Genomic DNA, 57,671 nt, shown 5'->3' with positions numbered 1-57,671 from the left:
AGATTTTATTTCTGAGGTTCAATTGAATAGAATTCTATCTTTAATTAATGATTATTGTAGAATGAATCAAAAGCTTCAGAATTATTTTAAACAATTAGAAAAATAACAATGAATAACATATCTCAAAACCCACAACCCGTAACTAAAATTTTAATTATCGGAAGCGGTGGACGTGAACACGCAATAGGATGGAAGTTTTCTGAAGACTTTAAACAAAAAGGTCAATCAGTAGAAATCTTTTTTGCACCAGGAAATGCAGGAACTGCTCAGGTTGGAACTAATGTTTCTTTAGGATCAATCGAAGAAATGAAGAATTTTGCAAAAGAAAATCAAATCGATTTAACTTTTGTAGGTCCAGAAGCTGAATTAGCAGAAGGAATTGTAGATATTTTTAAAGCTGAAAATTTAGCTGTTTTTGGTCCGCATCAAGCAGCTGCGCAATTAGAAGCTTCTAAAGCATTTGCTAAAGATTTTATGGCTAAATATGGAGTGAAAACTGCTGCTTATAAAAACTTTCAAGGATCACAATTAGCAAAAGAATATTTACAATCACAAGACTTCCCAATTGTGGTTAAAGCATCAGGTTTAGCTGCAGGAAAAGGAGTAATTATCTGTCAAAATTTAGAAGAAGCTGAACAAGCTATTGACGAGATTATGGAAGATAAAACTTTTGGTGATGCAGGAAACGAAGTGGTTATCGAAGAATTCTTAGAAGGATTTGAAGCTTCAATCTTATCATTTTTCAACGGGAAAAAAATTGTTCCTTTTATTTCAGCTAAAGATCACAAGAAAATTGGTGAAGGTGAAACTGGGTTAAATACTGGAGGAATGGGAGTGATTGCTCCAAATCCATTATTTACAGACGAACATTTTAAGATGTTCGAAGAGCAAATTATGGAACCAACAAAATGTGGTTTAATCAAAGAAGGATTAGAATTTGCAGGTGTTATTTTCTTCGGTTTAATGATTACGACAAAAGGAGTTTACTTATTAGAGTATAACTTACGTATGGGTGATCCTGAAACGCAAACGACTTTACCTTTGTTAGAAACTGATTTGTACGAAGCTGTAATAAAATCGATCAATGGTGAAGAATTTGACTTAACGTTCAAGAATCAGCATGCTTGTTGTGTTGTAATGGTTTCTGGTGGATACCCAGGGAATTATGAAAAAGGTTATGAAATTCGCGGGTTAGAAAAAGTAACTTGTCCTAATTTTATCGCAGGAGCGAAATTAGAAAACGATCAAGTTGTAACTTCTGGAGGTCGCGTAATTAATGTGGTTGGTTTGGGTGATTCTTTAGAAGATGCTCGTGCAATTGCATACGAAAACATTAAGAAAATTAATTTTGATTTTGAATATTACCGAACTGATATCGGTGTAATTTAATCAAAATTAAAAACGTTTATATTATTTAAAAAGCCACCCAAATGGGTGGCTTTTAATATTTATTACCTTATTTCCAATAATTCCAGTTTGAACCATCAAAAACAGCTAATGTATTACTAACAGTGTCATAGCACATCATTCCAGGATATGGGCTTTTAACATTTAGATGTGGGTCAGCTATTTTAGGAAGAATCATAGCTTTATTACTTGACTCTAATACTAAAATACCTTCAACTGGTGAGGTTTCTGAGCCTATTATTACTCCTGTATTACCTGGTTTTTCTGCTGCTGAATTAATAATTAAAGAATTAGTATTTCCTTCACTAGTTAAATTAATCCAAGCATCATTCTCATACATTTTTACCTGTTTTGTTAAGATGTCATATATAAAAGTTCCATTGTTAGTAGGAACAGTTGAAGCATCTGTTACAGTTGGTAATAAGATACCTTTGGTATTTGTTGCGCTATCATCAAAGTCTAGTAAAGTACTTGAACCTGATACTTCTGGTTTTCCAATAGCCATTTGAGCATTTGAAAAACTACTCATAAAGAATATGATATAAATAAAATTTTTCATAATAATTTTTTAGTCGTTACAAGATTGTTTAATACAGTTCCAACTTACTCCATTGTATAATTTAACACATTTTGAGCTTATGTCGTAAACAAGCATACCTAATTTAGGTTCAGTGATTAAATTTGAATTTGTAACTCTTGAGATAATCATACCTTTGCTTTTTGAGTCTAATGCTAAAAATCCGTTTTTAATATCATCTGGCCAAGTTGAACGAGTATTTTCACTATTTGAAATACCAATTTTTGTAGGATCACCTCCATTTACTGTACTTCCAGGTTTAACACAAACTCCATTAATACAGTTAATATTCCCATCATTTGCAGTTGGAGAACTAGCATCTATTCTTAAGTTGTAAACTTTTATCGTGTTAAATGTACTTACTAATGAGAATACCTCAAATTTAACTTCGTTAAATGGTCTTTTCGCTCTAAAACCATAATTTTTAGTTCCTGTTCCTATTGAAAAAATTATTGATAGATCTAATATATCAGCATCATTAACAACTTCTTGTTCAACGCCATTTAAATAAGTTCTTACAAAAAATCCTTCAAAAACGTCTGCTTGTAATAGATAAGGTACATCTTCAATTGTAAAACCAACATAGGTACCTTTTGGATATATATTTGTTAAATCTAAAACACTTACTCCAGCAGATCCTCCAATTCCAACTGCCATGTTTAAAGTTGTATAATCAGTTGTGTTTGGAGAGATAAGGTTTTCTGCATTTTGAACACTACATCCTACACAACCAATTCCTTCAGGTCCTGTTCTAAATTCGTTAATGACTACAGGTCTTTCTAATGTGTTAATTACATCACTATCAGAACAGTCTATAGGATTTTGACATGCCTTAATTAATTTTAAATCGAAAAGTTTAACATTACCTAATGATACACCTATTGGTTGTTCGTAAATAAACTTAATTTCATTAAATGCAGCTGGTGCTAAATATCCTAATGTTTTTCTTACTGATGTTCCAACAGTAACTCCTAATAAGAAATTCCCTCCGCTTGTTCTACCTACTTCAACTCCATTATTTAATAAAACGATAGAGAATTTTGGTAATACTGAAATTTGAGCTAAATTATTTATTTCAACATCAAATGAAACATAAGTATTTGCAGGATATGGCGTAAGAAGTTTTTCTAATGAAATTGTAGCTGTACTTAAAACGCTAGCAGTAATATTAATTTCAGCATAAGTGTTTTCATCACCGTCTAATATATTATTTACATTATTAATACCACCTAAACTAACCCCTGTTACATTAGTATCTTTGATTGTAATAGGTTGAGATGTTTTGCTTATTAATGTACTTACATTACATGGTAACTCGTCACCTTCACAGAATTTTTTAATTATCATATTATAAATTCTAGTTTCTCCAAATGGATTCGCACTTAATAGAGTACTCATTTCATATTGTACTTCATTAAATGGTAGAGTTGTAATAAAACCAACAACAGCACGAGGACTTCCGCTTAAAATGTTTACATCTAATAATAGCGTATTAGAATTAGATTGCTCTACTAATACACCGTTCATATATGTTTTAATAACAGTACCACCTAATAGATCTACATCTAGTAAATTAGTGTTCGCAACATCAAATCCAACAAAATTACCACCGGCAAATTGTTGATTACCTGTAGATACAGAAAGTGATGCTGAAGCAAGTAATCCTGTAATAGACATAGTAGCAAAATCACTAGTGTCAGAGTTTACTACATTTGCAGCATTTGTTACAGAACTTAAATTAAGAGCTCCAGATGTTCCTGTTCTTACAGCTTGTATTGTTGCAGGGTAAGTTGGTGATGTAATAGGTGTTTCTATATTACAAGCAGGTTCAGGTCCATTGCATGATTTTCTAACAACCATATTATATATTTGAGTAGATCCAAATATATCTACTCCAACAAGATTGGTTTGTTTATATTGTACTTCATCAAATGGTTTTGTAGTTGTAAAACCAACTTCAGCTCTACCTGTTCCTCCTAATATAGATAGGTTTACAAGTAAAGATCCACTCGTAGATTCTTCTTGCATTACTCCATCTAAATAGGTAATTATTGTTGTTCCATTAAGTAAATTTACGTTGAGTAAATTACTATTTGAAATCTCAAATCCAGCAAAAGAACCAGCCTCATAATTTCTTTGTAAATCTTTAACAGATACTTGTGCTGAAGCACCCACAGATGCTCCTAAAGACATAGTACCAAAATCTGTATGATCACCATTTACAATATTATTTAAATTAGTAATATTACCCAATGTTAAACCACTTGTTCCAGTACGTCCATCTGCATAATTTATTACAGCAGCATAATTCGATTGTGTAATGGGTGTGTTAATATTACATTCTAGTTCAGGTGATGTAGCACAAGGTTTAATTATATATGCATTATATAAACTAAATGTTGCTGCACCTAATGCATTAATTTTAATTAAAACTCGATTAAATTCTCCATTAGAAACTATACCGATGTTCCTATTTTGAGTTAAAAGTGCTTGAAGAGGTACATCCAAAGTTGCTGATGACACAAGTATATTATTACTATTATATGTTTCTATTGTATAGCTTGTTCCAATAGAAGCTGCAGCGTAATCAGTTAAAACAAATCCTACGTAAGTACCTGCAGGGAAAGAAGTTTGGTTAGCTTTAATTTCGAATGTTGAGCTACCAGCTAATAAAATTCCCCAAGATGCATAATTAGTATTATCATCATCAATAATATTATTAAGATTTGTAGCAATTGAGCTAGTTGAACTTACAGAAACATCATAATGATTTTTTGTTAAAGAAATCGGTTGATTACAATTTGACTCAATTATTTGTTGTGTACATGCTTCATTGATGAATAGATTATGTAACCTAATATCACTGTTTCCTAAAGTTGTAGTTATATTAAATGCTGAAACATTTATTCGTATTGATGTAATTGGATAAGCACTATGAAATGATAAAACAGCTATATTATTTTGAAGATCTGGATTATCAAATATATATGTTTCTCTTTGAGTAGTACCATTAAATAAAGTAATAGTATACTTTGTTTCATCTAAAGCTGTTCTATTAGTTTCAGAAACTCTAATGTTGTATTTAGAATTTGAAGGTATATTTAAATTGTTTATTGTGTATGTTGCATTAGTAGTTGTTCCCAAGGGACTTGCAGGAGCTGTGAAATTTGCATAATCATTCGAATTTCCATTTATAAATAATTGGGGATTACTAATATTAGAAGAATTTGTAAAAGTAATATTAGTGTAATTTGTAATATTTACTTGTTTATTATTGTAATAATTAGGACAAATGTTATTCTGCCCATATCCCCAACTAAAAAGGAATACAGTAAAAAAAAGAAAAATCTTTTGTAAAATATTTTTCATAGATTATTATTTATTTAATTAATATTTGGTTGGTAGTTATAGAGATATTAATTAAATATAAAATGATGGTGACCTAATTTCTAATGTTGAAATAGATATCGAATAACTACTTCTTACGTAATTGTAATAAGATTTTCGAAATAGAGTTTCAATTTCAATATTCTGAATAAATTCAATTGATTTAGAAATAGAAAAAGAATTGTTTAACGTATTATTTGTAATAATACTATTTTGTTTTTTAGCACTATAAAAATTAGAATTTGAAAAAGGAAATTTTGAAACCTTTTTTATTTCAGTTGTGTATTGTTTGTCTTTAGCAGATTCTATTTTTTTCTGTAAAGATTTACTTTTATTTTTAACTAAAATTGGTTGATTGACTTCTTTTAAAGTTTTAATTTTTTCCTTGTCAGTCTTAGGTTCAACATAAACTATTTGTTTATTCGTGTTAGAGTCAACATCTAAATTTTTAACAACTGTACCTTTTACAATGTAAATTTTAGATCCATTTTTTATAGTTACTTTAGGTAATTTTAAATTGTTTATTGTATCAGTTACCGAGTTTATTGAGTCTATGGAGTCTGAAGAATTTTGCCCATAGCCAACCAGCATAAGTAAGAAAACAATAAATACTGTTAAGTTATACTTATGAAAATTAAATAGTTTATCAGTACGAAAAAAATATTGTAGAATATTTATCATACAAAAAATAATTTAGGTTGGTTTAGTAAATATATAACATAAAAAATTGTTAATCAATATTATATACGTGATATTTTTTTTGATTTTTAAGATTAAATATTTATAACAGCTAATTTACTGGTGTTAAATAAGTTTTTCTATTTAATAATTTTCTTATTTCATTTATTCACTTTTTAATATAAATTTGAATCAAATTAGAAATCAATAGAATGTTTAAGTTTTTTAGAAAATTAATCTTATTCCTTTTTGTAGGACATTTACTATATATCGTTGCATTAAAATGGATTAATCCTCCAATTACTATTACACAAATAAATGAGATTGTTACTCAACAAAAGTTTTCAAGAGACTATATTTCGGGAGCTGATATGGGTACAAATATCAAATTAGCAGTAATTGGTTCTGAAGACCAAAAATTTCCAACTCACAACGGTTTTGATTTGGATGGAATTCAAAAGGCATTTGAAAGTAATCAAGATGGTAAAAAATTAAGAGGAGGTTCTACAATTTCTCAACAAGTAGCTAAAAATGTATTCTTATGGCAAGGTCGTTCTTGGGTAAGAAAAGGATTAGAAGTATACTTTACTTTTATGATCGAAAAAATATGGGGTAAGGAAAGAATTTTAGAAGTTTATTTAAATGTAGCTGAAATGGGAATCGGAGTTTTCGGAATAGAAGCAGCTTCAGAATATTATTTCAATAAACCAGCGAAAGATTTGACAAAAAATGAAGCAGCACGTATTGCAGCAGCTTTACCAAATCCAAGAAAATACAATGTTAATCCACCTTCTTCTTACATTTCAACAAGAGCAAGAAGTATTGAAAGACAAATGAGAAATATACAAGGTATGCCAGGTTTAACCGAAGCAATCGGAGAAAAATAAAATAGTAAAGCCTAATTTTTTTAGGCTTTTTTTATACCTAATACTTTCTAAAATATTAAATTTCAGAATTCGAATAATTTTATAAGTTTTTAATTGAAATTTAGTTTTAATAAAAGCTATAAAAGACTTAATTTTGCGCAAAGACAAACACAATGACGCAAGGAATTATTATTTTAGATTTTGGCTCGCAATACAATCAATTGATTGCACGCCGAATTCGAGAATTTGGAGTTTACACAGAAATTATCCCTTACCACACTTCGGTAGAAGAAATCAAAAAACACGACCCTAAAGGAATTATTTTATCAGGAGGACCTTCTTCAGTTTTTGGAGACGAGGCTGCTTTGGTAGAAAAAGAATTATTCGAATTAGGAATTCCAGTTTTAGGAATCTGTTACGGGATGCAATTAATTTCTCATCTATTAGGTGGTGAAGTTAAAAAAGGTGAAAAAGGAGAGTATGGAAAATCTGAATTAACTGTTTTAGCTCAAAATAGTTTATTTAACGAAGTCCCAGAAGTATCTACAGTTTGGATGAGCCACTTCGACGAAGTTGTAAAAGCGCCAGCTGGATTCACAGTTACAGGAAAATCAAATATAGATATAGCTGCATTAGCAAACGAAGAAAAAAATATTTTCGCAGTTCAGTTCCACCCAGAAGTTACACACTCTGAATTTGGTTCTAAAATGTTAGAAAACTTTGTTTTCAATATTTGTAAAGCAGAGAAAAATTGGGTTTTAACTGATTTTATCGAAACAGAAATCACACGTATCAAAAAAGTTGTAGGAGACAAAAAAGTAATCTTAGGACTTTCTGGTGGTGTAGATTCTTCTGTAGCTGCAGTTTTAATTCACCGTGCAATTGGAGATCAATTAACTTGTATTTTTGTTGATACTGGTTTATTAAGAAAAGATGAAGGGAAGAAAGTAATGGAAAATTACGGAAAACACTTCAATATGAACATCAAAATGGTTGATGCTGCCGATCGTTTCTTAACAAGCTTAAAAGGTATCGATGAGCCAGAAGCAAAACGTAAAGCAATTGGACGCGATTTCGTAGCTGTTTTTGATGAAGAATCAAAGAAATTTGATGATGCTTCTTTCTTAGCACAAGGAACAATCTACCCAGATGTAATTGAGTCTCAATCTGTAAAAGGGCCTTCTGCTACTATTAAATCTCACCACAATGTTGGTGGATTACCAGAAGATATGAAACTTCAATTATTAGAACCTTTACGTGAGTTATTTAAAGATGAGGTTCGTAAAGTTGGTGTTGAATTAGGTATTCCTCGCGAATTGGTATACCGTCACCCATTTCCAGGACCAGGATTAGGAATCCGTGTTTTAGGAGAAGTTGACGAAGAAAAAGTAAGAATCTTACAAGAAGCAGATCAAATTTTTATTGACGAGTTATATGCTCATAATTTATACGACGAGGTTTCTCAAGCTTTCGTTGTATTATTACCAGTAAAATCTGTAGGTGTAATGGGAGATGAGCGTACGTACGAATACACAGCAGTAGTTCGTTCAGCTAATACAATCGATTTTATGACTGCAACTTGGTCAAAATTACCTTACGAGTTTTTAGAGTTAGTTTCTAACCGAATTATCAACGAAGTTAAAGGTATTAACCGTGTAGCTTACGACATCAGTTCAAAACCACCAGCAACTATTGAGTGGGAATAAATAAAAATTAGTATATTAAGTCAGCATTTTTATGCTGACTTTTTTCTTTGTAAACTTTAAAAACTAATATATAATAATGGAACTTTTAAAAGAGAGAATATTAAAAGATGGAAAGAGTTTCGATGGTGGAATTTTAAAAGTAGATAGTTTTATTAATCATCAGATGGATCCTGTTTTAATGAAAAACATTGCAAATGAATTTGTGAAACGATTTTCAGATCTTAATATCAATAAAATTATTACAATTGAAGCGAGTGGAATTGCACCTGCAATTTTAGTAGGATTAGCTTTAGAATTACCAGTAGTTTTTGTAAAAAAAACGAAGCCTAAAACAATGGAAGGTTTTTATACAACACAAGTTTATTCTTTTACAAAAGATAAAACATATGATGTGTGTGTGAGTAATCAATATTTGAATGAAGGGGATAATGTAATTTTTATTGATGATTTCTTAGCAAACGGAAATGCAGCTTTAGGTGTCAAAGATTTGGTGAAACAAGCTGGAGCGAATTTGTCAGGAATGGGATTTATTATAGAAAAGTCTTTTCAGGAAGGTAGAGATCGATTATTAGATAAAGGAATTAGGGTTGAATCTTTAGTAAGAATAGAGTGGTTAGGAGAAAACTCTATTGAGTTTGTAGAATAAAATTTAACAAAATTGTCAAATTTATTTTTTTCAATTAAAAAAAAAATATTTAACTTGAGATAAATTTAATACTCACTATTATGAAAAAATCAATATTATTTGCCACAATTATCTTCTCTCAAGTGGCTTTTGCATCAGATTTTAAGCAAATCCAAAAAGATTCAAATTCTGAATTATTTATTAATCAAAAAACAAATGTTTTAATAAATATATCAAGTTCGGATGACTTAAAATTAACTAAAGCCTTTAAAAAAGATTTGATAATTTATTTAAATAAAAAATTCAAAAATTTAACATTTAATTTTGATTCTAATAAATCAAATGATTTTCAAATTGATTTGAATTTAAAAAATGTATCAATTCAACATTTTAATGTGCCGAAAACTGAAACTAGAGCACAGATGGGAGTAGCTGCAAAAAAAGATGAAGTAGCAAAATCATTTCAAACAATAGATAATTCAGGGGTTTTATCAAATTCAGTAATTGTATTTAATTCTCAATTAAAATACATGAATAATAAAGATTTTAAATTTGAAGTTGTTAGTTCAAATTATTTAATTTCTAAAGATGGAATAAATAAGAATAATGAATTTATTTCAGTAAATGATATTTATAAAACATTAGATTATGAATTTTTAGATTTTATAAAAGAAGATAATTTTGTTAATAAACAAGAAATTGGTTTTACTAATGGATTAAACGGAACTTCTGGTTTTAGTGAAAATAATATCAATATTTCTAATAGAGAAAATGATTTTAAAGCGAAAGCTGTCATTTTTGCTTTAGTTTTTAGAGATTTAGAAGACCTGTTGAAATATAAAATATAAAATTATCATTATCGGATTTTAATTCCAAAAAGTATTTCAAATTATCCAAGTATTATCAAGTAAAGTTGTAATCTATGTTTTATTATTAAAAAATGTAGACAAAGCTTTATCAAATTTTATAATTATTTAATCAAAATAAAGTTTTAAAAAGCCTTCATAGAACATGGAAGGTTTTTTTTATTGATTTTTTTAAAAATTTTTAAATTTTTTTAAAATTCATTTTCAATTATTTAAGATGTAATCTGTCTGTTTTAGCGAAATTTGATGTAAAATTGTTTTGGTGAATTAAAAAACCTTTCTATATTTGCACTGCAATTAAGACAGAGACCCATGGTGTAACGGTAGCACATCGGTTTTTGGTGCCGCCTGTCGGGGTTCGAATCCCTGTGGGTCTACAAGTCTAATGCCTCGATAAATTTTTGTTGGGGCATTTTTATCCTCTCTAGGATTGGTTGCAGTTTATTATATATAGACCCATGGTGTAACGGTAGCACATCGGTTTTTGGTGCCGCCTGTCGGGGTTCGAATCCCTGTGGGTCTACAATATTTTAAACAACATAAGAATAATTACTATAGACCCATGGTGTAACGGTAGCACATCGGTTTTTGGTGCCGCCTGTCGGGGTTCGAATCCCTGTGGGTCTACAAATTCTTTTAGAATTGAAGTAATTATTAAAATACCGCATAGACCCATGGTGTAACGGTAGCACATCGGTTTTTGGTGCCGCCTGTCGGGGTTCGAATCCCTGTGGGTCTACAATATTTTAAACAACATAAGAATAATTACTATAGACCCATGGTGTAACGGTAGCACATCGGTTTTTGGTGCCGCCTGTCGGGGTTCGAATCCCTGTGGGTCTACAAATTCTTTTAGAATTGAAGTAATTATTAAAATACCGCAAAGACCCATGGTGTAACGGTAGCACATCGGTTTTTGGTGCCGCCTGTCGGGGTTCGAATCCCTGTGGGTCTACAATTAAAGCTCTAATATTATATATTGGAGCTTTTTTTATATAAATATATTTACTATATTTAAATTATATCCTTTGAAAAATATATGACTTTAGATCAAATTATTGTAGACGCTAAAAAAGGAAAGCGTAATGCTCAAAATCTTTTAATAGAATTGCTCTGGTCGCAAGTTTACTATTATGTTTTTCTTAAAATTAAAAATGAAGAAGAAGCAGAGGATATTACAATTGAAACTTTCACAAAAGTCCTTTCAAAATTAAAATTGTATAACGAAGACTTCGATTTTAAAACTTGGGTTATTTCAATAGCTCATAATACAATGATTGATCATATCAGAAAAACTCCAGAATTAAATTTATCAATTGATGATGGATTTAATTTTAGAATGTTGAATGATAGTGAAAAATCGCCAGAAGATTATTTAATACTAAAACAAGATACAGATAAAGTACTAAAGGCTATAGATTTATTATCTCCAAAGTATAAACGAATTGTCGAATTACGATTCTTAGAAGATAAAACTTATAAAGAATTAGCTGAAGATTTAGGACTTAGTTTACCTAATGTAAAGGTAAGAGTGTTAAGAGCTAGGCAACTTTTAGCTGAAATATTAGAGAAAGAAGCTTAATATCAGCTTTTATTTAACAAGATTTTTAGTTAATTTTACCATAAGAGTTGGTTAATATATACGATGAAAAACATTTTTTTTTACTTTTTAGCAATAGCATTTTCTTTTATAGTTGTTTCTTGTGGATCTTCTAATAAGGTTACATCTTATAAGAAAACAGCAGCAAATAGGGTTTATTCAAAAATAAATTCGGCTAGTAAATATCCTGCAAAAGGAAAAAGTTCAAGTTCTTCATCAGTTTATAGATCTTCAAGCAAAACATATTCTTCAAAAGATACAAGTAACGTTTTAAGTACAGCAAAATCATTTTTAGGTGTGCCATACAAATATGGAGGTACAACAAGAAGCGGATTTGATTGCTCTGGATTAGTTGTGGTAAGTTTTAATAAAATAGATTATAAATTACCAAGAAATTCATCACAACAAGCACAAGAGGGGCGCGAAATTAAAATTTCAGATGCAAGAGAAGGTGATTTAGTATTTTTTAATACATCAGGCTCTTCAATTTCACATGTCGGTATCATTGAAAGTATTGAAAAATCAGGAGAAATTAAATTTATTCACTCATCTACTTCAAAAGGTGTAATAATTTCTTCGATGGATGAAAATTATTGGAAAACTAGATTTGTAAAAGCCATTAGACTTTTATAAATTGAGTTAGTGAAAAATATACAATCTTACATACTAAACTGTTTGATTGTTTTTCTTTTTAGTTTTTCTGGTTTTCAGGTTCTTGCGCAGAAAACAGACACTGTAAAGGTGGTTAATCAGGGAAAAAAATCGGAAAAAGAATATTCTAAATTCAGAAAATTATATTCTAAATACCTTTTTAAACAAAGAAAAACGGCAACTTCTACTCCAATCACTTCTATAAACACCAGTTTTGAAGGGAAGCCAATACGTTATATCCATATTTCATCACATGATCCTTTTGGTTATTCGCTACAAGATACACTGAAAAGACCTACAAAATGGATTGAGAAGACCGGAAATACATTACATGGTAAAACTAAAAATTTTGTAATTAGAGAATTGCTGTTATTTAAAGATGGAGATTTATTAGATACTTTAAAATTAAAAGAATCTGAACGTGTACTTCGTTCTCAGCGTTTATTAAGACGTGTAGAGATTGTTCCTAAAATGACTGAAAATTCAGATTCGGTAGATGTGTACGTTAATTCAATAGATACATGGTCTATGGTTGCAACTGGATCTATTTCTACATCAAAAGCAGGTGTTCGTATTAGAGAAAGAAACTTTTTAGGTTTGGGACATGTTTTTGATAATCGATACAGACATAATTATAAAACAGGAAATAATCTATATCAATTCAATTATACTGTTCCAAATATTGCAAAAACTCGTATTACAGGAAATGTAAATTATTTTAAAAATGAATTAGATCATTTTAATAAAAGTATCAATTTTACACGACCTTTTTATTCGCCATTGGCACGTTATGCAGGAGGAATTTCAGTAGGACAAACGTACTATCAAGATTCTTTAGCTTACGGAATTCCTAATATGGAATATTATAACTTCAAATATAATTATACAGATATTTGGGGAGCAAGAGCTTTCAGAATTAGTAATTCGGACCGAAGAAATATTACTAATTTTATTATTTCTTCACGATTTTATGATCGTACCTATAAAGAAGGTCCAACACATGAAGCTGATCCATATGAAATGTTTAATAAACAAACGAATTATTTTCTTGGTTTAGGTATTTCGTCTCGTCGTTACGAGAAATTAAATTATTTATTTCAGCAAGGAAATGATGAAGATGTTGCTGTAGGTAAAGTTTTTGGATTAACAATGGCAATGCAAGATAGGCCAGGATATGAACGATTTTATATTGGTGCAAAAACTTCTGCCGGAGGATTTTTAAAAGGTAATTTCTTTGGAATCGATGCGCAAGCAGGTTCATTTTTTAGAGCTGGAGAAGGAGAACAAACAACAGTTAATTTACAAGGATTATATTTTTCTAAATTACTATCTATAGGTAATTGGAATATTAGACAATTTGCTAAAGTAAATTATTTGATAGGTTTTAATAGATGGGATACAAGTGCTGATGAATTGACTTTACATGAACATGATTTGTACGGTATGGATGGCGTAAGAGGTGCTCGTAACTTAAAAGGTGATCAGAAATTATTAATGGAAGTACAGACACAAACGTACTCGCCATACGAATTTTTAGGATTTCGTATTTCACCATTTTTTAATGCTGCTTTAGGTGTTGTAGGAAATAGAAAAAGTAATTTCTTTGAGAAAGATAATATTGTGGCTAGAGTTGGATTAGGAGTTTTATTTACGAATGATTATTTTGTATTTAATAACTTTCAGATTTCATTTTCTTTCTATCCAAGAATTCCAGCAGAGGGAAGTAATATTATTAAATCTAACGTAATTGATAATAGAGATTTCAACTTGATGGATTTTGACTTTAGTAAACCAAATTATATTCGTTGGAACCGATGGGATTAAAATATAAAGTATAAAAAAGGAATCAATAATATGATTCCTTTTTTTATTTATTTTACTTGCTTAGACATTAACCAGGATACAAATCCTCCGATTCCTAAAACTGTTGCAATTACAATTACAAAGTTAATAATAGAAAATTCGAACGGAAATGGTATCGTAGCAGATGCCATTACTAATCCAAAATTGATTTGTAATAACCCAAGCACTGTCGCAATTAATAAACCAGTTACCATTGCTACAGCTGTAATTATTAAACCAGTATAAGCAAAAATTCGTCTAATATCTCTACGAGAAAGACCAAAGCTATACATGGTTTGTATTTCTTTTGTTTTATCAAGAATAATGATAATAATTGTTCCTGCAAGATTAAAACAAGCGATAATAATAACTAAAGTGAAAATTAAGTAAATGATTAGGTTTTCCATATTCATTACTTTAAGAAAAGCAGAGTCTAAATCTTGTCTTGTTTCTACTTTATAGTTATCTCCAAGTTGTTTCTTTAAATTATCTTTTACGCTATTTAAATCTTTTTTACCATCAGTTTTAATTTCAATTGAATAAGCTGAAATTGAATCTAATTGCAATAATTGTTGAGCTAAACCGATTGGAGCAAAAATATGTTTATCATACTGCTCATTCAAAATAAATATTCCGTTACTATAAGCTTCTGCTTTTGTAAAAGCATCACTTTCTTGTTTTATCATTCCAGTTCCAGCCTTTGGCATCATCAAAGTGGCCGGATTTATAGGATCAATATACAATTGTAAACGCTGTGCTATACCGTTAGAAACGATAAAATTGTCATTAAACTCAAAGTTTAAATATTCGCCACCGTAAACCACTGTGTCAAGCCGTGTAACAGTTGTAAAATTTTCGTCAATTCCTTTTAAATAGGCGATATCTTGCATTCCATTGTAATCGATATAGATTTTTTCTTCAATTACTTTAGAATATGATTTAACTAAGTTATTCTTCTTTAAAAGATTTTCTAAATTCGGAATATCAGTTAAAACTTTACCCTTTGCTGGAGAAACTTTTATTTCAGGATTTACATTACTATAGAATTTTAAATTCATCTTTTCTAAACCAGAGAAGACAGATAAAATAACAAATAGAGCTGCAGTTGCGACTAAAATAGCACCTACAGCAATAGAAGTAATTATGTTTACAGCATTGGTATTGGCACTAGAAAAAAAGTATCGCTTAGCAATGTAAAAAGAAATATTGCGCATCAAATTGTATTATAAAATAGGATTGTTTCCTTTTCCGTTTAATGCGTTATCGATTTTTTCAATTTGATCTAAAGAATCATCTAAAATGAAAATTAATTCAGGCGTAATACGCATATGCTTAGCCGCACCTTTAGATAAAATTCCTCTAAATTTTGGTGTATTTGTTTTAATTTCTTTTAAGATTTCGTCTTTACGATTGTTTGGAAAAATACTAACATAGATTTTAGAAACGCTTAAATCTGGAGTAACTTTCACTTCTGTAACGCTTATTAAGTTACCTGGAAACTCTTCTGTACCCCATTTTCTAAATGCCTCTGCTAATTCCTCTTGAAATAATTTTCCTACTTTTTGTTGTCTATTGCTATCCAAAATATTGTCGTTTTATGAATAAGCGAAATTACCGCTTTTTTTTGTGATTAAAAAGTATTCAAATATTTGTATTTTTGTTGCATGAAAAAAGATATTTCAAATTCTGAAGATATTGCACTTTTAGTAAATCAATTTTATGATTTAGTAGTAAAAGATGACTTAATTGGTCCGTTTTTTACCAATGTTGCAAATGTTGATTGGAAAGATCATTTACCTCATATGATTCAGTTTTGGGAAACTGTTTTATTAGGTAAAGCGACTTTTGAAGGTTGGCCAATGCGAACGCATTTGGTTCTGAATAAAAAAGCTGCTTTGAAAGAAGAGCATTTTGATCGCTGGATGGAATATTGGTTTAAAACTTTGGATGAAAATTTTGAAGGGCCAATTGCTTTAGAAGCTAAAAATCGTGCGAAAATTATGAGAGATTTGATACTTTTTAAAATAGAGCAACAAAAAACTCAGAATATAATTCAATAAAAAAAGGCAACTTAATTAAGTTGCCTTTTTTTATTGAATATGTAATTATTTTGAAGTCAAAATTAATTTTCTGTTTAAGAATTCTAAAATTCCTGCTTTAGATAATTCTCTTCCGTATCCCGAACGTTTTGTTCCTCCGAAAGGCAATTCTGGACTAGATGAAACTTGTTTGTTGATATAAACCATTCCACTGTCAATTTTACGAGCCATATCATGAGCCAGTTCAATATTCTCAGTATAAATTGATGCTCCTAAACCGTACATTGTATCGTTTGCAATAGTTAAAGCTTCTTCTACTGATTTTACTTTAATTAAACAGATAACTGGACCAAAAACTTCTTCGTCGTAAGCTTTCATTCCTGGTTTTAAATCGGCTAAAATAGTCGGTTCCATAAAAGAACCTTCCGTTCCAATTTGTTTTCCTCCAATAACTAATTCAGCTCCGTTTTCAACAGATTTATTTACTTGATCTAATAACGTTTCTAAAGCTGGAGCAGAACTAACAGGTCCCATGTCTGTATCATCTTCCAAAGGATTTCCAACTTTCATGTTCTCAACATAGGTTTTAACTTTAGCTAAATATGCATCGTAAATATCTTCTTGAACAATAATCCTTTTAGATGAAGTACAAGCTTGTCCTGCATTACGTAAACGACCATTAATTGTTCCAGACATTACTTTCTCTAAATCTGCATCATTTAAAACAATCATCGGATCAGTTCCGCCTAATTCTAAAACAGATTTTTTGATATTTTCTCCAGCAACTTTAGCAATACTTGCCCCGGCTGCATCAGAACCTGTTAAAGAAACTCCTTTGATACGATTATCTCCAACTAAAGCAGAAGTTTCTTTTCCACTGATGAATAAGTTTGTGTATAATCCTTTTGGAGCACCAACTTTTTCGAAAATTGCTTCAAAAGCTTCTCCACATTGTGGAATGTTAGAAGCTGTTTTTAATAAAATTGTGTTTCCAGCCATGATATTAGGAGCAGCGAAACGAGCAATTTGAGAAAATGGAAAATTCCAAGGCATAACACCTAATAAAGTTCCGATAGGTTCCGAAAATATTAAAGCATCTCCTTTCTCTGTAACTAATGTATCTGGTTTTAAGAATTCTTCAGCATGATCTGCGTAATAATCTAAAATATTAGCACTATAATCAATTTCAATACGACTTTCACGTAATGGTTTACCCATTTCAGTCGTAATCAATGTTGCTAAATGTTCTTTTTGAGCACGCATTTCTGCTGCAGCAGCTTTTACGATTTGTTTACGATTTTCGAAAGATTCAAATCGCCAAGTTTTGTACAAATCATCCGCCCTTTGAATTGCATTGTTGATTTGTTCTGTTGTATAGGGTTGAAATTCTTTTTCTATTTTACCTGTAGCAGGATTTAGTGTTCTAATTGAACTCGTCATAATTCGATGAATTAATTTGTTCTACAAATTTGATGTTTATTCTACTTATGCAAAAGAAATTAGCATAAATATTAATAATGAAATCGGTTATAATATCAATAAATACAATAAAAGTTCCAAAATTAATTGGTAGAAAAAAGGGATTAGCAAAAGCTAAACCCTTTTATATAAAGTATTAAAATATTTTATTTTTTTAGAAAGGTAATGAATCATCATCGTTCATCGAACTTGAGAAACTTCCCAAATCTCCGAAAGAATCTAAAGGATTACTTGTTGGTAAATTAATTGAGCTATTAAATTCAAAATCACTATCACCACCGTTATTCATTTTAGAAATCATTTGTCCATCATTCATTGAACTCTGAATTTCAAAATCATTATTACCATAAGAAGGTTCTAGATCTGTGAATTTTGCTTGTTCGTTGATGAATCGTAAACGAATATTTTCTAAAGCACCATTACGGTGTTTTGCAATGATAAATTCAGCCTGACCCGCACATGGTAAGTTATCATCATCCCAAAATTCTAATTTATAATATTCTGGTCGATAAATAAACGATACGATATCGGCATCCTGCTCAATGGCTCCAGATTCACGTAAATCTGAAAGTAAAGGACGTTTACTTCCCCCACGTGTTTCTACCGAACGAGATAACTGTGATAATGCAATTACTGGAATATTTAACTCTTTTGCAATAGCTTTTAAGGAACGCGAAATCATAGAGATTTCTTGCTCACGATTACCATTTGCTTTTCCACCAGCAGTCATTAATTGCAAGTAGTCAATCAGAATCATTTTAACTCCGTGTTGAGAAACTAAACGACGCGCTTTTGCACGTAAATCAAAAATAGAAAGGGCAGGAGTATCGTCAATATATAACGGTGCATTTTCTAAACCTTTTACTCTTGAATATAATTGTTTCCACTCGTGGTCAGCTAATTTCGCTTTACGTAATTTTTCCCCAGAAATACCTGTTTCTCCAGAAATCATACGTGTAATTAACTGAACAGATGACATCTCTAATGAGAAAACGGCAACGGGTATATTTTGGTCTACAGCCATGTTTTTCGCCATCGATAAGATGAAGGCTGTTTTACCCATACCAGGACGTGCTGCAAGAATAATTAAATCCGATTCTTGCCAACCAGAAGTAATTTTATCAATTTCTGTAAACCCAGAAGTTAATCCAGACATTCCTTCTTTTTTAGACATTTCAGCAATTTTTTCAACTGCTTCTTTAACTAAAGAATTTGCGCTTGAGTAACTTTTTTTGATTCCACCTTCTGTGATTTCGAATAATTTACTTTCAGAGAAATCTAAAAGATCAAAAACATCAGCAGAATCATCGTATGATTTATCAATAACTTCTGTCGAAATTTCGATTAATCGTCTTAAAATGTATTTTTCTTGGATTACACGAGCATAGTATTCTACGTGTGCAGCAGAAGATACACGTTGTGTTAATTGGATAAGATAGTAATCTCCTCCAATCATATCTAACCTGCCTTCTTTCTTAAGTTCATTTGCAACTGTTAACAAATCAATAGGCTGAGATTCGTTGAATAATCTTTGAATCACAGCGTATATCGCTTGATGTTCAGGACGATAAAAAAATTGAGGAGTTAAGATGTCGATAACTTCATCTAACCCTTTATTGTCAATCATCATTGCACCAAGAACAGCTTGCTCTAAATCTACGGCTTGAGGTGGGATTTTTCCACGCTCTAAATTCACCACTTTTTTAGGCATTGAGTTTGTGTTTTGAAAACTATTTGCTTGTTCCATAAGACGGCAAAATTACATAAAAAAAACGAGATATCTATATGTATAAATATCTCGTTTTATTTTGACTTAATAATAATCTTTTGTAAAAATTATCCTGAGAATTCTCCGAATTTAATGTAACGTTCTTGACGTTGTTTTTGTAATTCAGTCTTAGATAATTTATTTAATTCGTGGTAAGTTTCTAAAACTTTATCCTTTAAATTATTGTAAGCAACTTCTGGTTTGTAGTGTGCTCCACCAAGTGGTTCTTTGATTAAATCTTCAATTAATCCTAATTCTAACATATCAGGACCAGTTAATTTCATTTGAGAAGCAGCTTGTTGTTTGTATTCCCATGTTCTCCATAAGATAGTTGAACAGTTTTCTGGAGAAATTACAGAATACCAAGTGTTTTCTAACATAAATACTTTGTTTCCAACACCAATTCCTAAGGCTCCACCAGATGCACCTTCACCAATAACAACAGTAATGATTGGAACAGTAAGTTTCAACATTTCATAGATGTTTTTAGCGATAGCTTCACCTTGTCCGCGTTCTTCAGCTTCTAAACCAGGGTATGCACCAGGAGTGTCAACTAATGTTAAAACTGGAATGTTAAATTTCTCAGCTAATTTCATTAATCGTAAAGCTTTACGGTAACCTTCAGGATTTGACATTCCGAAACGACGATATTGACGTTCTTTTGTATTTTTTCCTTTTTGTTGACCAATGATCATAAAAGTTTGACCATTGATTTTTCCCATTCCACCAACCATAGCTTTATCGTCACCGAAAGTACGGTCTCCGTGAATTTCTACGAAAGTATTGTCAGTAATTGCGTAAGCATAGTCTAATGTGTATGGGCGTGAAGGATGACGTGATAATTGTACACGTTGCCATGGCGTTAAGTTACCATAGATTTCCTTCTTTTTGTTTTCAATTGCAATTTCAATTTCAACACATGCTTGTTTAATATTAACAGCGTTTCCGTCTCCTAAAACTTGACAGCTTTTTAATTGCTCTTCTAGTTCTTGGATTGGTTGTTCAAAATCTAAATATTCCATAATGCGTTTTTAATTGGAGGAACAAATATATAAAAGGATTTTTAACTCGGCACTTATATAATTGTTTGTTTTTGTTGTTTTAAAATTATAAATTGTCTCAAAATGATAATAGAGACCTGCATTAGGTCTCTATTTTATTATGAGGAAATTAGCTTATAATTTTTCGATAATCATAGCAGAAGCGCCTCCACCACCGTTACAGATAGCGGCTCCACCATATTTAGCTCCGTTTTGTTCTAATACATTTAATAATGTTACAAGAATACGAGAACCAGAGTTTCCTAGTGGGTGACCTAATGAAACAGCACCACCATTTACGTTAACTTTTTCTGGATTTAATCCTAATAATTGAGTATTTACAATCCCAACAACAGAAAATGCTTCGTTAAATTCCCAAAAATTAACTGCAGATTTGTCTAAATTAGCTTTAGCTAATACTTTTTCAACTGCTTTTGTTGGAGCTGTAGTAAACCATTCTGGTTCGTGTGCAGCATCAGCATATGCAGTAACTTTAGCTAAAGGTTTTAATCCTAATTCGTTTGCTTTATCTAAAGACATTAAAATTAAAGCAGAAGCTCCGTCATTAATTGTAGATGCATTTGCAGCAGTTACAGTTCCGTCTTTTGAGAAAACTGCACGTAATCCTGGAACTTTATCAAAATTTACATTTTTGTATTCCTCATCTTCTTTAAATAAAACCGGTTCACCTTTACGTTGAGGAATTTCTACAGGTACAATTTCGTTATCAAATTTACCACCTTGCCAAGCAGCTGCCGATTTTTTGTAAGAATTAATAGCAAACTCATCTTGTTGCTCACGAGTTACATTGTATTTTGCAGCTGTCGCATCACCACAAGTACCCATCATTTCTTTGCTGTAAGCGTCTTGTAAACCATCTGCAACGATACCATCTAATAAAACAGTATTCCCATATTTATTTCCAGAACGTGCGCTTTGCGAGTAGAAAGGAACTAAAGACATGTTTTCCATCCCACCAGCAACAACAATATCAGCATCTCCTAAACGGATTGATTGTGTAGCTAACATAACAGCCTTCATACCAGAAGCACATACTTTGTTAACTGTAGTTGCAGGAACTGTATTAGGAATTCCGGCTTTAATCATAGCTTGTTTTGCAGGTGCTTGTCCTTCACCAGCTTGTAGAACATTACCCATGTAAACTTCGTCTACTAATGCTGGGTCTAAATTAATTTTATTTAATGCTCCTTTTATAGCAGTAGCACCTAAGTCTGTAGCAGGAATAGAAGATAAGCTTCCTAAAAATGATCCCATTGCTGTACGAACAGCAGAGACAATAACAACTTCTTTCATTTTTTTATTTTGTGATTTTGTTTTTTTACTAAGTGCAATATAAAAAAAAATAAAAAATTTATTCAGAATGAATGTTTAATTTTCTATTAGTTTTGATATATAATTATCAATATTATTATGTAATATTTGAATTAATCGTAAATGTTTAGTTTTTAATAAATTGTAAATCGATATGAGAGAGATTAGATACTTATATTTTTGTGTGTTTTTAGTTGTTACAACAATAGCTTTTGGTCAGCCAAAATATTATGATCAGATATTAAAGCAATTAACATCAAAAAAAATGGCTGGTCGTGGATATACATATGATGGAATGGAAAAAGCATCGAAGTATTTAGCAAAAGAGTTTGAAAAGAATAACTTAAAATCTTTTAATGGAAGTTATTTACAAGAGTTTGAGTTTCCAATTAATATTATTCATCAAGCTGAATTAACGATTAATGGTAAGAAACTAGTTTACGGAAAGGATTATATCGTAAAACCGAGTTCTAAATCTGTAGATTATTCAGAAAATTCTAGTTATTATAATTTCCCTGTTGAAGATTATATCGATTCTTTTCAATCTTTAGAAAAAACGAAACAATTCATTATACAAGATTCAAAAAACCAAAAGGGAAAACACATCATCTTGCCAGCGCTGAATACAAAAGTAGATTCAATCAAGAATTATTATAAACAATGGGCGAATATTTATGAAAAGGATAATAATGCAAACCGTGCTATTTTCAGATTTACTGAAGATTCATTATTAAGCAGTTTAAGTCAAAGACAAGCCGGAATAAGTGAATTTATAATCAAGAATAAATATTATTCAGAAGATTTAAAAATCAATAAATATTCGATAAAATCTGAATTCAATCCTAAATTTAAGTTCAACAATGTTATCGGATATGTTGATGGAGATAATAATGATTCTGTTGTTGTAATTACAGGTCATTACGATCATTTAGGAAGAATAAATAAATCATATTTCCCAGGAGCGAGTGATAATGCAAGTGGAACAGCGATGGTGTTAGAATTAGCAAAATATTATTCGAAAAATAAACCAAAATATAGAACTGTTTTTATGCTTTTCGGAGCTGAAGAGGCTGGAATTGTTGGTTCTTATAAATATGTTGCTTCACCTTTATTCCCATTAAATAATATCAAGTTTTTAGTAAATTTAGATATTATGGGCGCTGGTGATGAAGGAATTCAGGTAGTTAATGGAACTAAATATAAAAAAGAGTTTAATGATTTAGTTGAAATTAATTTAGAAAACAATTTTTTGAAACAAGTTAAAGTTAGGGGTGAATCATGTAATTCAGATCATTGTCCATTTGACCAAAAGGGTGTTCCGTCTTTTTTTATATATACATTGGGAGGAAAGGGAAATTACCATAATATATATGATAGTTACAAAAATTTAGATTTATCTCACGTAGAAAATGTTCGAGATTTATTGATTAAATTTGTAGCTGGTTTATAAAAAAAATAATCCGTTCCAAAAGAACGGATTACTAACCAACCTAAACTACTATAAAAAACTCTAAAAAGTAAAAAGGGTTCGAGATAATTTCATCTTCATTAATCAGTTTCATTTTCTCAAGTGAACTCCTTTGTAATTACTATCTATGAATAAATTTATTTGTACTGCAAATCTCGTGATATTTTTGACTTGATGCAATAAATGCTATATATATTATTCAATGCGGCTATAGTTAAAATTTATTAAAGATTTCCTATTAACCTGCAAATGTTTATAAATAGATAAGTTAAGTGTGTTTCAATATGGTGTAAAATGTAAAATAAGAAATGTGTAAAAATTCAACTTTAACTTTTTATTATAATTTTGCTTTTGCAAATTATGATTACCGAAATGTAATTTTCGTTTCAAAAAGTGATAGTTTTTAATAAAAATAATCAAAAATGAGTAATAAAAAGATTTTCGGATTAGTATTAACAACATTATTTTCTATGCTTAATGCACAAGAAATTCATCCAAATAATGTCCGAAAAGCAGTTTATGATAGCATATTAAATGATATTAGTAATAATCGTAAAATATATACAATTAAAGAAATATATGTAGATGCTACTGTAAATAAGTTTGATGATATAGAAATGACCTCTTATGGAGTAAAACTTTCGGATCCGGAATATGTAAATGATGAAGAGTTTTGTAAGATTTTAAATAATACCAAATGCGTTGATAAATTAAAAATTGATCAATTTACTTTAAGTAAGATTTATCAAGAACATAAAGATGAAAAGTATACCGATTTTTATGGTATTTATGCACCTTTAGATCATTGGTATACTGTAATACATCACACATTTCAATATCTTTTACAAAACGATAAACCTCAATTTTCCTCGGTAACGATTCCTGTTAAAAATGTTTATTTTAAAAATGGTGATGTGATTACAAATCATTATTTCTATCATTTTGATTTAGATAAAGATTTCAAAATCATTTCTTTTAAAAGGATTAATTTTTAAATATTCGAAAAACTTATGTAAATTTATATCACTCATAGTTAGTTTTTTATGAATGATGTGCAGAACTACATTGAAGAGCTAAAACAACTATCAAAAGGAAATCTTAGAATTTGCCGAATGAATTGGTGGTTGTTGAAGTATGAAGATGAATTTAAAGAAGCAATAAATCAAACTTCATGTAAAAAATGGGCCAGATGGTTATATAAAGGAGAGCATCCTTATCCATGTGTTTGTCCCAAAAGAGATAATTTGTGCGTATTTATAGATTTATATCGGGAATTGGATCGATTAACTCAAATTCAACATTTAGAGAATTACTTTGAAGAAAAGTTTAATAATTTTCAAGTTATAAAGGATTCGGGAGATGCAATTATGAAATGGATGAGAGATATACGACCAACAATTTCTGAGATTTATTTAACGCTTGATAAAAATGAAAATTTGAAGGTTAGATTTTATAATTCAGACCCCATTTTAGAAGTTAATATCAATAAAAGCGATTATAAATACACTTTATTATGCTTGGATATTTTTAATTACAATATGTACGTCCGTGGGATGTAATAAAAAAGGTACTCAAAAAATAATTTGAATACCTTTTTTTATTATTGAAATAATGATTAAATAGTTCTTATTTAATTAATCCGATTTCTCTTAAACGTTGCGTTAAGAAATCACCTGCAGTGATATCATCAAATTGTTTTGGGTTTTCTTCAGTAACACAGTTTTCTAAAACAGATAAATCCATATCAGAAACAGGGTGCATAAAGAAAGGGATAGAGTAACGAGAAGATCCCCATAATTCTCTTTCTGGATTAACTACACGGTGAATCGTAGATTTTAAACGATTGTTTGTGTGGCGAGATAACATATCTCCAACATTAATCACTAACTCATCATCTTCTGCAATTGCATCAACCCAAGTTCCGTCGTGTTTTTGTACTTGTAAACCACGTCCTTGCGCTCCCATTAATAAAGTAATTAAGTTGATGTCGCCATGTGCTCCTGCACGAACAGCACCTTCTTTAGGTTCTTCTGTAATTGGAGGGTAGTGAATTGCTCTTAAGATTGAATTACCATTAGCTACTTTATCATCAAAATAGAATTCATCTAAACCTAAGAAAATAGCTAATGCACGTAAAACGTAAACACCAGTTTTTTCTAATTGTTTGTATGTTTCTTCACCGTATTGAGTGAAAGTAGGAACTTCAGCAACGCTTACATTTTCTGGGTAGTTGTATTTAGCTTTGTCTTCTTCAGCTAAATATTGTCCAAAGTGCCAAAACTCTTTTAAATCACCAACTTTACTTCCTTTAGCATGTTCGTTACCAAATTTTGTATAACCACGTTGTCCACCAATTCCTTCAACAATATAATTTTGTTTTGTTTCAGTTGGTAACGCGTAGAAATCACGAACGCTACTGTATAAATTATCAACTAATTCGTCAGATAAAAAATGTCCTTTTAAAGCAACGAATCCAATTTCTTCATAAGCTCTCCCAATTTCGTTGACAAATTTTTGTTTTCTTGCTGGATCTTCTGATAAGAAATCTGCAAGGTTAACTGATGGTATTCCAGTTTGTGACATTATATATGTTTTATTTGTATTAAAATGTTTCACAAAGTTAAATAAACTTTTGAAATGTGAATAATATTGTTGATAACTTTTGTTGCAAGGTATTGTTATCAACTATAAATTGAGTTTTAAAATAAGATTAATTGTTTAATTAATTGTAATTGAGTGTTTGAATGATTTATTTGTTAGAAAATTATATTTTTCATAACAATAGATTTTGTAAATGAGTTTTTGTTTTATTATCAATATTATCAATATTGTATTCTTAAATTTAAAATATGAATAAATTAAAACTACTATCTTTCTTATTAGTCCTATCATCAACTTTATATGGTCAAGAAAAAGCTTCTAAATTTTTAATTTTTCCCGGTTGTGAAAAATTCGAAACAAAAGGAAATCAAAAATTAATCGACTGCTATGGTAAAAATTTTAATGAATTGTTTACATATGAAGTAAAGCAAGTGCTTAATTCATATAATTTATCAGTTGACAATGTAAATATTAATGCAAAAATTAAATATGAAATAAGTAAAGAAGGCGAATATCAAAATTTAGAAATTATTGGTACTGAAGCTGAGAAATCGATTTTACATCAATCTTTTTACAATTATGTAATCAAATTAAAAGAAAAAGGTAAAATTATAATTCCTGCAAAATCTAAAACAGGAGAACCAGCTTTATTAAGATTTGATATTCCTTTTAGAATTATTAATCATTAAAAATAAGCTTCTACTTATAATATCATCATTTAATTTGATATAATAATTATTGATAACCTTCCTATATTTGCAAAAATTAATTACAATGAAAGATCAATTTTTTCAATATATACAAGACTTACAAAACAGAATTATTGCCAAATTAGAAGAGGTTGACGGACAATCAACTTTTTTAAGAGATAACTGGGAGCGCGAAGAAGGGGGCGGAGGTCTTTCTTGTGTTTTAACTGATGGAGCAGTTTTCGAAAAAGCCGGAGTTAATATCTCTAAGGTTTATGGAGAATTGCCTGTTACAATGCAAAAAGCATTAAACGTTTCTTCTGGTCAATTTTTTGCGTGCGGATTAAGTTTAGTAATTCATCCAAAAAGTCCTCATATTCCTACAACTCATGCCAATTGGAGATATTTCGAAATGTATGATGCTGATGGAAATGTAGTAGATCAATGGTTTGGTGGAGGACAAGATTTAACACCTTATTATTTAGATGAAAATGATGTGATTCATTGGCATACAATCTGTAAAAAAAGTTGTGATGCGCATAATGCAGATTTTTATCAAAAGTATAAGCACGAATGTGATAAATATTTTTGGAATACGCACCGTGAAGAAGCGAGAGGAGTTGGAGGTTTATTCTTTGATTACTTAAAACCTACAGCAGAAATGCCTGTTGAAAAATGGTTTGATTTCGTTACAGAAGTAGGTAATTCGTTCTTAGAAGCTTATGTTCCGATTGTAGAAAATCATAAAAATGATCCATTTACAGCTGAACAAAAAGAGTGGCAAGAAATCCGTAGAGGTCGTTACGTTGAATTTAATTTGATTCATGATCGTGGAACTTTATTTGGTTTAAGAACAAATGGTCGTATCGAATCTATTTTGATGAGTTTACCTAAACATGTTCAATGGCATTATAATCATCATCCGGAAGCTGGTTCGCCAGAAGCAAAATTATTAGATGTGTTAATGCACCCAAAAGAATGGATTTAATCTAAAAAAAGTATGAAACTATTACTTACTTTTCTGTTATTTAGTTCGTTTTTATTTGGACAAAATAACTCCCAAGAAACGATGTTAGTTTATCCAAAATGTGAAAAATTTATAATAGATGGAAACGAAAGTTTACAATCTTGTTTTTTAGGGAAATTTATAGAAGAAATGGGGCAAGAATCTCTTTTTATTTTATCAAGTAAGAAAATTGCTTATACAGATATAAGAGCAGAAATGAAATTTGTGATTGATGAAAATGGTAATTTTACTTCATTAGAGTTTATTGGAAATGAATTTAATAAAGAATTAATAAAAGATTCTTTTGATATGTATTTGAATAAATATAACAAAAAGAAGAAAAAAATAGTTCCAGCGAAGGATGCAAATGGAAATCCTATTTCAAAATCGTTTTACATTCCTTACGTTTTAAAGAAAGATTTGCCAACGTATAGAGTATATTAGTTAAAACCTCTGTTCATTTTGAACAGAGGTTTTTTTAATCTTCTCTTGATCCATCATCAGCCATTCTTACCATTTTAGGCGTAAATGTTGCTACAACATCAACTAAATCTTGTTGCGCAGCCATCACTTCATGGATATCTTTATACGCCATTGGCGCTTCATCTTTTCCACCACCAATAAGAGTAATTCCGAAATCATTCAAATAATCATTAATCTTGTTTTGTGACAAGGATTTAATCGCTTGTGTACGGCTCATTTGTCGACCAGCACCATGTGAAGCAGAATTGATTGCATTTTCTTCGCCTTTTCCTCTAACTAAGAATCCTGGTGCAGTCATCGATCCTGGAATAATTCCCATCACATCTTTTGCAGCTGGCGTTGATCCTTTTCTATGAACGATAACTTCTTCATTATTATACATTTCTTTCCAAGCAAAATTATGATGGTTTTCAACCTTTGCTAAAACTTCTGCACCTAATGATTGCGCCATTTTTTGATGAATAATTTCATGACAAGCCGAAGCATATTCGCCTGCTAAATTCATCGCCAACCAATATTCTTGTCCAGCTTCCGAATTCATATCTAAATATGCTAAATTCTGTGCTTTATAAGGAAGTTTACATACATCTTTCGCAATTTTTGTATAATGTCCAGCGATTGTAGCGCCAAATCCTCTTGATCCTGAATGTGTCAATAAAGCTAAATAAGTTCCTTTTTGGATATTTAATTTTTTATCATCTGTTTTAAAATCAATCAAACCAAATTCAACAAAATGATTTCCACCGCCAGAAGTTCCTAATTGCGACCATGCTTTATCTTTTAGATTTTTAATAAAAGCATTTGTTTCAAATTTTGTGTCATCTAAAACATGATGTTCAGCTTTGTATTGACCATGAAATCCATGTCCTGCGCCAAATTTTGTGTTTTTTAACATTATATCTTTCAAAATATCGTGATGTTCAAAATAATGTGAAGCAGGCAAATCATAAATTGATAACGCCATTCTACATCCAATATCCACTCCGACACCATAAGGAATAATCGCATTTTTAGTTGCTAAAACTCCACCAATAGGTAAACCATATCCTTGATGCGCATCTGGCATCAAAGCACCTGCAACAGTTACAGGTAATTTCATGGCCACTTTCATTTGTTCTAATGCACCATCTTCTATTTTTTCAGCACCATAAAGTTTAAAATCGTTAGGATTTTCGTTCAATTGAATAAATTCATCTTCTTTTATAATATGAATTCCATTAATAAATCCTTCCGCTAAAGTTTTGAAAATTTTATCTTCGACGAAATCTTGAGGCGAAGCCATTACTTGCACATATTTTTCGAGCATTTCTGCTTTTGTGAAACCTGTACGTTTTTTATTGATTTTAAGTGCAATTCCTAAAATCTCATTTTCAGGATATCCCAAAGCAATTAAATCGTTCCCATTGATTGGTTTATTTTCTGTTTTTTGTGTCATTGTATTCGTAATTTAAGTTTTTAAAAGTTCTCGAATTTTACTTCGAGAACATTGTTTTTAATTCATTCAAAACATTTGATCCACCTGAAATGGAAATTTCACCCACTTTATCCGCAATTTTTTCGATGTATTCCATCTCTTTCAATTTCCATAAAGTTTCGTTTTCTTCCATCAGTTTCGCAGTGTTCAATAGATTTCTTGTAGCAGCAGTTTCTTCACGACGAGTAATCGAATTGGCTTGCGCTGTTTTTTCGGCAATCAAAACACGGTTCATAATTTCTCTTATTTCTCCTGGAAGAATAATATCTTTCATGCCTGCATCAATCAATTTTATACCAAGTTCTTCGAACTGAATTTTATATTTTTGAAGAATATAATTTGTTACCGAATTCTTATCCGACATTAGTTCATCAAAATTCATATTTCCAATAAATTCTCTTAAACCTAATTGAATCGCTTGATAGATCATTTTTTCAAAATCTTTGTTCGATTGATAAGCGTTTAACAAATCAGTAATTTGGTATTGCACCATAAAATTGATTCGCAATTGCGCTTTATCTTTTGTTAAAATTTCTTGACCTAAAATTTCCAATGTTTGTGGACGCATATCAAATGAAACCATTGATATTTTTGTTTCGTTATTGTAAAATTTATATTCACCAGCTTTTAATACTGAGTCAAATTGATTGTCTTTAAACAAAATTCCTTCAAAATATGGCTGAACTGAAATTGTTTTGATTATCGATACTTTTTTCAAGATTTCTATTTCTCGTTTTGTAAGATTTTGAATAGAATTAGAATCGTTTAAATCATATTTTACTGCTTTTAATTGTGATGTATTTTTCCAAATCATTACGTTCTCATTGTAAAATGATTGATAAAATTGATTGTTTTTATAAACGATCAAAACTTCATTATGTACAACTTCAATAAAATCAACCATAGATTTTAATGTTTCATTTTCTAAAATTAAAGCATGATGTTTTTCTTCAATTATTTCGTTGAAATTTAATTTTGTAATGTTTTTGTTGAAGAAAATCCAATAATTTCCTTTTGAATAAATCTTTGCTACTTCGTTATTTTTTATTTGTAAACCAATTTCTTGGTTGTTGATTACTACTTTTTTCATTTTATATATTTTTAGGTTTTTATTCAATTCTTGTCATTTTGAGCTTATCGAAGAATCTATTTTTTTATTAATTTTTTTAATAAAAAGCTAAATCATTATCCTTTTTAAAACGGAAGAAGATGTTTGTTGAGCTTATCTTGAAATTACTTTTAAATATTTCATCTAATAATAGAATTGAAACAGTTAAAATTGAAATTCAATCATCTTACAAAGTATCAACTTCAGGTTTTAAGCAAGTTTTTGATCTTATTTTAAATTCATTTCAGAAGAAATAAATTCTTAATTCGAAAAGAAAACTTTTCAGCTTTTTGTTTCCAATGGTACCCTTTCGGGCGATAAATACAGATTTAAAGTCTGTTTGATTACTCTAACCGGACTGAGTTATTTCAGTTTCCTGAAAGTAGGATTCGAACCTACGACTGATCAAGTTTTGATTATAATTGTCAGGATAGAATTGATGAAACTTATTCTACTTCCGTGCTGTACTGAAACACAAGACAAGGACGACTAAAATCTTTTGGTTGTTAAACCTTTGACAAAGTTGGAGTAGATGTATGCGGTTGTTTTGCGTAGTTGAAATAATAATTAAATTATTTTTATAAATACTGATGTATAAAGGGAATACAATGAGAATTATTTTAAAAAAATTTCATTTTGAACTTTACTACGCAGATAAGTTGCGTAGTTGATGTAGAAATTCGTATTATTATAGAAAGAAATTAACCATGGCTACGAACAAAATTGCTTTAATCCGTTATCAAACCATCGATAAATGTTTGCAAAATCATTTCAGAAAATGGACTTTAGAAGACTTGATTGAAAAAGTTTCGGAAGCATTATATGAATATGAAGGAATATCTTCTGGAGTATCCAAACGTACAATTCAAGGTGATATACAGGTGATGCGAAGTGATAAATTGGGTTATAATGCACCGATTATTGTTAGAGATAAAAAGTTTTATGAATATGAAGATAGTGATTATTCGATTCATAATTCGCCAATTTCTTCTGCAGATTTGGATAAGATGAGAGAAGTAATTTCTGTAATGAAACAACTGAACGGTTTCAATTATTTTGATGATATGAATGAAATGATTATTCGATTAGAAAATAATTTATCTAAACAAAATACAAAACAACCAACTTATATTCAGTTTGAAGAAAACCCTTTGCTTAAAGGTTTAGAACATTTGAATCGTTTGTATCAGGCAATTGTAAAAAAGCAATCGTTGTTAATTTCTTATCAATCTTTTAATAATTTACGAAAAGATAAGGAACCTAAACAAGCAGTTTATTATCCTTATTTGTTAAAAGAATACCGAAATCGCTGGTTTTTGTTTTGTAAAGCAAGAAAAGATAAAAAGTATTATACATTGGCATTGGATCGAATTGTAGAATTTTATGAATTGGCCAATGAACCATATATTGATGCTACTGAAATTGATTTGGAAACTTATTATGAAATGCATTAGGTGTAACCAAAAATTTAGCACAGAGAGAGCAAAAAGTAGTTTTTAGAGTCAACAAAAAATTAGCTCCTTATGTGATTACTAAACCAATTCATTTATCACAAAAAATTATAAATGAAGATGAGGTTGGTACTGTATTTTGTATTGATGTCGTTCATAATTTTGAGTTAGAACGTGAACTATTAGGATTTGGTGAAGAATTAGAAGTGATTGCACCAAAACTATTAAAACGAAATATAAAACGTAGACTTGAACAAGCGACTAAATAAAAAAAACTCCGTTCATATGAACGGAGTTTTTTTTATTTAGTCGCTTGTTACAAATGATCCTACTACAGAGTTTACAATTCCTAATACTACACCAAATAAAAGGGCGTACCAAAAGCCATCTACATGGAAGCTATCTCCCATAATTGCACTGGCTAATAAAATAATTACTGCAGTAATTACAAAAGAGAAAAGTCCTAATGTAAGTATTGTGATTGGTAAACTCAAGATGGATAAAATCGGTCTTATAAAAGCGTTTAAAAGTCCAATTACAAGAGCTACAATAATTGCAGTTCCATATCCATTGATAGATACACCTGGCATTATGTTGGCTAAGCCGAAAACTACTAATGCCGAAATTAATAAATTGATAATGAAATTCATAGTGGTTTATTTTAATGTAATTTCTTAATCAAATATTCTGCCAAAAGTATATTGATTTTAATCGTTGTCTGGCATTAACATATCAGTAATTGTATTTAATATACTTATAAGTATACTGAAACCAAGTGCCGACCAAAAACCAGTTGTTTCAAAGTGAGTTCCCATTAATCCATCAGCTAATAATATAATACAAGCAGAGATAACAAACGAGAATAATCCTAACGTTAGAATAGTAAATGGTAATGCTAAAATTTTTAAAATTGGTTTTACTAAACTATTTAATATACCTAAAGTAGCAGTTAAAATAATTGCGTAATAGTAAGGACTAATTGTTACGCTATCCATTAAATAATCTCCAAGTAATAAAACTAATGCAGAAATTAATAATTTAATGACTAATGATTTCATTTGAATTTTTATTTACAATATACTAAAATAAAAAACGCCTTGAAATTTTCAAGGCGTTTTATTGATTATTTAAAATGAAATTAGATTTGCTCTAATAAATATTTCATATTTACTTCTTTGTCTATAATTTGAGCTAAGTCGTCAACAGAAACACGTTTTTGTTCCATTGTGTCACGGTATCGTAAAGTAACAGTGTTATCGTTTAATGAATCGTGGTCAACTGTTATACAGAACGGAGTTCCTACTGCATCCATACGACGGTAACGTTTTCCGATTGAATCTTTTTCTTCGTAAGAAACGTTGAAATCTAAACGTAATTTCTTTAAAATTTGCTCAGCAAATTCTGGTAATCCATCTTTTTTAACTAATGGTAAAACAGCCGCTTTAACTGGTGCTAATGCAGGAGGTAAAGATAAAACTATACGCTCAGATCCATCTTCTAAAACTTCTTCTTTTAAAGAGTTAGAGAAAATTGATAAGAACATACGGTCTAATCCTACAGAAGTTTCAACAACGTAAGGAACGTAAGATTCGTTAGTTTCATTATCGAAGAATTGAATCTTTTTACCAGAGTGTTGTTCGTGTGCTTTTAAATCGAAATCAGTTCTTGAGTGAATTCCTTCTAATTCTTTGAAACCAAATGGGAATTTAAATTCAATATCAGCAGCAGCATTTGCGTAGTGCGCTAATTTTTCGTGGTCATGGAAACGGTAATTATCATCACCTAAACCTAAAGCACGGTGCCATTTGATACGTGTTTCTTTCCATTTTTCGTACCATTCTAACTCAGTTCCTGGTTTAACAAAATATTGCATTTCCATTTGTTCAAACTCACGTTGACGGAAGATAAATTGACGAGCAACAATCTCGTTTCGGAAAGCTTTACCAATTTGTGCAATACCGAAAGGTAACTTCATACGTCCAGTTTTCTGTACGTTTAAATAGTTTAAGAAAATACCTTGTGCAGTTTCAGGACGTAAATATAAATCCATTGCTTGGTCAGCAGTTGCACCTAATTTAGTTCCGAACATTAAGTTGAATTGACGAACTTCAGTCCAGTTTTTAGAACCTGTCATCGGATCAGCAATTTCTAACTCTTCAATTAAAGCTTTTACATCTTCTAAATCATTATTTTCTAATGATTTTCCCATGCGAGCTAAAATCGTATTGATTTGATTTTGATATTCAACAACACGTCCATTTGTAGAAACGAATTCATTTTTATCGAAAGCATCACCAAAACGTTTTGCAGCTTTAGCAACTTCTTTGTCAATTTTAGCTTCGATTTTTGCACAGTGATCTTCAATTAAAACGTCAGCACGGTAACGTTTTTTAGAATCTTTATTATCGATTAATGGATCGTTAAAAGCATCAACGTGACCAGAAGCCTTCCAAGTAGTAGGGTGCATAAAAATAGCAGAATCGATACCAACGATGTTTTCATTCATCTGTACCATTGCTTTCCACCAATATTGTTTGATGTTATTTTTTAATTCAGCTCCGTTTTGACCGTAATCATATACTGCTGATAATCCATCATAAATCTCACTTGATTGGAAAATGAATCCATATTCTTTTGCGTGAGAAATGACCTTCTTGAAAATATCTTCTGACATAATAAATGTTTGTTCTATTCTAAAGTGCAATTTTAAGGATTTTTGATGACTAATGAAAAGGATTCAACCATGAAATCTTTAAACATTCCACTTTTATTGTTTATTTTTAGAAAAGTTAATGATTTTGATTAAATTTGTCCCAATGAAAATGCAAAATTATACCCGAGTTGTATTGTCACTTTTATTGGTTGTTTCCAATTTAAGTGTCGCATTTTCTATGCATTTTTGCCAAGGTCAAGTGGAAAACGTAAAGTTAAATCACTTTGATAATAAAGTTTGCAAAATGCAAATGCCAACTTCTTGTTGTGCTGAAAAAGAAGAAACAAAGCATTGTGAAATTCCAGTAGAAAAGAAAGAGAATAAAGACGATTGTTGTAAAGATTTAGCTTACGCTGATGAGTTACAAGATCAACAAACGGTAGATGTTTTAAAGGTTTCTCCGATAGTTTTTCAAGAATTTCCAGTGATTCAAATGTTCGAGTTTTTAACTGAAAATTCGACAACTACATTTCAAAAGTATTTAGATTTTTATGTAGAATCTAATGCGCCACCAATTTATATTCTTCATAAAAAATTAGTTTTCTACGAGGCCTAAAAGTTGTATTTCAGCTATTTTCGATTGGATGACAAGTCGGATCGGAAAAACTATGCAATTTTTTTAACGCACGAAACAGAAAACATGAAAAAGATAATCACTCCAATTTTAGTATTGAGTGCTGCGTTTGCCTTTGCGCAAGACGTTTTAAAAGGTAAAGTTGTTGATCAACATAATCAGCCAGTTATAGGTGCTGAGGTAACTTGGAAATCGACAACAATTTCTACATTAACTAATGAAAATGGTGAATTCGAAATCGAAACTAAAGATGGCGAATTAGAAGTGTTTTACGAAAATCAAAATATAACTTTTAATCCCACTCAAAACCAATTTCAAACCATCACATTTTCTATTCAGCCAATCGAAGAAAATTCGTTAGATGAGGTTCGAATTACAGATACAAGAGGAACGATTCGTAAGTCTGCAGGCGCAACAAATATGTCGGTCATGACGCATAAAGAATTGTTGAAAGCAGCTTGTTGTAATTTAGCAGAATCTTTTGAAACAAATCCTTCAATCGATGTTAATTTCTCTGATGCAGTAACGGGAAATAAGCAAATTAAAATGTTAGGATTAACTTCTCCTTATATTTTAATTGCCGAAGAAAATATTCCTTCTGTACGTGGAGCTTCGCAAGCTTTTGGTTTAAGTTTTACACCAGGAACTTGGGTAGAGAGTATACAGGTTACAAAAGGAGCAGGAACTGTAGTGAATGGATACGAAAGTATTTCGGGACAAATAAATACAGAATTAATCAAACCTGTGAATGATATTCCTTTGTTTGTAAATTTATTTGGATCGACAGATTCTCGTTTCGAAGCAAATGTTCATTTAAATAAAAAAGTTTCAGATAAATGGGCAACTTCCTTATTCTTACACGGAAATGCGCGTACAAAAGAAAACGATATGAATGAGGATGGTTTTTTGGATAATCCAATGGGAAATCAAGTAAACATCATGAATCGTTGGCAATATACAAATGCTGAAAAAGGTATTGTAGCTTTTATTTCTGGACGATATTTAACAGATTTAAAACAAGGAGGTCAAAAAGAATTTGATCAACGTAAACATCGATATTCTGAAACATTTTGGGGATCAGAAATTGCAACGGATAAAGTAGATGTTTCTGCAAAATTAGGTTATGTTTTTCCAGATATGCCTTTTCAAAGTATGGGATTACAAACGGCTTATAGTTATTATGATCAAGAATCTTTCTTTGGCTTAAATGAGTATAATGCCAATCATCAAAGTTTTTATTCCAACTATATTTTTAGCTCAATCATAAGTAATACAAAGAATAAATTCTCGACAGGAGCAAGTTTTACGTGGGATAAATTTAAAGAATTTACCATGTTACCAAATGTGCAAGAGTTCAATAGAATTGATAATTCGGTTGGTGCATTTTTCGAATATACGTATGATAATTTAAAGAATTTTAATGCAATTGTTGGTGGTCGTATCGATTACCATAATCGAATGGGAGTTTTTGTAACACCGCGTATTCATACACGTTATACGCCTTGGGAAAATACGACGATAAAAGCTTCGGTAGGACGAGGAAAACGTATAAATAATATATTTGCGGAAAATCAAAACTTATTTGCTTCAGCCAGAAATTTTAATATTATTGGGCAAGGAGGTGAGATTTACGGTTTAGATCCAGAAATTGCATGGAATTATGGAATTAGTATTTCTCAGAAGTTTAAATTATTTGGTCGTAATGCGGATGTAACAGCAGATTTTTATCGTACCGATTTCGAAAATCAAATTGTAACAGATATTGATTATTCAGCTCGTCAAGTTCGATTTTATAATTTAGATGGAGATTCATTCGCAAATTCATTCCAATTCGATTTTAATTATAATCCTTTCACACATTTTAATATTCGCGCAGCGTATAAACATTACGATATTCAGACCGATTACGAAAATGGACGATTAGAAAAACCTTTACAAGCTAAACATCGATTTTTTGCAAATGTAGAATATCAAACGCACGAAAGAAATGGAAAATATTGGCGTTTTGATATGACTTATAATTGGATCGGAAAGCAACGTTTACCAAATACATCAGACAATTTACCAGAAAATCAATTAGGTGAATATTCAAATCCATTCGGAACAATTAATGCTCAAATAACTCGAGTTTTTTCAGATAGATTTGAAGTGTATGTTGGAGGTGAAAACATAACCAATTATCAGCAACATCGTGTAATTCTTGGTGCAGATAATCCATTTGGATCTAATTTTGACAGTACGATTGTGTATGCACCAATTTTTGGACAAATGTTTTATGCAGGTTTACGATTTAGTTTGAAGTAAGATTCTTCTACAAGCTTAGAATGACAAAATTGAGTCATTCCGAAGAAATGAGGAAACTTAATAATTGAGTCATCAATTGAGATATTGAAACAAGTTCAATATGATAAAAAAATAAAAAGACTAATACACAAAAAATTATATAATGAAAACATTAATGACAATGGCTTTAGTTGCTGTGATGGGAATCAGTGCTAACGCTCAAAATAAAAATGCAAAACACGAATTACACGTAAAAGGAAACTGTGGAATGTGTAAAGAGCGAATTGAAAAAGCTGCTTACAGTGTTTCAGGCGTAAAAACAGCTGATTGGAATGCAGATTCGCATACGTTACGTATCATTTTAAATGAAAAGAAAAATGATGTTGCTGCAGTAGAAAATGCAATTGTAGCAGTAGGTCATGATACAAATGATAAGAAAGCAGATGAGAAAGTATATCAATCTTTACATACATGTTGTTTGTACGAGCGTGATGAGGATGAAGGTGAACACATTACAGAAGAAAAGCAACAAATGATGAAAAAAGAAGATCATTCAGCTCATCAGCATTAAAAAACATAATGAATTAAAAAGCCACTCATTTGAGTGGCTTTTATATTATAATAATCCTAAAGCATTAGTTTTTTATTAATTTTTTAGAAACTGTACCATTATTTGTATGGAATTTTAAAACGTAAACTCCTTTCGGTAAGTTAGCTGTGTTAATAGAATTTCTATTGTTTTGTAACTCTAAATTTTCTGTAGAAACTACTCGACCTACCATATCAACGATCTCAACTTTTACTTTACCAGTTAAAGAATCATCGTAGAAATGAACTATATCTTTAGCAGGGTTAGGGAATAATTTGAATGATTCATCTTTGATTTCAGTCGTTTTTAATTCACAGTTTAAAACTTCTGCTGGTGGCATATCGAATGCTGCAGTTCCGTCCGTTCTACTATTAGAAGACCCTTGATTAGCAGAATATCCTAATCCACGACGAGCGAATACAGACCATATATCACACTTATTAGTTCCTTCGTTTAAAGCAACATCAGCAGCTAAAATAGCATCACGACCATCTACGAATCCAGGACGACAAGGTTGTAATCTTAATCCTTCCATTACTAAATCCATAGCTTTTGTATTTCCAGCTTCACCGTTTATTAAATCTGGAGTGAATCCGTAATTTTCAACCATTTTCCAGTTTAAATCCCATAACATTGTTGCCCAAACATACCCTGTACGGTGAGGCGAATCACTATTTCCGTAACTAGCAACATTTGTATATGTGACAGGATTTACACTCATATTAGTTGTATACGGAGTAGGGCGAATACCACGTCCAGTAATCGGTTGATTAACAGCGAAAGTACCAATCCCTCTATTCTTAGTAGCCGTATCAGTAGGTAATTGAGTAATCATCAAAGCGAAGAAATCAGACCATCCTTCACCCATTTGTTCAAGATTATTTAAACATGAAGCATTAGTACGTGGACCTGTTAAACGATTAGAGATTCCGTGTCCATATTCGTGTGCAACAATACCATTATCAAAACTTCCATCAATGTATGGAATATCAATAAATTTTAATGTTCCGTTAACAACTGTATTACTTTCTAAATTTGATACAATAGGATTACCAATTGTATTTGTAACAGAAACAGCAGGTATTGTAATTGTTGTAGATTCTCCACCCATACTAATTCCTCCAGCAACATTATTAACAACGACAACTCCAACTGCTCCTGCGTCTTGTGCGTTTTGTACTTTATCAACGAATGTACAATCTCCACGTAAAACAACTGCTATTTTCCCATTAATTTCACTTGCATTAGAGATAGTACCACAAGCATCGTAAGGAGTGCCTGTAGTTTCATTTTTTCTTACCAAAACAAAATCTCTTGTAAGTGGAGTTGTTGGTAATGGAGCTGAAAAATTACCATGTAAGGCTTCATAATCACCACTAATTATACTTGGTGCATTAATAGTTAATGGTTTTCCTGTAAATGTAGAAGGAGGGCTCCATAAATACATAGCCATACGTGGGTGACCTCCATCAGAAGGTGTAGAAAATGTTGCATTATCTGTAGAGCCTATAGCTAATCCAGTTTGAGCTAGTGAAATTACAGGATCGTTACCTGTTCCGCCTTTTCCATAATTATCAGCTTGGAAATTTCCAAATTCTTCTGTAAATCCGAAGCGATAGAAAATATCATGCATTACATTAGTCATATAAAATAAGTTTGTTGCTGACGCTTCCTTATAGTTATATGGATGAGTATTTCTGTCTACAGAGAAATCAAAATTTCTATTTGTACCACCGTCTACGTAATCAGTTGTTGTTGCATTGCTTCCTGTGTATGTTTGGTAACCAACAGATTGATGATCATGTACAGTTCTTGTGTTGTTTCCTCTAGTAATTGTATTTTCAGTTCCGTCAAAATTATGCCATCCGTTTGGTGAAGCATTTAAATTAAATGCACCTTGGTTATAGATACTTCTATCACCAAAAGTAGGAGCTTCTACAGGTAGTTTGAAAACGTTGTATGATGGATTCTCATTTGTAGCTTCAAAAGAATCGTATAACCAAGACCATTCAGCTTTATTGAAATTAGCTAAATTTTCGTTTGCAAATGAATCATGGTTGAAACCACAAGTTAAAGTTTGATTGTGTTTCTCTAGAATAGTTCCTGATTTTGCATCAACTACCACATCATATAGATCAGAATGTTGACCATCATTGATTTTAACTAAGAAAACATAAGCTAAAAATACTTGTTTATCTTCGTCAATGAAATAATTAATTTGTGGTTCTTGATCTGTAAATGTATAAATACCTTTATTTATAGAATTAACATCTGAAGAAAGGGTTTTATATAAATTTAATCCCTCAACTTGTGCTAATTTTTGAGTTGCTTGTTCAAATGAAATTTGAGGTGTAGTTTCAATTTTTTCTAATTGAGTATCAAAAATTTCACTTCGTGCAGCCCATTCTACTTGGTTGTTTTTAACAAGATATGTTGCGTATGCTGTATATACTGGAATTCCCTGATAAGTTCTTTGAACATGAATTTGATTTCCACTTGTTTTGTTATTATAAACATTTTGAGTGATCTTAAAATCCGTAATGTTTTGAGAAGTTTTTGTAATGTGACTTCCTATTATTGAGTTAAAATCTTGCGCGTATGCAGTACACGACAAAATAAACGCTGATAGGACAAGCGTAAAATTTTTTTTCATTGTGTTGTTTTTAGAATATTAATTCTTGAATTAGTGTAGTTTAAAAATAGAATTTTTATTTAAAACAATCCTTACTTTTTTGAAACAATTGAAAAAAAAAGCGCATTCTAATTTTAGAATGCGCTATATAATAGTTTAGTACTATTTTATTTCTTATTGAAACATATCTCTTACACGATCAAAAAATGATTTTTCATTTTTAGATGGTTCAGGAGAGAAGTGAGAATCGTCTCTCATTTTCTCGAAGAAAGCTTCTTGGTCTTTTGTTAAACTGGTTGGAGTCCAGATGTTAACATGAACAAATAAATCACCCTTTCCGTATCCGTTTAAATCAGCTAAACCCTGACCTTTTAAACGTAAAACCTTTCCAGATTGAGTTCCTTTGTCAATTTTAATCTTAACTTTTCCGTTAACTGTTGGAACTTCTTGCGAGCTACCTAAAACAGCATCTGGAATAGAAATGTATAAATCGTAGTGAAGATTGTTACCGTCACGTTTTAAAGTATCGTGTTCTTCCTCTTCAATTACAACTAATAAATCTCCAGGGATTCCGTCAAATGGTGCATCGTTTCCTTTTCCACGAACTTGTAATTGAATACCTTCTCTTGCTCCAGCAGGAATTTTGATTTCTACAGTTTCTTCCGTTTTGATTAAACCTTGGTTGTTAGCTCCTGGTGGAATATGATCCGCAACTTTTCCGATTCCTTGACAAGTACCACAAGTTGCAGCAGTTTGCATTTGACCAAACATCGTGTTTGTTACACGAACTTGCTGTCCTGAACCTTGACAAGTAGGACAAGTTTTTGCAGTTGCTCCTTCAGCTTGTTTGAAACGTTTAACTTTGATTTTTTTCTCAACTCCGTTAACCATTTCTTCTAAGTTCAATTTTACGCGAATACGTAAATCAGATCCTTTGATACGACGAGGACCACGAGATTGACCACCGCCAAATCCGCCGAAACCACCACCGAAAATATCTCCAAATTGAGAGAAAATATCTTCCATGTTCATTCCGCCTCCGCCGAAACCACCGCCTCCGCCAGCAGCCCCGCCCATACCTGCATGACCAAATTGGTCATAACGAGCACGTTTGTTGTCGTCGCTTAAAACTTCGTAAGCTTCTGCAGCTTCTTTAAATTTTTCTTCTGCCTCTTTGTCATCCGGATTTTTGTCAGGGTGAAATTTAATGGCAAGTTTTCTGTAGGCTTTCTTAATTTCTGCAGCATTTGCAGATTTAGAAACACCTAATATTTCGTAAAAATCTCTTTTATTAGACATGATTAAAATTCAATTAATTACATTCCAACTACTACCTTTGCGTAACGGATTACAACATCTTGTAACATGTAACCAGTTTCTACACAATCAACAACTTTTCCTTTTAAGTCTTCAGAAGGAGCAGGAATTTGTGTAATAGCTTCGTGTAAATCAGTGTTAAAATCATCACCAGCTTTAACTTCCATCGCGATTAATCCTTTTCCACGTAAAGTTTCAACTAATTTATTTTGAATTAATTCAACTCCAGTTACTAAAGCAGTATCTTCAGATTTAGTGATCTGTGGCATAGCACGCTCAAAATCATCAATTACTGGTAATAAAGCTGTGATTACTTCTTTGTTTGCAGTTTTGAAAATGTCTATACGCTCGCGAGATGTACGTTTTTTAAAGTTATCAAACTCAGCGAATAAACGTAGATATTGTTCCTTTTCTTTTTGTAATTCTTCCTTTAATACTTCAACTTCAGATTTTTGTTCAACAACTTCTTCAGTTGCAGTAGTTTCCTCGTTTTGTACTTCTGGGTTGATATTTTGATCTTGAATTTCTTCGTTTATATTTTGTTCAGACATAGTATGCTTATTTTTTCCTCTTAAGGAATCAAATAGTTTGCCAATGCGCATAGTGTGACTTTTTGACAGAATTAGTAATAAAATAAGCGCTTCTTGTCGGAGAAGTGCGTGTAAATGTATGATGATTTATTGGATTCAATTTACAATTTGAAGAAATATTATATTGATAACTATTCATATATTATTTCCTTTCCAATAGAATCATTTGAATAAACATATTCAGAATCTAGATTAATCTTGAAATTATTTTTTAATAATAAATTTCTTAGTTTTCTTTTTTTAGCCCAAGGTTCAATAGTTTGGATTATTCCTTTTTCATTAAAATATACACCGTAAAATAGAGGGTCATAAATGAGATGTTCACATGGGAAAATGGAAATATTTAATTTTTTTTGATCAACTTTTTGTAGAAATGAATATTTATTGAAATCCATTTTTACAGAATCAATTACATTGATTGTATATCCTTTATATAAGTATTGAGGAGATTTTTCATTAGCATGACATGAAGAAGTATATCTAATGAATTCGAGACCAACTCCAAAATCTGCATTAAAAGCTTTTTTTTGTTCTTCTGTAAGGGTAGCGAGAATTAAATGAAGATAATATTCGTCAGGATTAATTTTTTTTTCAGATTCTCCTAGTTCAATAAAAGTATCAATTAAACTATTCATTTTATTTTTTCCGAACATATTTTGTCTTGATTGACATGAGACAAGAATTAGGATTGTAAAGTAAAGAATAGATATTTTTTTCATAGTAAATGGTTTAATTGAATTTAAGAAAATTTTTTTTCACAAAAAAAGACACCTTAAAAAGATGTCTTTTTTATATTAAAATTTAAAATTGACTTTTGCATTTAGGAAACGTCCAGTTAATCGATTTGGAACTGCGTAAACGTTAGAAGTATTTACATCTGTAATCCACGTGTTACTGATTTCGTTTCGGATATCAAAAATATTGAAGATATCTAATCCAACAGAAACTTCTTTAAACTTGCTAAAGAAAGAACCAGCTGAAGGTTTTAAATCTTTTTGATTCACAAATTCTTTCACAAACCCGATATCCACACGTTTATAATCTTGTAAATACGAAGTGTAGCTGTAAGGATCTGTAAATTGTGGAGCTCCATTTGGTAAACCAGAAGCATAGATTAAATTCACATTCACTTTAAACGATGGTAAGAAATCCATGTAATCTTGGAAAAATGCAGAAACCTTAAATCTAGGATCTGTTGGTAAAGGAATATCACCACGATTATCAATATTTTGATAAGCTCTTGCATAGGATGCCGAGAACCAAGAATCTACACCTGGAACAAATTGCCCGAATAATCGCATATCAACTCCATAAGCATAACCTTCTGAATTGTTATGCGCTTGATAACGCACACGAACGTTGTCTACAAAATATGGATTTAAATCGTTTAACATTTTATAATATGCCTCAGTCGTTAATTTAAATGGGCGATTCATCCATGTAAATTCGTAATCATGACCTAAAATAAAATGTATTGATTGTTGTGATTTAATATCTTGATTTAAAGTTCCATCTAAACGACGCATTTCACGATAGAATGGCGGTTGATAATAAACTCCAGCCGCAAATCGGAACAACATATCTTTTTCCCAATCTGGTTTAATGGCAACTTGTCCACGTGGAGAGAACGTTGTTTCTTCGTTGTAATCCCAATAAGACGAACGTAAACCAACATTAACCATTACTTTGGCATCATTCCACATGAATTTTGTAGAATATTGCGCATATCCAGAAACTCGGTTCGATTTCACATTATTACGTGCATTTACATAATAATTCAATTGCATTCCGTCACCCAAATTTGGATTAGAAACAGAATAACCTAGTGAGTCAATGACTTGCCATTCGTTTAATAAATCACGAATATCTTCTTGTTGGAATTTAAAACCCCATTCGATATCATTATTTGTATTGATTTTATATTTTCCTCGGTGTTGAACTCCTGCAACTAAAGCATCAAAATTATTACGTGCGTGATCGATTTGGGCACCCACATCATACGTTTGCATGGTATTTCCTTCTTGATCAACTTCCGAAATTAAATAAGCACCTTGGATATCAAAATACTCGCGCTCTTTTGAATGATAGGCAAAAGCATCAATTCCTAAATCTAATTTTTCATTTGGTTTATAATTAAAAGTTAAACTTCCTGTTTCTGTTCCGAAACGATCGTCTTCTTTACCATTATAATGAACTGTTAATAACAAAGGATTAGTTAATGTTCCGAAATAGGTATCACGATTATTTGGAATCATCTCAAAACGAGAACGAGAAACAGTTCCTAAGAAATTTACGTTCCATTTTTCATTCAATTGATAATTCAAATTCGCTTGAACATCATAGTATTCCGGATTGAAGTTTGTATCACCATCTAACGTATTTAAAATTAAATTTCTGTTTTGGTAACGCGCTCCAACAATCGCACTGAATTTTTGATTTTTAGATCCAGTTCCTAGTGTTAAACTTCCGCCCATTAAACTGGCTTCTAATTGTCCTTCGAATTTCTTTGGACGCTTGTAGTAGATATCTAAAACAGAAGACATTTTGTCTCCATATTTAGCTTCCCAACCACCAGCAGAAAAATTAACGAATTGTGTCATGTACGGATTTACGAATCCTAAACCTTCTTGTTCACCATTACGAATCAATTGCGGTTTATAAATTTCTATTCCGTTGACATAAATTAGGTTTTCGTCGTAGTTACCTCCACGAACCATGTATTGCGAACTTAATTCTGTATTCGAATTAACGAAAGGTAAGGTTTTTAATAAATCGGTTACTCCACCCGTTAAACTTGGACCTTGTTGCATCTGAGCAGCACTTAATGTTGTACTCTGAAAAGGTTTATTTTTATTGGATTGAAATGTAATTTCAGCGGCTTTTAAATCAATTGAATTACGAGTATCTGGAGCTAAAAGAACAAATAACTGTTTACGATTATTATCTTTTAAATTGAATGTTTCAGCATATTCTAATCTACCTTCGTGATGAAATGTGACTGTTACAGATTCGTTTGATGGAATCTGAATTTTAAAATTTCCTTCTGCATCAGTAAAAATAGATTGGTCTTGCCAAACAACTTCTGTATTAGCTAATGGTTGTTGATTTTCGTCTACAACTTTACCAGTGACTTGAGCTGTTTGTGCAAATAAAACTCCTCCTAATAAGGTAAATCCTAAAGTGCTAAGATATTTTTTTGAATGTAGCATTGTAGGTAGAAGTGTTGTTTTTTTCATCTTTTACGTTTAGTTCTAGTTGGTGATCACCGATTGCTATACCTTCTGCATTTAAATCAATCGATAATCTATTTATTTTTTTGTCATATTCTGCTAAAACCCATTTACCATTAATATAAGCATTGTATTCTTTAATACCAGATTGCCCATCACTAATTGTAAAATTGATTTTACCTTTTATGTTAGAGAATTGACTATTTTCTTTGATATTTAACGGAGTTATTGTTGGTTTAGTATAATCGATTTCAATCGAGAATAAACCAAAATCACGCACTTTTGCGATTAATTTTCCATTTTTTAATTCTGTTGTTTCATAAGATTTTTTCCAAGAGCCTCTTTTTTGATATTGTCTTACGATAACTGCTTTTTCTAAATGTGCAGTCGGAATATCTGCGGTTGGATCTAATGAAAGTGTGTAATATTGATGAACAGGAAAATTCCAATCGCCAACTTTATGTTTTACACCTTCCTTTTTATATGCTAAATCAAAATCTTCGTAGAAGATTCCTTTCGGGAAAAAGATTTCTATTCCTTCAGCTTTAAACGTATTTTCTTTGTTCCAATACATTGGATTAATAAATGATTTAGCAGCTGTTTCGGTATGTGCTTGACCATTAATTGTAAATGAAACAGAAGATGAATTTTTAGCATAATCTGATGTTACAATCTTGACATTATAAGTTTTACCTTCTTCAATAGTAAGAATTCCGTTATTTTTTAAGTTAGAAAAAACACGCATCGGATTTCCGTCTTTAACAAAAGCCTGGTATACCCAACTGTTATTTCGCATTAAATCTGAATAATCACAAACTGAATTAATCGCACGAGTTTCATCAAAAGAAAAACGATTTGCTGTAAACGTATAAATAGGTTCGTCGTTTACAAAGACATCAATTTGATGAACTCCATTGTTATTGTCAGCTCCATTATGCTTATCATATGCCTTTAATCCAAACCCAATTTGACCAGATGCATTTATAGTCGCACCATTTGCAACAGTAATTCGATTAGATGATCCATTTGCTTTTCCTTGGATTGGATATACATAAGTGCCTAAAATACTAGGTTTGCTAGTGTCTGGTATATCATATCCAAAATAGAAAGGATTAATAGGTTCTTCTGTTTTTGTATGACGAATTTCAAAGTGTAGATGAGGACCAGCCGATCCACCAGAATTTCCAGACAAAGCGATTAATTGTCCTTTTGTAACTTTTAATTCGTTTGGTTCTGGATAAATTTCAACTTTAAATGATTGTTGCTCATACTGTTTCTTTCGAATATATTCTTTGATTGGTCCGTCAAATTGTTGTAAATGCGCATAAACAGAAGTATATCCGTTAGGATGGTCTATATAAATAGCGTTTCCATAGCCAGTAGGTGAAATATTAATTCTTGAAATGTAGCCATCTCCAATTGCGAAAATTTTTAATCCTTCGCGTTGTTGAGTTTTAATGTCTAATCCACTATGAAAATGATTTGATCTTAATTCACCAAAATTACCCGCTAATAAATTTTTGATTTCCATTGGATTGATGAAATCATTCTTTGGGTATGTGTCTGATTTTGGTTGTTCTGCTCGTTGACCAAAAGCCATCGAGGCTAAAAATAAACTAAAATATATAGGCTTAATCACTTTCATTATCTCTCTATTGGATTGTATATTTTAAAAATAGTGTAAATCTTTTACAAACTTCACTAAAAGTTTTGAATATCTGAAAATTAATTCAGTATAACTTTTTGTAATACATGCTTATTTAACTGATTATCAGTTAGTTTTATTTGTAAAATATTAAATTATAATTAGTTAAGAAGTTTACAATAATCTAAAATTAAATGAGCCTAATTTTATTTCAATAAAAAAATAAATTCTATGAAAAAAATTATTCTAAGCACTGTTATTGCATTTTATCTTATAGGTTGTAAACAAGCAGAAAGAGTTGAAGTGGTGACTGAAGATGTTGCAGATTATTCAGAATCAAACAGTATTAATCCGGAAGTTGAAGGAAAAGTTTTTAAAAGTAATGCAGCTGTAAAAATGCAAGTTTCAGATGCTTTTAAGATTGGATCAGAAATAGAAGATAATGCGGTTATAAACAAAGGTTTTATATTAAGTAATCAATTTTATACACAAGTTTTAGATTCAGAAAATGTGAAAGTTTCTGATCAAACTTTAAAAATGATGGACAAAATAGAAAAACACAATACTGTGGTTTTAAAAGTTCCTGTAAATAATTTAAGATCACATTTAAAATTCTCATTAGATAAAGGATTAATTATTAATTCAATCGAAATAGAAAATGAAGAGTTGACTTTTCAAAAAAATGAGAATGATTTACAGTTATCTGAAAATGATAAATTGAAAGCAAGTGAAAAAGTACAAGAAAAAGTGACAAAAGCAATACTCGCTGATAATATAAAATATGCATCGATTTCTTATGAATTGACTCAAGCGCCTTCAATTATTACTTACGAAGCTGAACGAACCGATTTAGATATTTATCAAGAGCTAAATTTAGCATTAGAGTTAAAAAGTGCATTGAAAGATGGAGTTTATGCATTCAAGAAGATTTTAATTTTTATAGTTCAACTTTTACCAACTATTCTTGCGATAGGTGTAGTTGTGTTATTATTTAAATACGCCAAAAAAATCTTTAAAAACTATAGAAATAATAAAACTGTTTAATTAAATCCTTATTTTTCAAAGGATAAGAAAAAACTGATAAAATTTAGTTTTCTATATTGATTTGATTTAAAAAATTGTTATTTTTGCAATAGAAGCTAGAATAAAAGTAATTCTCTAATGATGGAAGAAAATATAAAATTTAACGAGCTTGAAAGCAAAGTTTTAGATCTGTTAGAGAATTATACAAAAATAAAAGAAGAGTTAGTTGTTCTTGAATCAGAGAACACAAGACTAAAAAATAAATTGAGAGATTCACAGGTTCATAATCTTAACTTAATGGAAGAAGTAAAAAGATTGAAAGTAGTGAATGGAATGAGCGGTAATCAGGAATATAAAAAAATGATGAAACTCAAAATGAATAAATTAATCAAAGAGGTCGACTCGTGTATCGCTCAAATTAAAACAAACAGTTAAAAGAATGTCAACTCAACGAATTGAGATTAAAATTGCTTCACGCATCTATCCAATGACCATCAATCCTGAAGAGGAAGCGATGATATTAGAATGTGCGCAAGAAATTTCAGGAATCTTACGTCAGTTTGAAGAGAAATACTCTGTATCTGATAAACAAGATGCCTTGGCGATGGCAGCCATTCAGTTAGCTATTCGTGAAGCGAAATTAAAAAAACAGATGAAAGATAACGAAGAGATTACAGCAGAGAGAATCTCAAAGTTATTAGAATTGATTGATCAGTCAATCGTAAAATAAGAGAAGTTCTGGTATCTAAACTAACGAATTAGATACTTTTAAAAATATTCCTACATTAGTTCTAGCTATTTTGGTTAACTCAACACTTATATTGTTACCGAGTGAACATTAATCTAAAAGTAGGCCACAACCTTCGGGTACATATTTATATGACAGTGGAAACTTGCCGATTAAGATAACTCAAATCCTGTTTACAGGAGTTAACACAATTATATACGGACTAATGTAGGTTTTTTATATATATAACATTACAAAACGCTATGGAACCAAGTACTATTATCATTGCACTTGTTACATTAATTATAGGAGCTGTAGTGGGGTATTTTTTATCAAAAAAATCGGTTGATAAACAAAACCAAGAATTAATTGATGAAGCTACTCGCAAGGCTCAAAGTATAATTAATGAAGCTGAAAAGGAAGGCGAAGCCACTAAAAAAGAAAAAATTCTTCAAGCAAAAGAAAAATTTCTTGAATTAAAAACAAAACACGAAGAGGTAATTAATCAACGTGAACGTAAGGTTTCTGATGCTGAACTTAAAGTGAAAGAGAGAGAAGATCGTATTAAAAACGATTTTTCTGAAATTCAAAAACAAAAAGACAATATCAAGTCTGAAAAAGGTAATTTACAGTCACGTATCGATAAACTAAATATCAAACAAAAGGAAGTTGATACGATGCACAAAAAACAAGTTGAGGTCTTGGAAAAAATCTCAAATTATTCTGCTGAAGAAGCGCGTGCTGAATTAATCGAAGTCTTAAAAGACGAAGCGAAAACAAAAGCACAAGCACATGTCCAAGAAATTATGGAGGACGCAGAATTAAACGCTAAAAATGAAGCACGTAAAATTGTAGTATCTGCAATTCAACGTATTGGAACAGAGCAAGCAATTGAAAATTCAGTTTCTGTTTTCAATATTGAATCAGACGAAATCAAAGGTCGTATCATTGGGCGTGAAGGTCGTAATATTCGTGCGATTGAAGCAGCAACAGGTGTTGAAATTATTGTTGATGATACGCCAGAAGCAATCATTTTATCTTGTTTCGATCCAGTAAGACGTGAAATTGCTCGTTTATCATTACACCGTTTAGTTACTGATGGACGTATTCACCCAGCTCGTATCGAGGAAGTAGTTGCTAAAACAACCAAACAAATTGAAGACGAGATTATAGAAATCGGTAAGAAAACAATCTTAGATTTAGGAATCCACGGATTACACAAAGATTTAGTTAAGATTGTTGGACGTATGAAGTACCGTTCTTCTTACGGACAAAACTTATTACAACACTCTCGTGAGGTTGCTAACTTAGCAGGTACTTTAGCTGCTGAATTAGGTTTAAATCCAAAATTAGCGAAACGTGCAGGTTTACTACACGATATTGGTAAAGTTCCTGAAGAGGAGTCAGAATTACCTCACGCTATTTTAGGTATGCAGTGGGCTGAGAAATACGGAGAACATCCGGATGTAATCAATGCCATTGGAGCTCACCACGACGAAATTGAGATGACTTCATTATTATCTCCAATTATCCAAGTTGCTGATGCTATTTCTGGAGCAAGACCAGGAGCAAGAAGACAAGTTGTTGAATCATATATTCAACGTTTGAAAGATTTAGAAACAACCGCATTAAATTTTGATGGTGTTGAGAAAGCTTACGCAATCCAAGCCGGAAGAGAATTACGTGTTATTGTAGAAAGTGATAAAGTAGATGATACAAAAGCTGCTGAATTATCTTTCTTAATTTCTGATAAAATTCAAAACGAAATGACTTATCCAGGTCAAGTTCGTGTTACAGTTATTCGTGAGACGCGTGCTGTAAATATCGCAAGATAAGAAACAAATTATCACCTATATAAAACGAGGATCAACGTAAAGTTGGTCCTTTTTTTTTGTCTTTAATATTCATACTTTCAAATGGTTGTAATGTCTTTTAAAAGAGAGAATTGGATAAAAAACAATTATATTTATTACGCTTAAATTATTGTTTTTAAAGTAATTAACAACTTGTTGATAACCTTTTATTTTTTTAATATTCTAAAATTTTTAATTGTAAAATGTTATCCTAAATTTGAAAATATCGAGGTTGAAAAGTAACAATATCGTAATCCCTTTATACCAAAGGATTCACAATTTATAAACAAATTGAAAATTGTTCAAAATCGAATTTCAACAAAATCGCAATAAAAATTACTAATACTAAAAGTCCATATACTATGTCTATTTTTGATAAAAGAGTAAATTATAAACCGTTTGAATATCCAGAGGTTTTAACTTTCACAGAAGCAATCCAAAAAGCATATTGGGTGCACAGCGAAGTAGATTTTACATCAGATATTCAAGATTACAGAGCTAATTTAGATGATGTAAAACGTGAAATTCATAAAAGATCAATTTTATCAATTGCACAGATAGAAGTTAGTGTAAAAGGATTTTGGGGAGATTTATACAGATATTTTCCAAAACCAGAATTAAATGGATTAGGAGCTACTTTCGCAGAAAGTGAATTTAGACACAGCGAGGCTTATTCTCGTATTTTAGAAGTAAACGGATATTTAGATGAGTTTACAAACGCATTGAATCATCCTGTTTTTAAAAGTTACAATGATTTTGTTTCAGGAATCTTAAAAGATCAAGAAAAATCAATTGTAGAAAAATTATTATTCTTTGCATTAGTAATCGAGGATAGTTCATTATTTTCAAAATTTGCAAATATTTTGTCGTTCACTCGCTTTGAAGGATTAATGAAAAACACTGCAAATATTATTGCTTGGACTTCGGTTGATGAGCAAATTCATGCAAATGCAGGGATTTATTTAATCAATAAGATTAAGGAAGAAGGATTATTACCAGCAATTTTAGATCAAAATTGGGTTGAAAATGCTGTTTTGGGATATATAGAACAAGAAAGTTTAATGTTAGATTGGATTTTCGAAGCAGGTGAATTAAGCCATTATTCTAAAAATGACTTATTAAATTACATGAAGCATCGTTTAGATGAAGCTATTGAAAAAATTGGATACAATAAAGTTTTCCATATTTCAGCTGAACAATATAAGCCAATGGCTTGGTTTGAAGAAGAAGTTTTTGCTAATACATTAGATGATTTCTTTGCAAAACGTCCAGTAGATTATACAAAACATGATAAAAGTATTTCGGCAGACGATTTATTTTAACATAAATGTTTTATAGAAATCCTTAACTTATAAACAATTAGAATTCAATATAAATATAACTAGATTAACCTTACAATCATGGATAATACACCACAAACAAACTTAGACGATTTCACGTTTTTTGAAGGAGAAGCGCCAAAACTTTGGTGGAAAAACTCAGAATCTGAACAAATTTTAAATAGAGGATATTTATTAAAAGGTGAAACTGTAGAAGGCGCAATTGATCGTATTACAGCTGCTGCTGCGAAACGTTTATTTAAGCCTGAATTGCAAGAGTCTTTTAAAGAAATGATTGAAAGAGGTTGGATGAGTTTATCTTCTCCAATTTGGTCCAATATGGGAACAGAACGTGGATTACCAATTTCTTGTTTCAATGTACATATTCCGGATAGTATCGAAGGAATTACCCACAAATTAGGAGAAGTAATTATGCAAACTAAAATTGGAGGTGGTACTTCTGGTTATTTTGGCGAATTACGCGAGCGTGGTGCTGCAATTACAGATAATGGAAAGAGTAGTGGTGCTGTTTCTTTTATGGAGTTATTTAACTCTGCTATGAACGTGGTTTCTCAGGGGTCAACGCGTCGTGGAGCCTTCGCTGCATATTTAGATATTGATCATCAAGATATCGAAGAATTCCTTAAAATTAAATCGATTGGTAGTTCAATCCAGAATTTATTTTACGGAGTTTGTGTTCCTGATTATTGGATGCAAGAAATGATTGATGGTGATCGTGAAAAACGTGAAATTTGGGCTAAAGTTCTTGAATCTCGTCAAGAAAAAGGTCTTCCTTATATTTTCTTCTCGGATAACGTAAACAAAAACAAACCTCAGGTATATAAAGATTTAGGAATGCGTATTAATGCATCTAATCTTTGTTCAGAGATTATGTTACCATCTTCTGTAGATGAATCATTTATTTGTTGTTTATCTTCTATGAATTTAGAGTTATACGATGAGTGGAAAGATACAGAAGCTGTAAAATTAGCAATCTTCTTCTTAGATGCAGTTTTACAAGAGTTTATTGAAAAAACAGAAGGTAATCACTATTTAGCATCTGCAAATCGTTTTGCAAAACGTCACCGTGCATTAGGATTAGGAGTTTTAGGTTGGCATTCTTACTTACAACGTTACATGATTCCGTTTGAAGGTATGGAAGCAAAATTACGTACAACTGAAATCTTTAAATACATTCAAGAAAAAGCGGATCGTGCGACAGAAGAGTTAGCTCGTATCTATGGTGAACCAGAAGTGTTAAAAGGTTACGGACGTCGTAATACGACAACTTTAGCAATTGCGCCAACGACATCGTCTTCTGCAATTTTAGGTCAGACTTCCCCAGGAATCGAACCATTTGCTTCAAATTATTTTAAAGCAGGCTTATCGAAAGGAAACTTTATGCGTAAAAATAAATACTTAACGAAGTTATTACGCGAAAAAGGTTTAGATAACGAAGATGTTTGGAGAGGAATTATGTTGAACGGAGGTTCTGTACAACATATGAATGAGTTAACGCAAGAAGAAAAAGATGTTTTCAAAACATTTAAAGAATTATCTCAATTAGAGATTGTACAACAAGCTGCAATTCGTCAGAAATTTGTTGATCAATCACAATCTTTAAACTTAAATATTCCATCAGATTTACCTGTAAAAGATGTAAACCGCTTAATGATCGAGGCGTGGCAATTAGGTGTAAAAACTTTATACTACCAACGTTCTCAATCAGTTTCTAAAGAATTAGTAACTAATTTAGTTTCTTGTTCTTCATGCGAGTCTTAGGATATGTATTTAAAACCGAAAATATCCCAGGAATTTTAAAAGAAAATATGTTATTACTATTAAGTATTAATAATATTATTCAAGAACATCCATACTTATCAGTAAGTATTTTAATTCTTTATTTTTTAGGAAGCAGGTAAGAAGATTTTTTGATATACTTTTAGATAAATTTGAATTAAATATAAAATAAATCAAACCCACTCCAATGAGTGGGTTTTTCTTTTTCCATTAAATCGTAAATTGTCATTCATAAATCTAACAATCAAAAATGTATTCACTTCAAGAAATAATTCATCATTATTATCCAATTTCTGAGCAATCATTTAATAAAATTGAAGCATTAGTCATGAAAGTTGAAATGCCCAAAAAGACAATTGTTTTTGACCCGAAACAATATGAACCAAAGTTTTATTTCATTGCAAAAGGAAGTGCTAGAGTGTATGTTGTTGATGATGAAGGAAACGAAGTCTCGTATATTTTGTTTTTAGAAAAAGATTATTTGCTTTCTTTTGATGGATATCTCCACCAAAAACCATCGTACGAATACATCGAATTATTAGAGGATTCAGTTTTATATGAATTGAATACAGAAGATTTAAAGTATTTGTACGAAACAGATTTAGAATTAGCTAATTTCGGACGTGTATTGGCTGATAAATTTGCATATTATACAGAGTCAAGATTTATAGATAGATTATCACTTTCTGCAACTGCACGTTATATAAAGTTAATTGAAACTTATCCAGAAATTTTACAACGTATTCCACTAAAATATATCGCATCGTATTTGGGTATTACCCAAGTTTCATTGAGTAGAATTCGTGCTAAAATTTAACATAGGTAAAATTTTAGTTTCCTAAAGGATTGTAGATTTGTAAAAAATAAATGAACAATGAATTGGATAATCTTAATTATCGCAGGGCTTTTTGAAGTAGGATTTACTTCTTGTTTGGGAAAAGCAAAAGAATCAGTAGGAGGTGAAATGTACGCATGGTATGGCGGTTTCTTATTTTGTTTAGTTGCAAGTATGGTATTATTAATGAAAGCAACACAAACTTTACCACTTGGAACGGCTTATGCAGTTTGGACAGGAATTGGAGCTGTCGGAACAGTTTTAGTTGGGATTTTTATCTTTAAAGAACCAGCTACTTTTTGGCGAATCTTCTTTATTATAACCTTAATTGGATCAATCGTAGGATTAAAAGCTGTATCAGCTAATTAAATAGCAAAAGCCAAGTATTAACTTGGCTTTTTTGTTATAGGATTATTTATTGTAAGTCCAACTTGTAAATGATTCGTTTGTGTATGCTGTACATGTTGTTTCATGTAACCAGCTTCTACTGTTAAAGTAGGTGATAGTACATAACCAAGGTTAACATTTAAACGATTTCTATCAAAATTATTTTGCTTGATAGCGTTTAAAAAGATTTCATTTGAAGCTTTTACAAACCAGGTATCTTTTTGAATTGAGGGTTTGTTTAAAGGGATTGTAGCTGTTAATTGATATCGAAAACGAAAATAAATATCGTCATTCATTAATCGTTCTTCAAAACGAAAACGATGATTTAATCCAACTTTACTTAAATTATGTTTGGTATTAAATTGTTGGTAGATACGATGTTCATTAAACGTGGTATAATCATCATCCATAATCGGAACTCTTGTATGTACAAAAGCATAGCCCAACAATAAATTGTTATTATTTTCGGTTAGATTATATCCAAGACCACCTCTAACTAAAAGCTGATTAAATTGATCTAAATCGTTGTACGTTCGATATTGTACATCTGATTGAAAATTGAATTTTTCATCAATCTTTTGATTGGTATTCAAAGTTCCCCAAGCTCTAAAATCTTTATCCTGAGCTTGCGCAGTTAGTCCTAAAACTAATGTAAATGCGATTAAGTATTTTTTCATTCCGTTTCATTGACTCACGAAAATAAAAAAGGTTCTCTAATTATTAGAGAACCTTTGTCATGTTTTTATTTATTTAATGCTTCCTTAACTTTTGGAGCAATTTTAGTTCCGTAAATCTCGATAGCTTTCAGCATATCTGTATGTTTTGGTGCGCCAACGTCCATATGTGCAGAAAAACGAGTTAATCCAAACATATCTTGGTATTTTAAAATTCGGTCAATTGCTAAATCAGCATCGCCAATTACTAAATTTCCATTTTCACTGCGTCCAAAATCGTATTGATTTCTTTGGTAAGGTGGCCAATTTCTTGATTTTCCGATTCGGTCCATTTGAGCAGCATAAATAGGGAAATATTCATCTGCTACTTTCTGGTTATCGTCACCAAAGAAAGAATGCATATGTACACCGATTTGCATTTTAGCCTCGTCGTGTCCATTGTCTAAATAAGCTTGTTTATACACTTCGAATAAAGGCATAAAATTAGCTGGATCGCCACCAATAATTGCAAACATAATAGGTAAACCTAATTTACCAGCACGAATTACAGACGATGTTGTTCCACCAACTGCAACCCACATAGGTATTTGCTCTTGTACTGGACGAGGATATATTGTTTGATTATGAATTGGCATTCTAAAATTTCCTCGCCAATTGATTACTTCATTATTATTTAATGTAATAAGTAATTTTAATTTTTCATCAAAAAGCGCTTCGTAATCTTTCATATCGTAACCATACAAAGGAAAAGATTCGATAAATGAACCTCTACCGGCCATTAATTCGACACGTCCGTTTGATAAATTATCAACCATAGAAAAATCTTGAAATAATTTAACGGGATCCGTAGAACTAATTACAGAAACTGCACTTCCTAATTTGATATTTTTAGTTACAGTAGCTGCCGCAGCTAATACGATTTCTGGTGAAGAAACAGCATAATCTGGTCTATGGTGTTCTCCAATTCCGAAGAAATCTAATCCAACTTCGTCCATCAATTTTACTTCCTCAATAATTTCAGCAAGTCTTTGTTGTGGTGTTTGAATATATCCTGTTTTTTCGTCGATGCGAACATCTCCGAACATTCCGATTCCTAATTCCATAGTTTCTAATTTTTAATAGGACAAATTTACAACCACCGTTCCGAAAATTAATTGATGTATGATATTGAATGGCTTTGGTTGATTCTTCGAAAAGTGTGTCTCATTTTGAATTTATTTCAGGAACACATGAAGATTAATGTGATGTTGAAACTAGTTTAACATGACGAGGATGAAAATATGACTAAAGATTCTTAGACAAGCTCCTTTAGATTTGAAAATCTTAAATTGTAGTAT

Annotated in this window: 52 protein-coding genes and 6 tRNA genes (1 of these 58 running past the window's edge); 35 read left to right on the top strand and 23 right to left on the bottom strand. The window is 30.9% G+C overall.

Features of this window, described 5'->3' with window-relative positions; genetic code table 11:
• Both EAH69_RS01565 and purD read left to right on the top strand, forming a co-directional pair.
• On the top strand, positions 1-106 hold the 3' end of the coding sequence (locus tag EAH69_RS01565) for a four helix bundle protein (RefSeq protein WP_317124728.1). The gene continues 218 nt to the left of window position 1, outside the view; only the last 106 of its 324 coding nucleotides appear in the window; the start codon falls outside the window, past its left edge; it ends in the stop codon at positions 104-106.
• Between the two features lie 2 nt (positions 107-108).
• Positions 109-1,389 (top strand): phosphoribosylamine--glycine ligase, encoded by a 1,281-nt coding sequence (gene purD / locus EAH69_RS01560; RefSeq protein ID WP_121933447.1) that lies wholly within the window; start codon positions 109-111, stop codon positions 1,387-1,389.
• 67 nt (positions 1,390-1,456) lie between these two features.
• Here the strand turns inward: purD and EAH69_RS01555 are convergent, their stop codons facing one another.
• The 3 genes from EAH69_RS01555 to EAH69_RS01545 are packed head-to-tail and all read right to left on the bottom strand — an operon-like array spanning position 1,457 to position 5,962.
• A complete protein-coding gene (locus EAH69_RS01555; RefSeq protein WP_230466659.1) occupies positions 1,457-1,936 on the bottom strand; it encodes a hypothetical protein in 480 nt (159 codons plus the stop codon).
• A gap of 39 nt (positions 1,937-1,975) precedes the next feature.
• Positions 1,976-5,353, bottom strand: coding sequence for a hypothetical protein (locus tag EAH69_RS01550; RefSeq protein ID WP_121933445.1), 3,378 nt, complete (start codon positions 5,351-5,353; stop codon positions 1,976-1,978).
• A gap of 51 nt (positions 5,354-5,404) precedes the next feature.
• Positions 5,405-5,962, bottom strand: coding sequence for a hypothetical protein (locus EAH69_RS01545; RefSeq protein ID WP_147439064.1), 558 nt, complete (start codon positions 5,960-5,962; stop codon positions 5,405-5,407).
• A 299-nt stretch (positions 5,963-6,261) separates the two neighbouring features.
• Here EAH69_RS01545 and mtgA point away from each other — a divergent pair, with 299 nt between their 5' ends.
• The 13 genes from mtgA to EAH69_RS01480 all read left to right on the top strand — a co-directional run bounded on the left by mtgA (position 6,262) and on the right by EAH69_RS01480 (position 14,187).
• Positions 6,262-6,936 carry a monofunctional biosynthetic peptidoglycan transglycosylase gene (gene mtgA, locus EAH69_RS01540; RefSeq protein ID WP_121933443.1) on the top strand — a complete coding sequence of 225 codons (675 nt, stop codon included), beginning with the start codon at positions 6,262-6,264 and terminating at the stop codon, positions 6,934-6,936.
• Between the two features lie 152 nt (positions 6,937-7,088).
• Positions 7,089-8,621, top strand: a complete 1,533-nt coding sequence (guaA, locus tag EAH69_RS01535) for a glutamine-hydrolyzing GMP synthase (RefSeq protein ID WP_121933442.1) — start codon at positions 7,089-7,091, stop codon at positions 8,619-8,621.
• A gap of 76 nt (positions 8,622-8,697) precedes the next feature.
• On the top strand, positions 8,698-9,267 hold the full coding sequence (xpt, locus tag EAH69_RS01530; RefSeq protein WP_121933441.1) for a xanthine phosphoribosyltransferase: 570 nt from the start codon (positions 8,698-8,700) through the stop codon (positions 9,265-9,267).
• Positions 9,268-9,347: 80 nt separating this feature from the next.
• Complete coding sequence (locus tag EAH69_RS01525) at positions 9,348-10,094, top strand: hypothetical protein (RefSeq protein ID WP_121933440.1); 747 nt, start codon at positions 9,348-9,350, stop codon at positions 10,092-10,094.
• Between the two features lie 324 nt (positions 10,095-10,418).
• A tRNA-Gln gene (locus EAH69_RS01520) sits at positions 10,419-10,489 on the top strand.
• A 75-nt stretch (positions 10,490-10,564) separates the two neighbouring features.
• Positions 10,565-10,635: transfer RNA gene (locus EAH69_RS01515), tRNA-Gln, on the top strand.
• A gap of 33 nt (positions 10,636-10,668) precedes the next feature.
• Positions 10,669-10,739: transfer RNA gene (locus EAH69_RS01510), tRNA-Gln, on the top strand.
• A gap of 41 nt (positions 10,740-10,780) precedes the next feature.
• A tRNA-Gln gene (locus tag EAH69_RS01505) sits at positions 10,781-10,851 on the top strand.
• Between the two features lie 33 nt (positions 10,852-10,884).
• Positions 10,885-10,955, top strand: a tRNA-Gln gene (locus tag EAH69_RS01500).
• 41 nt (positions 10,956-10,996) lie between these two features.
• A tRNA-Gln gene (locus tag EAH69_RS01495) sits at positions 10,997-11,067 on the top strand.
• Positions 11,068-11,151: 84 nt separating this feature from the next.
• Entirely contained in the window at positions 11,152-11,694 is a 543-nt protein-coding gene (locus EAH69_RS01490) for an RNA polymerase sigma factor (protein WP_121933439.1), read from the top strand.
• A 63-nt stretch (positions 11,695-11,757) separates the two neighbouring features.
• Positions 11,758-12,345, top strand: a complete 588-nt coding sequence (locus EAH69_RS01485) for a C40 family peptidase (RefSeq protein ID WP_121933438.1) — start codon at positions 11,758-11,760, stop codon at positions 12,343-12,345.
• A gap of 9 nt (positions 12,346-12,354) precedes the next feature.
• Positions 12,355-14,187 carry a BamA/TamA family outer membrane protein gene (locus EAH69_RS01480; protein ID WP_147439063.1) on the top strand — a complete coding sequence of 611 codons (1,833 nt, stop codon included), beginning with the start codon at positions 12,355-12,357 and terminating at the stop codon, positions 14,185-14,187.
• A 47-nt stretch (positions 14,188-14,234) separates the two neighbouring features.
• Here the strand turns inward: EAH69_RS01480 and EAH69_RS01475 are convergent, their stop codons facing one another.
• Both EAH69_RS01475 and rbfA read right to left on the bottom strand, forming a co-directional pair.
• Positions 14,235-15,419 carry an ABC transporter permease gene (locus tag EAH69_RS01475; RefSeq protein WP_121933436.1) on the bottom strand — a complete coding sequence of 395 codons (1,185 nt, stop codon included), beginning with the start codon at positions 15,417-15,419 and terminating at the stop codon, positions 14,235-14,237.
• A 9-nt stretch (positions 15,420-15,428) separates the two neighbouring features.
• Positions 15,429-15,788: a 30S ribosome-binding factor RbfA gene (rbfA, locus tag EAH69_RS01470; protein ID WP_121933435.1), complete on the bottom strand. Its 360-nt coding sequence runs from the start codon at positions 15,786-15,788 to the stop codon at positions 15,429-15,431.
• Positions 15,789-15,869: 81 nt separating this feature from the next.
• Here rbfA and EAH69_RS01465 point away from each other — a divergent pair, with 81 nt between their 5' ends.
• Complete coding sequence (locus tag EAH69_RS01465; protein WP_121933434.1) at positions 15,870-16,265, top strand: group III truncated hemoglobin; 396 nt, start codon at positions 15,870-15,872, stop codon at positions 16,263-16,265.
• A 45-nt stretch (positions 16,266-16,310) separates the two neighbouring features.
• On the opposite strand, the gene EAH69_RS01460 is transcribed toward EAH69_RS01465, so the two are convergent.
• The 4 genes from EAH69_RS01460 to EAH69_RS01445 form a co-directional block, all read right to left on the bottom strand.
• On the bottom strand, positions 16,311-17,684 hold the full coding sequence (locus tag EAH69_RS01460) for an NAD-dependent succinate-semialdehyde dehydrogenase (protein ID WP_121933433.1): 1,374 nt from the start codon (positions 17,682-17,684) through the stop codon (positions 16,311-16,313).
• A gap of 193 nt (positions 17,685-17,877) precedes the next feature.
• Entirely contained in the window at positions 17,878-19,470 is a 1,593-nt protein-coding gene (gene dnaB, locus EAH69_RS01455; RefSeq protein ID WP_121933432.1) for a replicative DNA helicase, read from the bottom strand.
• Positions 19,471-19,559: 89 nt separating this feature from the next.
• Complete coding sequence (locus EAH69_RS01450) at positions 19,560-20,513, bottom strand: acetyl-CoA carboxylase carboxyltransferase subunit alpha (protein ID WP_121933431.1); 954 nt, start codon at positions 20,511-20,513, stop codon at positions 19,560-19,562.
• A 153-nt stretch (positions 20,514-20,666) separates the two neighbouring features.
• A complete protein-coding gene (locus tag EAH69_RS01445; protein ID WP_121933430.1) occupies positions 20,667-21,845 on the bottom strand; it encodes a thiolase family protein in 1,179 nt (392 codons plus the stop codon).
• Positions 21,846-22,017: 172 nt separating this feature from the next.
• Here EAH69_RS01445 and EAH69_RS01440 point away from each other — a divergent pair, with 172 nt between their 5' ends.
• From EAH69_RS01440 to EAH69_RS01430, 3 genes are all read left to right on the top strand, one after another.
• A complete protein-coding gene (locus tag EAH69_RS01440; RefSeq protein WP_121933429.1) occupies positions 22,018-23,313 on the top strand; it encodes a M28 family metallopeptidase in 1,296 nt (431 codons plus the stop codon).
• A gap of 440 nt (positions 23,314-23,753) precedes the next feature.
• Positions 23,754-24,326, top strand: coding sequence for a hypothetical protein (locus EAH69_RS01435; RefSeq protein ID WP_121933428.1), 573 nt, complete (start codon positions 23,754-23,756; stop codon positions 24,324-24,326).
• Positions 24,327-24,374: 48 nt separating this feature from the next.
• Positions 24,375-24,890 (top strand): hypothetical protein, encoded by a 516-nt coding sequence (locus EAH69_RS01430; protein WP_121933427.1) that lies wholly within the window; start codon positions 24,375-24,377, stop codon positions 24,888-24,890.
• A 67-nt stretch (positions 24,891-24,957) separates the two neighbouring features.
• On the opposite strand, the gene EAH69_RS01425 is transcribed toward EAH69_RS01430, so the two are convergent.
• Positions 24,958-25,914, bottom strand: a complete 957-nt coding sequence (locus EAH69_RS01425; protein WP_121933426.1) for an isopenicillin N synthase family dioxygenase — start codon at positions 25,912-25,914, stop codon at positions 24,958-24,960.
• Between the two features lie 266 nt (positions 25,915-26,180).
• Here EAH69_RS01425 and EAH69_RS01420 point away from each other — a divergent pair, with 266 nt between their 5' ends.
• The 3 genes from EAH69_RS01420 to EAH69_RS01410 all read left to right on the top strand — a co-directional run bounded on the left by EAH69_RS01420 (position 26,181) and on the right by EAH69_RS01410 (position 28,071).
• Positions 26,181-26,621 (top strand): hypothetical protein, encoded by a 441-nt coding sequence (locus EAH69_RS01420; protein ID WP_121933425.1) that lies wholly within the window; start codon positions 26,181-26,183, stop codon positions 26,619-26,621.
• 85 nt (positions 26,622-26,706) lie between these two features.
• Complete coding sequence (gene hemF, locus EAH69_RS01415) at positions 26,707-27,609, top strand: oxygen-dependent coproporphyrinogen oxidase (RefSeq protein ID WP_121933424.1); 903 nt, start codon at positions 26,707-26,709, stop codon at positions 27,607-27,609.
• Positions 27,610-27,621: 12 nt separating this feature from the next.
• The gene (locus tag EAH69_RS01410; RefSeq protein WP_147439062.1) at positions 27,622-28,071 is read left to right on the top strand and encodes a hypothetical protein; all 450 of its coding nucleotides are present in this window, start codon (positions 27,622-27,624) and stop codon (positions 28,069-28,071) included.
• Between the two features lie 34 nt (positions 28,072-28,105).
• Here the strand turns inward: EAH69_RS01410 and EAH69_RS01405 are convergent, their stop codons facing one another.
• Both EAH69_RS01405 and EAH69_RS01400 read right to left on the bottom strand, forming a co-directional pair.
• Entirely contained in the window at positions 28,106-29,545 is a 1,440-nt protein-coding gene (locus EAH69_RS01405) for an RtcB family protein (protein ID WP_121933422.1), read from the bottom strand.
• 37 nt (positions 29,546-29,582) lie between these two features.
• Positions 29,583-30,674, bottom strand: a complete 1,092-nt coding sequence (locus EAH69_RS01400; protein ID WP_121933421.1) for a slipin family protein — start codon at positions 30,672-30,674, stop codon at positions 29,583-29,585.
• 725 nt (positions 30,675-31,399) lie between these two features.
• Between EAH69_RS01400 and EAH69_RS14045 the strand changes: the two genes are divergently transcribed.
• Both EAH69_RS14045 and EAH69_RS14040 read left to right on the top strand, forming a co-directional pair.
• Complete coding sequence (locus EAH69_RS14045) at positions 31,400-32,146, top strand: helix-turn-helix transcriptional regulator (RefSeq protein ID WP_262602173.1); 747 nt, start codon at positions 31,400-31,402, stop codon at positions 32,144-32,146.
• Between the two features lie 71 nt (positions 32,147-32,217).
• Positions 32,218-32,412 carry a WYL domain-containing protein gene (locus tag EAH69_RS14040; RefSeq protein WP_262602172.1) on the top strand — a complete coding sequence of 65 codons (195 nt, stop codon included), beginning with the start codon at positions 32,218-32,220 and terminating at the stop codon, positions 32,410-32,412.
• A 36-nt stretch (positions 32,413-32,448) separates the two neighbouring features.
• Here the strand turns inward: EAH69_RS14040 and EAH69_RS01390 are convergent, their stop codons facing one another.
• The 3 genes from EAH69_RS01390 to EAH69_RS01380 form a co-directional block, all read right to left on the bottom strand.
• Entirely contained in the window at positions 32,449-32,793 is a 345-nt protein-coding gene (locus EAH69_RS01390) for a phage holin family protein (RefSeq protein ID WP_121933420.1), read from the bottom strand.
• A gap of 57 nt (positions 32,794-32,850) precedes the next feature.
• Positions 32,851-33,201 (bottom strand): phage holin family protein, encoded by a 351-nt coding sequence (locus EAH69_RS01385; protein WP_121933419.1) that lies wholly within the window; start codon positions 33,199-33,201, stop codon positions 32,851-32,853.
• Positions 33,202-33,281: 80 nt separating this feature from the next.
• On the bottom strand, positions 33,282-34,817 hold the full coding sequence (locus EAH69_RS01380; protein ID WP_121933418.1) for a glycine--tRNA ligase: 1,536 nt from the start codon (positions 34,815-34,817) through the stop codon (positions 33,282-33,284).
• A 142-nt stretch (positions 34,818-34,959) separates the two neighbouring features.
• Here EAH69_RS01380 and EAH69_RS01375 point away from each other — a divergent pair, with 142 nt between their 5' ends.
• The 3 genes from EAH69_RS01375 to EAH69_RS01365 all read left to right on the top strand — a co-directional run bounded on the left by EAH69_RS01375 (position 34,960) and on the right by EAH69_RS01365 (position 38,284).
• Entirely contained in the window at positions 34,960-35,412 is a 453-nt protein-coding gene (locus EAH69_RS01375; protein WP_230466658.1) for an HYC_CC_PP family protein, read from the top strand.
• An 84-nt stretch (positions 35,413-35,496) separates the two neighbouring features.
• Complete coding sequence (locus tag EAH69_RS01370) at positions 35,497-37,734, top strand: TonB-dependent receptor (protein WP_121933416.1); 2,238 nt, start codon at positions 35,497-35,499, stop codon at positions 37,732-37,734.
• 142 nt (positions 37,735-37,876) lie between these two features.
• Entirely contained in the window at positions 37,877-38,284 is a 408-nt protein-coding gene (locus EAH69_RS01365) for a heavy-metal-associated domain-containing protein (RefSeq protein WP_121933415.1), read from the top strand.
• 64 nt (positions 38,285-38,348) lie between these two features.
• On the opposite strand, the gene EAH69_RS01360 is transcribed toward EAH69_RS01365, so the two are convergent.
• The 6 genes from EAH69_RS01360 to EAH69_RS01335 form a co-directional block, all read right to left on the bottom strand.
• Positions 38,349-40,955 carry a T9SS-dependent M36 family metallopeptidase gene (locus tag EAH69_RS01360; protein ID WP_121933414.1) on the bottom strand — a complete coding sequence of 869 codons (2,607 nt, stop codon included), beginning with the start codon at positions 40,953-40,955 and terminating at the stop codon, positions 38,349-38,351.
• 153 nt (positions 40,956-41,108) lie between these two features.
• Positions 41,109-42,233, bottom strand: coding sequence for a molecular chaperone DnaJ (gene dnaJ, locus EAH69_RS01355; protein WP_121933413.1), 1,125 nt, complete (start codon positions 42,231-42,233; stop codon positions 41,109-41,111).
• Between the two features lie 17 nt (positions 42,234-42,250).
• Positions 42,251-42,802, bottom strand: coding sequence for a nucleotide exchange factor GrpE (locus EAH69_RS01350; protein WP_230466657.1), 552 nt, complete (start codon positions 42,800-42,802; stop codon positions 42,251-42,253).
• A 170-nt stretch (positions 42,803-42,972) separates the two neighbouring features.
• Complete coding sequence (locus EAH69_RS01345; RefSeq protein WP_121933411.1) at positions 42,973-43,560, bottom strand: hypothetical protein; 588 nt, start codon at positions 43,558-43,560, stop codon at positions 42,973-42,975.
• 75 nt (positions 43,561-43,635) lie between these two features.
• Positions 43,636-46,077, bottom strand: a complete 2,442-nt coding sequence (locus EAH69_RS01340) for a TonB-dependent receptor (protein ID WP_121933410.1) — start codon at positions 46,075-46,077, stop codon at positions 43,636-43,638.
• Entirely contained in the window at positions 46,025-47,716 is a 1,692-nt protein-coding gene (locus EAH69_RS01335; protein ID WP_121933409.1) for a M23 family metallopeptidase, read from the bottom strand. The genes EAH69_RS01340 and EAH69_RS01335 overlap by 53 nt, the downstream gene beginning before the upstream one ends.
• Positions 47,717-47,947: 231 nt before the next feature.
• On the opposite strand from EAH69_RS01335, the gene EAH69_RS01330 reads away from it, so the two are divergent.
• The 8 genes from EAH69_RS01330 to EAH69_RS01295 all read left to right on the top strand — a co-directional run bounded on the left by EAH69_RS01330 (position 47,948) and on the right by EAH69_RS01295 (position 55,642).
• The gene (locus tag EAH69_RS01330; protein ID WP_121933408.1) at positions 47,948-48,760 is read left to right on the top strand and encodes a hypothetical protein; all 813 of its coding nucleotides are present in this window, start codon (positions 47,948-47,950) and stop codon (positions 48,758-48,760) included.
• A 117-nt stretch (positions 48,761-48,877) separates the two neighbouring features.
• Positions 48,878-49,174, top strand: a complete 297-nt coding sequence (locus EAH69_RS01325; RefSeq protein WP_121933407.1) for a hypothetical protein — start codon at positions 48,878-48,880, stop codon at positions 49,172-49,174.
• Positions 49,175-49,178: 4 nt separating this feature from the next.
• On the top strand, positions 49,179-49,469 hold the full coding sequence (locus tag EAH69_RS01320) for a cell division protein ZapA (protein WP_121933406.1): 291 nt from the start codon (positions 49,179-49,181) through the stop codon (positions 49,467-49,469).
• 260 nt (positions 49,470-49,729) lie between these two features.
• Positions 49,730-51,301: a ribonuclease Y gene (gene rny / locus EAH69_RS01315; RefSeq protein WP_121933405.1), complete on the top strand. Its 1,572-nt coding sequence runs from the start codon at positions 49,730-49,732 to the stop codon at positions 51,299-51,301.
• Between the two features lie 380 nt (positions 51,302-51,681).
• Positions 51,682-52,641: a ribonucleotide-diphosphate reductase subunit beta gene (locus EAH69_RS01310; protein WP_121933404.1), complete on the top strand. Its 960-nt coding sequence runs from the start codon at positions 51,682-51,684 to the stop codon at positions 52,639-52,641.
• Positions 52,642-52,719: 78 nt separating this feature from the next.
• Entirely contained in the window at positions 52,720-54,420 is a 1,701-nt protein-coding gene (locus EAH69_RS01305; protein ID WP_121933403.1) for a ribonucleoside-diphosphate reductase subunit alpha, read from the top strand.
• A 268-nt stretch (positions 54,421-54,688) separates the two neighbouring features.
• Positions 54,689-55,255, top strand: a complete 567-nt coding sequence (locus EAH69_RS01300; RefSeq protein WP_121933402.1) for a Crp/Fnr family transcriptional regulator — start codon at positions 54,689-54,691, stop codon at positions 55,253-55,255.
• Positions 55,256-55,312: 57 nt separating this feature from the next.
• Entirely contained in the window at positions 55,313-55,642 is a 330-nt protein-coding gene (locus EAH69_RS01295) for a DMT family transporter (protein WP_121933401.1), read from the top strand.
• Between the two features lie 17 nt (positions 55,643-55,659).
• On the opposite strand, the gene EAH69_RS01290 is transcribed toward EAH69_RS01295, so the two are convergent.
• Complete coding sequence (locus EAH69_RS01290; protein WP_121933400.1) at positions 55,660-56,337, bottom strand: DUF2490 domain-containing protein; 678 nt, start codon at positions 56,335-56,337, stop codon at positions 55,660-55,662.
• 65 nt (positions 56,338-56,402) lie between these two features.
• On the bottom strand, positions 56,403-57,437 hold the full coding sequence (locus EAH69_RS01285; RefSeq protein ID WP_121933399.1) for an LLM class flavin-dependent oxidoreductase: 1,035 nt from the start codon (positions 57,435-57,437) through the stop codon (positions 56,403-56,405).
• Between the last annotated feature and the right edge of the window lie 234 nt (positions 57,438-57,671).

The organism is Faecalibacter macacae (assembly GCF_003687725.1).
Classification (GTDB): domain Bacteria; phylum Bacteroidota; class Bacteroidia; order Flavobacteriales; family Weeksellaceae; genus Empedobacter; species Empedobacter macacae.
This window is presented reverse-complemented; position numbering and strand designations above follow the sequence as displayed.

What these genes read in the sequence shown, in the direction of transcription:
- purD (WP_121933447.1), top strand. Translation starts at nt 109, where the DNA reads ATGAATAACATATCTCAAAACCCACAACCCGTAACTAAAATTTTAATT.
- EAH69_RS01555 (WP_230466659.1), bottom strand. Translation starts at nt 1,936, where the DNA reads ATGAGTAGTTTTTCAAATGCTCAAATGGCTATTGGAAAACCAGAAGTA.
- EAH69_RS01550 (WP_121933445.1), bottom strand. Translation starts at nt 5,353, where the DNA reads ATGAAAAATATTTTACAAAAGATTTTTCTTTTTTTTACTGTATTCCTT.
- EAH69_RS01545 (WP_147439064.1), bottom strand. Translation starts at nt 5,962, where the DNA reads ATGCTGGTTGGCTATGGGCAAAATTCTTCAGACTCCATAGACTCAATA.
- mtgA (WP_121933443.1), top strand. Translation starts at nt 6,262, where the DNA reads ATGTTTAAGTTTTTTAGAAAATTAATCTTATTCCTTTTTGTAGGACAT.
- guaA (WP_121933442.1), top strand. Translation starts at nt 7,089, where the DNA reads ATGACGCAAGGAATTATTATTTTAGATTTTGGCTCGCAATACAATCAA.
- xpt (WP_121933441.1), top strand. Translation starts at nt 8,698, where the DNA reads ATGGAACTTTTAAAAGAGAGAATATTAAAAGATGGAAAGAGTTTCGAT.
- EAH69_RS01525 (WP_121933440.1), top strand. Translation starts at nt 9,348, where the DNA reads ATGAAAAAATCAATATTATTTGCCACAATTATCTTCTCTCAAGTGGCT.
- EAH69_RS01490 (WP_121933439.1), top strand. Translation starts at nt 11,152, where the DNA reads ATGACTTTAGATCAAATTATTGTAGACGCTAAAAAAGGAAAGCGTAAT.
- EAH69_RS01485 (WP_121933438.1), top strand. Translation starts at nt 11,758, where the DNA reads ATGAAAAACATTTTTTTTTACTTTTTAGCAATAGCATTTTCTTTTATA.
- EAH69_RS01475 (WP_121933436.1), bottom strand. Translation starts at nt 15,419, where the DNA reads ATGCGCAATATTTCTTTTTACATTGCTAAGCGATACTTTTTTTCTAGT.
- EAH69_RS01465 (WP_121933434.1), top strand. Translation starts at nt 15,870, where the DNA reads ATGAAAAAAGATATTTCAAATTCTGAAGATATTGCACTTTTAGTAAAT.
- EAH69_RS01460 (WP_121933433.1), bottom strand. Translation starts at nt 17,684, where the DNA reads ATGACGAGTTCAATTAGAACACTAAATCCTGCTACAGGTAAAATAGAA.
- dnaB (WP_121933432.1), bottom strand. Translation starts at nt 19,470, where the DNA reads ATGGAACAAGCAAATAGTTTTCAAAACACAAACTCAATGCCTAAAAAA.
- EAH69_RS01450 (WP_121933431.1), bottom strand. Translation starts at nt 20,513, where the DNA reads ATGGAATATTTAGATTTTGAACAACCAATCCAAGAACTAGAAGAGCAA.
- EAH69_RS01445 (WP_121933430.1), bottom strand. Translation starts at nt 21,845, where the DNA reads ATGAAAGAAGTTGTTATTGTCTCTGCTGTTCGTACAGCAATGGGATCA.
- EAH69_RS01440 (WP_121933429.1), top strand. Translation starts at nt 22,018, where the DNA reads ATGAGAGAGATTAGATACTTATATTTTTGTGTGTTTTTAGTTGTTACA.
- EAH69_RS01435 (WP_121933428.1), top strand. Translation starts at nt 23,754, where the DNA reads ATGAGTAATAAAAAGATTTTCGGATTAGTATTAACAACATTATTTTCT.
- EAH69_RS01430 (WP_121933427.1), top strand. Translation starts at nt 24,375, where the DNA reads ATGAATGATGTGCAGAACTACATTGAAGAGCTAAAACAACTATCAAAA.
- EAH69_RS01425 (WP_121933426.1), bottom strand. Translation starts at nt 25,914, where the DNA reads ATGTCACAAACTGGAATACCATCAGTTAACCTTGCAGATTTCTTATCA.
- EAH69_RS01420 (WP_121933425.1), top strand. Translation starts at nt 26,181, where the DNA reads ATGAATAAATTAAAACTACTATCTTTCTTATTAGTCCTATCATCAACT.
- hemF (WP_121933424.1), top strand. Translation starts at nt 26,707, where the DNA reads ATGAAAGATCAATTTTTTCAATATATACAAGACTTACAAAACAGAATT.
- EAH69_RS01410 (WP_147439062.1), top strand. Translation starts at nt 27,622, where the DNA reads ATGAAACTATTACTTACTTTTCTGTTATTTAGTTCGTTTTTATTTGGA.
- EAH69_RS01405 (WP_121933422.1), bottom strand. Translation starts at nt 29,545, where the DNA reads ATGACACAAAAAACAGAAAATAAACCAATCAATGGGAACGATTTAATT.
- EAH69_RS01400 (WP_121933421.1), bottom strand. Translation starts at nt 30,674, where the DNA reads ATGAAAAAAGTAGTAATCAACAACCAAGAAATTGGTTTACAAATAAAA.
- EAH69_RS14045 (WP_262602173.1), top strand. Translation starts at nt 31,400, where the DNA reads ATGGCTACGAACAAAATTGCTTTAATCCGTTATCAAACCATCGATAAA.
- EAH69_RS01390 (WP_121933420.1), bottom strand. Translation starts at nt 32,793, where the DNA reads ATGAATTTCATTATCAATTTATTAATTTCGGCATTAGTAGTTTTCGGC.
- EAH69_RS01385 (WP_121933419.1), bottom strand. Translation starts at nt 33,201, where the DNA reads ATGAAATCATTAGTCATTAAATTATTAATTTCTGCATTAGTTTTATTA.
- EAH69_RS01380 (WP_121933418.1), bottom strand. Translation starts at nt 34,817, where the DNA reads ATGTCAGAAGATATTTTCAAGAAGGTCATTTCTCACGCAAAAGAATAT.
- EAH69_RS01375 (WP_230466658.1), top strand. Translation starts at nt 34,960, where the DNA reads ATGAAAATGCAAAATTATACCCGAGTTGTATTGTCACTTTTATTGGTT.
- EAH69_RS01370 (WP_121933416.1), top strand. Translation starts at nt 35,497, where the DNA reads ATGAAAAAGATAATCACTCCAATTTTAGTATTGAGTGCTGCGTTTGCC.
- EAH69_RS01365 (WP_121933415.1), top strand. Translation starts at nt 37,877, where the DNA reads ATGAAAACATTAATGACAATGGCTTTAGTTGCTGTGATGGGAATCAGT.
- EAH69_RS01360 (WP_121933414.1), bottom strand. Translation starts at nt 40,955, where the DNA reads ATGAAAAAAAATTTTACGCTTGTCCTATCAGCGTTTATTTTGTCGTGT.
- dnaJ (WP_121933413.1), bottom strand. Translation starts at nt 42,233, where the DNA reads ATGTCTAATAAAAGAGATTTTTACGAAATATTAGGTGTTTCTAAATCT.
- EAH69_RS01350 (WP_230466657.1), bottom strand. Translation starts at nt 42,802, where the DNA reads ATGTCTGAACAAAATATAAACGAAGAAATTCAAGATCAAAATATCAAC.
- EAH69_RS01345 (WP_121933411.1), bottom strand. Translation starts at nt 43,560, where the DNA reads ATGAAAAAAATATCTATTCTTTACTTTACAATCCTAATTCTTGTCTCA.
- EAH69_RS01340 (WP_121933410.1), bottom strand. Translation starts at nt 46,077, where the DNA reads ATGAAAAAAACAACACTTCTACCTACAATGCTACATTCAAAAAAATAT.
- EAH69_RS01335 (WP_121933409.1), bottom strand. Translation starts at nt 47,716, where the DNA reads ATGAAAGTGATTAAGCCTATATATTTTAGTTTATTTTTAGCCTCGATG.
- EAH69_RS01330 (WP_121933408.1), top strand. Translation starts at nt 47,948, where the DNA reads ATGAAAAAAATTATTCTAAGCACTGTTATTGCATTTTATCTTATAGGT.
- EAH69_RS01325 (WP_121933407.1), top strand. Translation starts at nt 48,878, where the DNA reads ATGATGGAAGAAAATATAAAATTTAACGAGCTTGAAAGCAAAGTTTTA.
- EAH69_RS01320 (WP_121933406.1), top strand. Translation starts at nt 49,179, where the DNA reads ATGTCAACTCAACGAATTGAGATTAAAATTGCTTCACGCATCTATCCA.
- rny (WP_121933405.1), top strand. Translation starts at nt 49,730, where the DNA reads ATGGAACCAAGTACTATTATCATTGCACTTGTTACATTAATTATAGGA.
- EAH69_RS01310 (WP_121933404.1), top strand. Translation starts at nt 51,682, where the DNA reads ATGTCTATTTTTGATAAAAGAGTAAATTATAAACCGTTTGAATATCCA.
- EAH69_RS01305 (WP_121933403.1), top strand. Translation starts at nt 52,720, where the DNA reads ATGGATAATACACCACAAACAAACTTAGACGATTTCACGTTTTTTGAA.
- EAH69_RS01300 (WP_121933402.1), top strand. Translation starts at nt 54,689, where the DNA reads ATGTATTCACTTCAAGAAATAATTCATCATTATTATCCAATTTCTGAG.
- EAH69_RS01295 (WP_121933401.1), top strand. Translation starts at nt 55,313, where the DNA reads ATGAATTGGATAATCTTAATTATCGCAGGGCTTTTTGAAGTAGGATTT.
- EAH69_RS01290 (WP_121933400.1), bottom strand. Translation starts at nt 56,337, where the DNA reads ATGAAAAAATACTTAATCGCATTTACATTAGTTTTAGGACTAACTGCG.
- EAH69_RS01285 (WP_121933399.1), bottom strand. Translation starts at nt 57,437, where the DNA reads ATGGAATTAGGAATCGGAATGTTCGGAGATGTTCGCATCGACGAAAAA.